We start from the raw sequence: 57,671 nt of genomic DNA, 5'->3' as shown, positions 1-57,671 counted from the left end.
TGGTAAAGTTATAGGTTTTCTAGAAGATATTCACGGCTGGAATCGCCTTGGTGGTAAAGCGGTGACAGTCAATAGCAAGTATATTTATATTGCTATGTCTCAAGGTGGGATGAATAATGGAAAAGAAGGTTATCCTCCAGAAGGTAAAACTTGGTACTGTGTGCGACGCTATAATTTAGCGGGAAAAACTGTACCTTTTTCTGGTGGTAATGGCTGGGATAAAAGTATGTTAATCACCAGTGATAAAAGTGAAGTCACTGGTTTAGCAATTATAGGTAATAAGCTATTTGTTAGTAATGCAAATGCCAACATTGTGGGTATTTATAATACTGAAACAATGCAGAAAACAGGCAGCTTTGCGGTTACGAATCCGGGAGGAATAGCTATTGATCCACAAGGAGATTTATGGATTATTCAAAATAAAAAAGAGAGCATCCCTGGTAAGGTTGTGCATTATTCCCAAACGGGTAAAAAATTGCCTGAACAAATTGTAGATGTTGTTGACCCCACAGCGATCGCACTGGACAAACAAAATAGGCTACTAGTCGCAGACAATGGCATCCGTCAACAGGTACTGATTTATACAATTAAAGGCAAACCTTCACAAGTAGGAACTTTCGGCAATAAAAATGGTATCTATGGCGGTGTCTCCGGTGAAGTGCAAAGCTTGAAACTGTATGGAATTACCGGAATTGGCACAGATAGCACAGGCAATATCTATATCAACAACAATGGGTTTAACAGATCAGGCACAGATTTAAGAAAATTTTCCGCCGCAGGAAAACAACAATGGCAATTACTAGGCTTAATCTTTGTCGATAATGCAGACACTGACCCCAAAAGCGATGGTATAAATGTATTCACCAAGCAGGAAGAATACTTACTGGATTACAGTAAACCAGCCGGTCAACAGTGGACTTATAAAGCCTACACAGTGAATCCTTTCAAATATCCTCAAGATCCTCGTTTACACACATCCCCAGATGGTACATTTGTCCGTCGTATTCAAGGAAAGCCTTTTTTATTCCTCACAGATATGTTTGGCAGCTTACTGCAAATTTATCGTTTCCAACCCGCTACAGACGGTAAAATTGCCATTCCTGCCGGGTTATTTGTAGGAACTAATGACCAAGGTAAATCTATCAACGGGAATTGGCCTCCCAATCAACCAGCCAACGGAGAATGGATTTGGCGAGATAGTAATGGCAACGGTGCATTTGATCAAAAAGAATACGACAGCAGCCAAGATTATCCCTACATAGGTGGTTGGTGGGTTGACAGCAAAGGAGATGTGTGGAAAACCTTGCGAACAGAAGATGGAATTCGCCATTATCCTTTACAGGGATTAGATAGCAAAGGCAACCCCATCTATACTTATAAATCAATGCAAAAAGAAAAGACTCCCAGCGTCTTTAAAGATTTGCGGCGAATTGAGTATTTTCCAGAAACAGATACTATGTATTTGTCAGGTTTCACCGTAGAACATCCAGCTTCTGGTGATGATACTGGAGTTGTCGGATCAGAAATTGCCCGCTTTGATAATTGGAATAAAGGAAATCGCACCCCCAAATGGCGAACAGTAGTTCCCTATGACTCAACTGGGAAGCGAGAAATTTCTACCGCAGCTATGAGTGTAGCTGGTGATTATGTATTTGCAGTGACAGTGAAAACCGCAGAGGTGTATGTCTATAAAGCTGCAACAGGAAAACTCCTACACAAATTCGGTCCCGGCCCTGAAGTCGGTGGAGAAAGTGGTTGGGTTGATATCCCCCACGGTATCCGAGCTTTTCGCCGATCTAATGGTGAATACTTAGTGTTTGTAGAAGAAAATATGAACGGAAAAGTGATTATCTATCGTTTTTAAACTTGAGTAAAAAATCTAAAAATTCACTCAAAAAATTGAATATTTTCAGAGTAAGGCGCATTGCTCATTAGTGTCAATTATTATCTCGTTCCTAGTCTCTGACTAGGAATGCTATCCCAGAGGCTCTGCCTCTACTTTTATTGATAGCAAGAACCTTCTAGAATTCATTTTCATACTCTGTGGAAATGAGAAATTCTATGTAAAATTGCACCAAATAAATTATTTAGAGACATTATATTAACTTTGATATAGCGCTTTTTTGTGAGATGCAATACAATCAAGGATGTAAAGCCACTTGCTATATTTAAGTAGAAAATAACTTTTGAGTGATTTTCGATTTTCCTTCATATTTATGGTGCAAATTTACAAAAACAATAAATCCTAGAGAGCATATTTAATTATGATAAATAATATATACTTATTGATTGCTGAATTTTTAAATAGTCTCAAGGGTTGAGCAAAATATTTGTTCTCAAATCAAGGGAAAACTTGATAACTTTAATTAGTATTTGATAAGTATTGATACACATTATAATAAATAAGCAAAAAAACATGGATAAAACTAGTCTAATTAAATTAGAAAAACTAATTCCCAATGATTTTCTCAATCAAATTCAATATATTCATTCCCATTTACTTACACAATGGATTTTGAATTGGGGAAGTCAGCCACTAAAATTTAGTCAAAAAACAGCAATGGTTTTTTCTCCCCATCAAGATGATGAAACCTTCGGTTGTGGGGGGATGATTGCAAGGAAAAGAGAACAAGAAATACCAGTAGTTGTTACCTTTTTGACAGATGGCAGAGGTTCTCATGGTTCAGATCCAGATATTCAAAATAAAATTATTCATATTCGCAAACAAGAATCCTTAAATGCATTAGATATTTTAGGAGTAAAGCCTTCAGAAATTCATTTTTTAGATAAGCTAGATGGAAGTTTACCAGATTTAACCCCAGAGGAAAGACAGCAGATAATTAACCAGATTTCTGAACTACTAAAACTTTATCAACCAGGAGAAGTTTATGTTCCTCATCGGAAAGATTGTCATAAAGATCATGAGGCTACATATTATTTAGTTCAGGAGGCAATTGCTCAAACAGGAATTATAGTAGAACTATTACAGTATCCTATTTGGGTATTTTGGAGAGCGCCGTTATTTATCCTTTTAAAGTTAAAGGATATTAGAGCAGCTTATCGGCTTTCAATTACCTCGGTGCAAGAAAAGAAAAAAAGAGCGATCGCAGCCTATCCTTCCCAAATACAAAATTTACCTCATGGTTTTATTCAGCGATTCTTACACTCAGAAGAAATTTTCTTTAAATCTGAATCTTAGTGAGAGTTAATTCAAGGTCAAATCTACCGTGTGAGGCATCATTATATTTACTAAAAATAATTAATGTGGAGAAGAATTCAATGAGAATACTACATATCACAAATCATGTACAAAGAATCGGTAACGGAATTGTCAATGTAGCAGTAGACTTAGCCTGTTTACAGGCAAAAAACGGACTTCATGTTGCTGTAGCATCATCAGGTGGAGAATACGAAGCATTATTAGCAAATCATGGTATTAACCACTTTAAGCTAGATCAATCGCGATCGCCACTCAACATGATCAAAGCTGCTTGGCGTTATCGAGAAATTATCAAAGAGTTTCAACCAGATATTGTTCATACTCACATGATGACAGGAGTTGTGCTGGCGGGAATTTTTAGAAATAGTGGTAACTATAGTTTAGTTTCTACCGTCCATAATGAATTTCAACGTAGTGCAGTTCTCATGGGATTAGCCGATAGAGTAATTGCAGTTAGTCATGCAGTAGCTGATTCCATGATTCGGCGTGGTATCCCAGCTAAAAAGTTATGCGTAGTTGCTAACGGCACTTTAGGTAGTCCTCGACATAGAAAAATTCAAGATTACCAACCCCTAACACTGCATCATCCAGCTATTACTACTGTAGCCGGAATGTATAACCGCAAAGGTATTGGTGAGTTAATTGAAGCATTTAGCCTCATTGCTCAAGATTTTCCCCAAGCCCATTTATATTTAGTAGGAGATGGGCCAGATCGTCCTATTTTTGAGAAAATTGTCAAAAGTAAAACATTTAGCGATAGAGGACTACACCGGCGCATTCATTTTGAAGGTTTTCAAGCAGAACCTCAACGCTATATGTTATCAACAGATATCTTTGTCCTCGCTTCACACTGTGAATCCTTTGGTTTGGTATTAACAGAAGCACGAGAGGCAGGTTGTGCAATTATTGCCAGTGATGTAGACGGTATTCCAGAAACTTTGGATCATCGACAAGCTGGTATTCTAGTTCCACCTCAAGATAGTCAAACTTTAGCCAATGCTTTAGGGCAATTACTCAGCGATTCCCAGCAGTTGCAAAAGTGGAAATTCCGCGCTAAACAAAACTTAGAAAGATTCAGCGCCGCACGGGTAAACCAAGAAACATTGAATGTATATAGTGAATTAATGAGGAAATATAATATTCCCAAAGCAATAGAAATAAGAGAATTAGTAGCAGGTAAAAAGGTATTTATATCAAGTTCAGATAATTACTAATTTACCTACCCTGAGAGAGTTTAGTTCTAAATTGTATTCATTTTTAGCACAGTGTGCCGTTAGGTATATGCTTATATATGAATCATATCCTTCTGACTGAGATACATAGCAATTCCTTTTTCATAATAAGCTGCTTCATTAATGAAAATGGGATAAACAGTAGACTCTCCCTCATAAAGAATATCTTTATCTTCAAAAGTTAGAAAAATTGGATCACCAGGATGCAAAGGTTGATAATCTCTAAATTGAAGTTGGGGGTGAATTATTGCTTGAATTTCGCCGTCTTCATTTCTAGGATAATCAACCATACCAATAGATTTGTAAAAAGTTAGTGTGTTATTGGTGAGGGTAATTTTACCTTGATTACATTCCTCAAAATAGTTTAAAACATGATAAATAAGCTGTTCTGTTTGTTGAAATAATTGAGCATCTAAAATACCTTGAGCTACAGCACCAACTTCTATTGCAAAACCTAATTTACTTAAAGAACGGAGAAACCCACTATTTTTAGGTTGTTGGTGAATATAGATTTTGACTAAAGGATTAATTGCACTTAGATTAGCTGCTAAATGAAGTAATATGGGATGCATATTACTTAAAATAATACATAATCCCATGTTGGCTGTAGTGGTGTGTAAATCAATAATTGCATCTACAAATTCTTGATTTTTTGGTTGCAGTATTTGCAGAATTTCTTTTGCTCTTAGTTCTTCATAATTAGATGCTATGGTGGCTGCTTGTAAATTATTTCCCGTGAAGCAACGATTTAAATCCGTATCTATATATCTTCTGCCGGCAGCAAGAGCTTTAGGATTGCCTAGTATTGCCAAAGTTTCAAAGCTTGTTTTGTTGATTAAGTTTGGATATTTTTGAAACTTTTTGACTAGATAAGCTCCTGTTAATTCATTACCGTGACTTCCTCCGACAATAGCTACCCGTTTAATTAGATTCATAATTACCCCATGTATCAAAAAGTTTACCGTCAAAGCAAAAATATCTATTATCCCTTTGAAAATACATAACAGTATAGGCTCTAAAAGAGCAGATGAATAAGGGTAATTATAGGAAAATTTGAAAAAATAAATTCTATTTTAAATAGGCACTTATGGCACAAATAGTATCATGCTATAAATACCTGTATTGCACACCATTAATAATAGCGATAATTGTAAGAATTCAGGAGTCAGGAGTTAGGAGTCAGGAGGAAGAAGAAGAAGGAGGAAGAAGGAGGAAGAATATTTTTCTCTTCTATTCTCTGCTATATCAAATATTCTGTATCCTGAATCCTTACAGATAATCGACAACTGACAATAAATGAACTACATCTTGATACCTTGATGTTGATAGAATTTATGTGCTGCCATAGCCATAGCCAAAAATCCCCACATAATCATGCCTGCTACACTCAACATTCCGCTATAAATAATTAATTGAGCGCAAGAACTGATACTAATAGCACTGGCAGCACTGACAAAACTATCAAAACGACCTTCAGTATATCTGCTCACACTGAACAGCATCAAGACTAACCCACCAATATAAGGGATAGCACCGAACCAACCTAAGGTGAAAAACATATCTAAAATGCCACTGTCAATGACGATTACTTCTATTTGTCCAGTTTTTTCATTGACTTTCCAGATATTGCCTAAACCATTACCAATAACATTAGAAAGGGCGAGACTGAGGTTTTTATCATAAGTGGCTGATCTATCTTTAAAGCTACCATCTTCTTGAATATTGGAAAAACTTTCAAATCGTGTAGCAACGACTTTAGAAATCGGCTCGATAGTCACCAATGGCACGACGCACATAGCCATAACTAAAATGATGGTAATTAAGCGCATTTGAATTCTGGTTTTGACAGAACCAAAAATCAGAATTATTCCTAATAACCAACCTCCCCAACTAGTACGAACTTGTGAAAGTAAAAATGATAAGTAACCAACTGCTGAGGCCGGAAAAATCAAAGGGCCTGAACTGGTAAATAATAATAATAGACCCGTTCCCATGACAGTACCAAATGGACCTGGTGAGTGTAGTGTACTCCATACACGCATTCCAAAAGGCACAGGATCTCCAGCACTGGTAAACATTTTCGATTCTATCAACCAGTATTTATCCCATTCAGGAGCAAGCACAAATTGATATACACCGTAAGCTCCTAAAATTAAAACACACCAAGTAAATACACGCTGAATGTGCTGGCGATAACTGGGATAATCTCGCCAATTTGTAAATAAGTGAAAAGCAAAGATAATGGGACTCAGCCAGTCTAAAAAGCCGCGTATGACTGGAAGTGGTTGATTGTAAATCATACCTATCAAAAAACCATAGAAGACCCCAGCAAACGCCAAAACAAAGGGCAAGCCTCCTTGACGAATGGCGCTAGGTAAGTGTTTAACAAAGGTTGCTATGGTTACAAATACCACTAAATAGGGTGCAATCAGCATTTGACGGGTGGGGTCCCAACCAATCCGATAGTCAACTAGACGAGTTAGCAAGGGTGTGAGAAACCAGATCCACCAGGTGAAGCCAATGTAGAGAATGGGATGACGCAGGTATAAGAATATGCCTACCCCTAAAGCGGTTGCGGGAAAAACTACGCGCAACAAACTAGCAGCACCACTAAAGTAGCAAGTTGCTGTGAGTAAGAGGAAGCCTAATATGACTACCCAACTTTGTGCTGCTCGATCTTGAGGTGAAAAATTGGTTTGTGAAAAACTATTAAAAAGTATTTGTTTGGAAATCACAATTGGTAATTGGTAAATTATCCGGGATTTTGAATTTTTAATTGATTTGTTTGCCATCCTTGCCAGCGTCCACGCAAAGATGCTTGCAATTTTTTATTCACAAGTCTGCCTTGACTGGGGAATAATCTCAGCCATTGGATGAAGCCTAAACTGTCTCTTGTTCCTACTAAGACTGCCCAGAATACAAAGATCATCCGCTGTAGAGGGGGTAGATGTTCTAATAAAACTAGGGTTTCGTTATGAACTAGGTTAATTAGGGCGATTTCATTAAAGTTTTCGCGCTGGTCTTCGTCAAAGCGTTGGGCTGGATAGTGGTCTACGGCAACGCTGGGATCATAAATCATTTTCCAACCTGCTCGTTGAAGAGTCAGGGTGAATGCCATTTCAAAGTTTACTTGTGCGCCTGTACCACGCATTCTTTCGTCAAATTGTAATTTCCCGATCGCTTGGGTGCGAAAACTCATGTTGACACCTTTGAGGATTTCCACTTTGCGGGGTTCTCCGATGCCGAGATGATGGTTGCCTATTACTCTTCCAAACCACTGTAAACGTCCTACGACTGAGCAGGAACCGGATTCTATTTGGTCGCCCCGGTAAATCCAATCACGGCCACCAACTCCACCTATGCAACTATCGGCGGCAAAGTGTGCGGTGATTTTTTCTAACCAATCGGGGTGAGGGGCAGCATCATCATCGGTGATGGAGACGATGTCACCTTTTACTGCTGCTAGTCCGGCGTTAAGGGCGGCTACTACTCCCGGTTGTGTGACTGTGACAATCTGTAATGGTAGATTTTGGGGGTGAAATTCGTTGAGGAATTGCCAAGTTGCGGTGTCTGTATCGCGGACTATAGCGATCGCTTGATCAACTGGTTTAGTTTGGGCTTGTAGTGCGGTAAGGCAGCGGGATAGGTCTTGCGGACGGCGATAGGTGGGGATGAGTACTGTGTTCCTCATTTTTAATTAGCTCTGCAAATATATCTAGATAGGTTTGTGCCATAGTTTTCCAACTATGTTGTTCAGCAACGGTGCGGGCTGCTTTACCCATTTGTTGGCGGATTGTGCGATCGCTATTTAATAACTTCAGCGCAGCCGCTAAAGCCTCAACATCGTCACAATCGGAGACAACTATTCCACAAGACGGCGTTACTAAGTCAGCAGCACCGGTGGTTTTCGCCGTAATCACTGGTAAACCGGAAGCCATCGCCTCAATGACTACTAATCCAAAAGGTTCATAACGGGATGGAAAAACGAAAAAATCTGATGCCCGCTGAAGAAGAGGCATATCATGGCGATAACCTAAAAAATGTACCCGTTCACTCAATTGCAATGCCGCAGCCATTTGTGGATAAGGGCTATCTTTGGTTTCACCCACAACCGCCAAATGTAAGTCAGGAACGTGAACTAAGGCATGAAGTACAGTATCCAAATTTTTGCGAGAAATGCGAATATCTCCGGCAAATAGCGCCAAGGTGACATTTTCTGGTAAACCCAATTCTTGGCGACAAGTCACACCAGGAGAAAATTCTTGTAAGTCAACTCCATTGACAATGACGCGAATCTTGCTACAGGGTACGCCGATATTAACTAATTCCTCCGCCACGTTTGCAGAGACAGCAACGACCACTTTAGCTTGACGAAAAGCCTGTTTTTCCCAATAGGCATTCATCGCCGTGTACAGCCATTGGTATAGCCCATAGGCATTTGGAGAGAATGGTTGGTGCGATCGCAGGTATTGCCACCATGAACTATGGACAAAATGCACAGCATTCACATCCGTAGCACCCATAGTAATCGCACCATTGACTTTAATTAAATCAATTTCCCCACGATTTTGACGCAACCAATCACCACTTTTTTTGGCAAATAAAAAATTGCGGATAAATTCAGTAGGATAACTTTTTACAGGAATCTCCACCCAATTAACCGCCCTATTTTCTTCTAACTCTGGGGCTATTTCACTAGACAATAATGTCAAATTATAACCACGACGAAGCGCTTCCATAGCAACTTCATAGTTTACTCTTCCCTGACCATCACCTTTTCTAATTTTGTGGGTAACAATACAAAGTCTCACTCACTACCTCTTGCACATTAATTGAATAATTAAGAAACACCCAATATCTTATTCGCTAATCTTGGTGGCACAAAACTGAGTATCAATGCTGTTAACGTTCGCAAATCAAATTTTTGTGCAATCAAAGTCTTCCAAAAATAAGCACGCGCTACTGTTGTTTGTTCATCACGTAGCAATCCAATACCTAAAGTTGTATTAGCTTCTAGCCATAGCTTTCTAAAATATGGATGAAATTTATCCAGTCTCCCATCTTCCATGAAAACTTTATAACAAAATATTTCACTTTTAGCTTTACGAATTTTTGCCTGCATATTCCGTCTACCACTCAGCATTGTATCAGTTTGCTCATGCTCACGATAATAGGTCAATTTTTCTGAACAATAATAAGCCGCATACCCTGATACACAACATAAATAAGTTAAATATAAATCCCACATACCGCCAACTTCCGCTGGAATCAGATTCCAATCAATCAAACCATTGCGAATCACACAAGCCGCCGCTGTCGGTATACTTTTATCAATTAAACCAATTTCAACAAAGTCTTCATAGATTCCTGAAGCTATCTGATCACGCTTGTAATAACGTGTATTTTCTTCAGTAATAACAGCATTGATTTTACTTTGAGTATCAATAATATACTGGTCACAAAAAGCAAGAACTAAATCAGAATTAGCTTCTAAAGGTGGTATAAGTTTAGCTAAAAAATCTTCATGCCAAATATCATCATCATGAAGACTAGCAACATATTTTCCTCGTGCCATACTAAAGGCATTCATCTGATTAGTTAACATTCCTAAATTTTCTTGATGCCGATAAAACTTGATGCGAGAATCAGCAAAAGATTCAACTAAAAATTGAGGATTTTCTGGACTACAATTATCAGACACAATGATTTCAATATTTTGATATGTCTGTGTCACTGCGCTAGAAATTGCTTGTTTTAAGTATCCCATTCTGTTATAAGTAGGGATAATCACGCTCACTAATGGCTCTGGCAATTTAAAATTAATAGACATCATTATTAGTCGTTACATTGTCAAATTTAGCTTCTATTCATCGCCTGATAAAAATTAATGTTTATAAATCCACAAATACGAAAAATACTTAAATTTCTATCAAAGTTTCTACCTCAACTTTCTTAGTTATTGGCTGTTGGTAAACCGTTTCTAAAAAGCGTAATGCAGTCGGGACTGGACTGTAATGCTGAAGCGCCCACGACCTTCCTTGTAGAGCAATTTTCTCCAAAATTTCTGGTTCATCGACTATTCTATCTATAGCTGCTTGTACATTATCTAAGTCTATGCCAATATAATGCTGCCAATTTACAGGCATGACAGGAAGGAAAATGCCATATTTTTCAAAATCCACATGAAAAGTCACACATCCTGCTGCTAATGACTCCCAAAATCGCCAACTATCCCACTGCACAATAGTGTTTGACTTTAATCTCAATTTAGTCATAAGACGCTGAATATTGCGATTAATTAAACCTCCTGAATTTTTAAGCCAAGCAGGAACAAAAAAACCACCAAAACAAGCACAAGCAGTTGAATTTTTCAAGCGATTATAGTAAGTTGGGTAGTGACGTTTACCAGTTTGTAGCCAGTGTAGATGATGATATGCTTCAGTTGAAAAATTAGCTTGATTATCAACACTATTATTGATTTGCCAAATATTGCTAATTTGCGGCATTAATAGATGAGAACTAATATTTCTAACTGGATGACCAGTTCGCCAATGTCGAAAATTGACGAGTATCTGTTTGTTTCTATCCTGAAAATTTGGTACTGCTGACAATTCTTGCAATATCCGTTGACTCAAACCAAACGACCAGGGATAAAAGTTATCCAAATAATTTAAATGTCGATTGTAATGAGTCTTAAAAATGAAATCAAATTGCCTATATTCAGGAAGTTTATTGTAATCTTTATCATTGTCATTACCATCCAAATAAACAGTCAAGTATTTACGGTTGGCATGAAATAAATTATCTGGTAGAGGATAATTATTATTAAACCAGTTATTACTAAATACTACAACAGAACAATCATCTGGCGTTATATCTGGATCATGGCGAAAGAGATATTCTTGTTTTTCAGGTAATTCTTGCCAGTAGTTGATATTTGAGAAAAAGGATATCCCTAATTCTCGAAAACCTTCCGCCAAACAAATAAATAAATGTTGGAACTGATCCCTGCCCTCATCTTCCTCTCTTGGTAAACAGAAAAAATATACTTTACCATTGAAGTTAGCCAATTGTTCATATCTCATATTTTTTTGCAATTTTATTATTCCAAATAAATAAGGTACCTATCTTTTTATTATGTCAATCTACAAACGAAGATTGACATAAAATTTCCCGCCATTAAATGTTGAATTATTATTTATCTCACTTCATTTTGAATCTGATAATATTGCCAAAACTTACCACGTTGTTGACATAACTCTTGATATGCTCCCTGTTCCACAATCTGTCCTTGTTCAATCACTACAACCTTATCCGCTTTAGCAATTGTGGAAAGACGATGAGCAATTACAATCACTGTCCGTCCCACGGTAAATTTTTCTAACAACTCCTGAATCACCTGCTCTGTGATTGAATCTAAAGCACTTGTTGGTTCATCTAAAATCAAAATTTCTGGATTTCTAACCAAAGCGCGTGCGATCGCAATTCGTTGTTGTTGTCCTCCAGATAATTGAATACCATCAGCACCGATAACTGTATCCAAACCTTGAGGCAATTTTTCGATAAATTCTAAAGCATTTGCTAGACGAGCCGCTTCTATAATTTCTGTCTCAGTTACTGCTAATGCACCATAGGCAATATTATTGCGGATGGAAGTATTGAAAATGAATGTTTTTTGACTAACTATAGCCATTTTGCGGCGCAGTGAGTCAATTTCAAATTCTCGTAAATTTATACCATCTATAAAAATTTTGCCTTCTATTGGGTCATAGAACCTGGCTAATAAATCAGCAAGTGTGCTTTTCCCACCACCAGATGCTCCCACCAATGCTATCATCTGACCTTTTTCAATAGTCAGCGTAATATCTTTGAGTACAAGTTTATTAGGTTCATAACCAAAATTCACAGCTATTATTTCTATAGCTCGCTGTAATTTTTTAAACTGGATATAACCATTTTGAAAGTAATTTTTATCCTCTGTTTTTAACAGATCCTTGATATTTTCTACTGCTCCGGCTTGGGTACTTAAAAAAGCTATTACTCCATTTAAATCCTGAGTCATAGGAACCAAGCGAAACAGCACAAAAAAGAATGTCAATAAAGAGGAAACCTCCATTAGTCCTGTGACTAGTGCTACTATAATCATCGAGATAAGAATCATAGTAGATAGACTCTCAGCCAGAGGTTTAACTATTAGAGAAATCCAATAAACTCTCTTCCAATTATTAACTATTTTTTTACTAGCTTGAAAATATCTTTGCCGCTCAAATTCTTGAGTAGAAAATGCATGAATTGTGCGGATACCTTCGATAAACTCTAGCGATCTAGAGGTAAAATTATCATTAGCTTTAGTAATTGCAAAGCTACGTTCTCGAATTTGTTTGTTTAGTGTTGATAGTCCTACTGCTAAAAGACTAAATAATAAAACAGAAACTATTGAGAGTTGCCATGAAAGCACAAATAAGGAAATAGAATAAACTACTAGTGTTAAACCTCTAGCAACTAGAAAAGCCATTCCTCCAAAAATTTGTCTAATTCTCTCCATTTCATTGGTGAGAGTATTAATCAATTCTCCAGAACTTTTTTTACCAAAATAACTGAGGCTTTGAGCAGCTAATTGTTCAAAAATTCGTTTACGGAGATTATCTACTAAATTTATTTCACTAAACTGGATGCAAATTTGTCCAAAATAGTTGAACGATGCACGCATACAGGTCGTGATAATAATTAAGGCCGATACGCGATATAATCGCTCGGTAGCTGAAGCATTAATTCCTAAAATGAAAATATCAAACCAGCCAATACCTGTTTTTACAGGTTCAGATCCGGGAGTAGTTAAACTTTGCAAAAATATCAATAAAAAGCCTAAACCAAACCCTTCAAAACTGGCTGCTAAAGCTGAAAAAACAATAGCTAAACTTGCTACAAGTCGAAAGTGTTTAAACTCTCTGAGGATTAAATGATAATTTTGCCAAAAATTTGTGGCTTGAAAGATTTTCAAAGTTGATGAAGAAATTTTAAGATTCATAAAAATTTTGAACATTACTTTTGAGAATTAAGCACATAAAGCTCAATGAAAAGATAATAATTAATATCCTTACATGGGAGAGCGACGGATAAAACGCCCTACAGCAGATCCAAAAAGAATTTCAAATTGTTGCCATAGTAATTTTGCTGTTGAATATAATTGAATAGGTGTTTGGCTATGTCGCCAATACAATTTATCAGTTATGGTTGGAGAGTTACCTTCTAAAGCACTAAAAATCAGTTTCTTACGCCAAGGTTTAACATTTGGTACGGTGGCATGAGACATGATAGTACCACCAGGAACAAAATCCATGCCATCAGGACCAACTGTACTCAAAGGATAACTAGTCAGCATTAATGCTAAATTTAAATAAGTCTGATCTCCATACAGATATGGATAAGTATGAAAAGTATGATCAGCATAAAGATCATCTAATTTGGCATATCCTGACATCTCACCTAATTCTTCTAATTTCTGCCAAAGTGTCAGTATAGATTTATGGTTTTTATGAATACCAATAAAGCCACTATTATAGTGATAATCTAACTCACGCTCACAAAATAAACCATTATCTTGAGCAAATTCTTTCCATCCTAAACGTCTGGGATGATTAGCAGGAACAAGATACCAAGAATCACCACAAATGGCAATTCCACGACTAACCCAATTTTCGTAAAAAGTCCAACTACATTTATTGACAATATCAGGATCAAAATAAAATAATGCATCAATATCTGGGCAAAAGTTTTCCCACAATTGAGACATAAAATCAGGTTTATAAAAACCTAGATGTTTTCTGGTTGTTAGTTTAACAAACCGAATCGCGCAATCTTCAGCTATAGAAAATTCTTGATAACCATTTCCTTCTTTTAGAAACTTAGCCCAAGGTGGTAAATTACCACGATAACCAGCCCAAAATATTCCTCGAAACCCGTGGTGATACAAGGAATTTACTAAAGCTCCTACACCATAATGATAGTCTTTTTCAAATACAGTACAAATTGCTGTGTGCATAATAGTATTGATTTTTAAAGTCACTACATAATTCTTGGGTTAAAATACTAAAACAGGAAATAATTATCAGTTATATCAAAACATCCTAGTATGCAATATATAATATTACTAGGATGTAGCCAGTTTAATTTATGACAACCTAGCTGGTTTCAATTTAGTCTCTACTTGCCACAATTTTATTAATCCTGGTAGTCTAGATAAATGTTGTTTTTGTCCTTCTAAACTTAGCTTAACTGCATCATCTAAAGACCAACAATGATACCCGAATAAACTCATTTCTCCCTTAATCACATTGAATAACATGGGTAAATTTTCCAGACTATATTTAGTCATCCATAATTCTAGTGGTATAAAATTTCGTTTTGTATTTGTGCAGAATTTTATGGTTTGAAAAAGTTTACCTCTTTCTCCAATATGCCACTCATAGGAGAATGGTAATTCTGAGAATTGAATTCCCATGAGGATAAATAATCCCAGCATTAGAGGACTAATTAATATCAGTAAAATTAATGCTAAAATCCAGTCAGTTAGTCGTTGTATAATTCTCAATATTTGGTTGTCTGATGTTGATAATTGATGCCCAGATGGTAGACGGAGGAATATTTGTTTCTGAGCTTTTTTACAAGCATCTGCCCAAAATCGTAGTGCATGATCACCTAGTGCTGGATCTATAGTTACCAATATCACTGGAGAATTTTTTAAACACTCTACCAATAATTCTTCGTTATCTAGTGCAGGTAAATATGGTTGTTGTAATTTTCCAGGAGATTTCACCAACAACTGACCCCTACGCCATTGAAGTGTGCAGTATTGGGAATGATAATTTTGTGTTGACTGGGCTATAGTGTAATTATCCTGTAAACTGGGAATGAGTGAAGTTGTCATATTTCTGTGAATTTATGCAGTAGAAAATTGCTGGCGTGATCAGAGAATTTTGGCAGTGTTTATAGGTGTTAAACTTAAGTAAAAGTTGCTGACAAAAAGCCTTTTAGACTTAAGTGCAATACCAATAGATAAGAGCTACAACGTAGATTTATCCGAAATATTTTTCTTGTGTCCTCCTAATCCTGAACTCTGTTTGACCGTGAAAATGAATCATTCTACTGGTCTTTACAGCAAATATTTGGTGTAATTCTGTAGGTATAAAGATGTACAGAAAGCAAAAATAAGAGTTAGGAAATTTGGTATTTTCTTGAGGGATGTGTAGAGATTAAATATCCCATCAAATTGTTGCTAAAAGCCATGTATTTTTGTCTATTTAATTTCTAGACATCTGTCACAAAACTTGTCTCATCTCACTTTTACAGCTTTTAGTTTTTAGTTTTGTCCTCAATTTCTAGAATATAAGAACCAACAGAAATAACTAATGATTTAACCAATTCTTTATTTACTCTTTAAATAAAACTGAAATTTTCGACAATAATGTTAAGCTATGATGAATTGATCTAGTTAAACATAAAAAAATTACAATTTTTTGTAGCTATTAACTAAATTTATTTTTTGTATGATTGGTAATCAATTAACGTTACATATTTTACTAAAATACAGCTTATCTTAGTGTAAGAATTCAGGAGTCGGGAGTCAGGAGTCGGGAGTCAGGAGTCAGGAGGAAGAAGAAGAAGAAGAAGAAGAAGAAGGAAGAAGGAAGAATATTTTTCTCTTCTGTTCCCTGCTATATCAAATATTCTGTATCCTGAATCCTTAGAGGATGTTTGAAAAGATTGATCTACAATATGCTGTAATTTTTTTCAAAATTATTCAATTCATAGATTGATTTATTGATTAAATTTATACCTACTAAAAAAGCAAACTACAGGAGTCAGTCATCTCAAATTAGTCTGACTTCTGACTCCTGAATGATATTTTGATAAACAGAATGATGCCGTGGAAATCATTTAGCTATTTTTCCACAATCTGTTGTAGCACTAATTGTTGTTGCTTGACATAGGGGACATAAGTGCTATCAGAGTTAGATACTCCATTAGCTACAATTCCAATCAGATTTAACTTGCTTAACATAGCCGTAGCTTGGGCTAAATTGTTGCGTGTTACCCTACCAATACTGGCTACCATAACCACACTACGACAAGATGATGCTGTGAGCATAGCATCCACTAAACCGAGAACTGATGAAGAGTCTATAAGTACCAAATCATAGTTTTCTTCAAATGTTTTCATCAACTGCATCATCCGTGGGGAACTTAAAAGATGAGCAGGATCTATAGGTATGGGGCCAGCAGTCAAGATGTCGATATAGGATGAACCTGAGTATTGAACTCCAATCTGTTGAGGAAGGTCAACATCACTAGCTAAGAGTGTTGAAAGCCCTTGTTCATTAGGAAGATTAAGCTGTTTATGTAGGCTTGGATCTCGTAAGTTGGCATCAATTAGTAGTACCTTTTTGTGTAACCGGGCTGCACTCATAGCTAGACCTAAAGCCAAAGCTGATTTACCCTCATCTGGTAATGCTGATGTTACCATCAATGATTTTAAATCAGACACACTATTGAGAAGTTCTATATTTTTATAAATCAGATCTAATGATTCCCAACGTGGTGGCGATTGCAATACTTGAATTGTCCAAGGTGCAAGAACTTCGGGTTTCCCAAATGGCAATTTGATGATTGATTCTTTGGGTTTAGCTGGTGGTAATTTGGGTGTTGTTCCTAATAATGGGATGGCAACTTGTTTCTCTAATTCAGCGGTAGTATGTACTGAATCATCGGATGCTTCTCGAATAAAGGCAGCAATGCCACCTAACATTAATCCAACGACGGCACCTAATAAGAGATTTTGTTTGAGGTCGGGGCCTAATTGTGTGCCTTCTTGGGGATCTTCGACCACTTCCCAATTAAATCCACCTTTAGACAGTTCCTGCCGCAATTGCTGTTCTGCCCGCAACAATTGTTCCATTCTTTCCCGGCTAAATTGTAATTGGGGAAGTATGCGGTTGTAATAGGCCAAGAGGGAGGGGAAGCGTTTTAGTTGCGATCGCAGTTCTTTCTCTTTTTCTGCTAAAGTTTGATCACGCGCACTGAGAGAAACTATATTAGTCTGGGTTTCTACCAACTCACTAGTGAGATTAATGTCAATTTCTCCTAGTTGTCCTTGTTCGAGCAAGGTTTCTCCAAAACCAAATGAACTCGTAGACCGTCCACCTAAAGTTCTACTAACTTCTTTTTGCAAGAGTTCTTTTTGACTTTGAAGTTGTTCATTTAGCTTCTGCACACCAGGAGTGTCATCAGTGAAGCGTAAGCGTTCTGTGGCTAAAGCTAATTCGGTTTTTTGGATTTCGTTGAGTAAGCCTTGATAGCGTGTGGACTGACTCAGACGTGAAGAAACTAAAGCATTTTGTGGAGAACGATTGAGTTGTACTTGTAAAGATTTTTGTTTAGCTAAAGCTTCTTCATATTGAGAACGGGTTGTTTGTCGTTCTCGCTGAATAGTGTTTAAAGTTTCTTCAATGGATTTAGCTTGTAATTCTGGATCAATTAAATTTTGATTTCTCCGAAATCGTTGGAGATTGCTTTCAGAAGCATTCACTTCATCACTAGCTTTTCTCAATTGATCTCTAATAACTTGCAGACCTTTTTGTAACCGAAAATCCTGTTGTTGTTTGTTATATTCTAAATAAACTTGCCGAATGGCAGTTAGGACTTTTTGTGTTTTCTCCGGATTGGTATCTGTATAGTCAACTTGAAAAATTTTAGTGGCGACATTATCTTCTTTAGTCCTAATTTGAGTTAAAACTAAGGATTTTTTAATCTCCTCTACAGTGATACTGGGATATTCAGCTTTAAGTTTATCAACTGCTTTTTGAATCAATCCAGAACTCTGCATCAGATTAAGCTGGGTTGCTGTATCGACAACAACGTTAGAGTCTGTAAACTGATTTTCTACAGTATCTCCTCCTTCTTTTTTACCTTGATAGTTAGGTTCTACTAACAATTGCATCGTACTTTTGAAGGTGGGATTTGTCTTTAAAGTAATAATGCCAGCCAGAGCCGTAGAACTTAAAAATGCTAATAAAAACCAAGGAAATCGTCGGAGAAATACGGCAAACATTTGTCCATAACTGGGTTCTGTATCTGCGACTGAAGTGATATGAGGATTAAGACTAGTTTGAACCACTTTTATTATTATCCTTGTTGTGCGAGATGCTATGTGTAGCTTGTTTCTTTTAAGAGAGACAGCTAACCAATTAAATAAATAAGCGATGCACACCAGAAGCTTGAACAATAATTTGCTCAATCTTACTAAAGAATGCCTGTTCTGAAAAATTATTTACAGCATGATTACGAATATTTTCGTAATTCCAAGATATTCCTCTAGCTTCTAGTAATGCAGCCTGTAGAGAATCAGGTGTTTGTCTATTAAAGAAAACCCCAGTTTTACCAGGTATCTGAGTATCTAATACCCCACCTGCTCCATAGGCTATGACTGGTGTTCCACTAGCATTTGCTTCTACTGGAACTAAACCATAGTCTTCTAAAGCAGCAACGATAATGGATTTGGCTTGAGAAAATAAGTCTTTACGTTTGCTATCACTAACGTGACCTAAAAATTCAACATTGCCTAATGCCTTGGATTTTAACCGTTCTAGTTCGGGTCCATCACCTGATATTAATAAATGCCACCCTAACCAGTTGAAAGCCTCGATTATTATATCAAGACGTTTATAACTTATCATCCGGGCAGATGCCAAGTAGTATTCTGCTTTTGTATCTGAAAAAACAAAGTTGCTGGTATCAATTGGATAGTTAATTACAAGTGCTTGTTTACCATAAATTTTTTGAATACGACGGGCGACAACGCTGGAATTGGCAATGTAGAGGTCTGGTTCTTGAGAATATTTCAGGTCTACATTTCTCATGAGTTGAAATATTTTTTCAATTAACGGAGCAAAAAAACGATAGTCTCCGTACTCTCGTAAATAAGTTTCTGTATCCCATAAAAAACGGGTAACATTATGACAAAAGCAAATGTGGCGTGCTTGCGATTTTTTTCTGACTGCTTTGGCAAAACTGGTGCTACTACTGATAATTAAATCGTAGTCTTGTAGATTCAAAGACCGAAATGCAGGAAAGTAAAGAGGAGCCATGAGGCGGAAATGCTTTGCTGCACCAGGAATCTTTTGCAAAAAAGTTGTTTTAACTATGCGCTCACTAAGATCAATAGTTTTTTGCGGATCGTATAACGATGTGAAAATGTCCGCTTCTGGGTAGCGTTTACAAAGCAATTCAAACACACGCTCTGCCCCACCGCGTTGGGTTAAATAATCATGGACGAGAGCAATTTTCATGGATGATGCCTTATATTGCAATGTTAATTAAATTCTGGGTTAACTAACGGTACTGATATGTTTATATCAGTCTGTCGTCTAGACTAAACCCATGTTGAGGAAGTTGTAGAAATTGTGTATTTTGGATAATGCCCTTGGTAAAATATAAAAAATCTGGAATACTTACTTATTTTTGATATTAAAGGTAGTTAAGTAAATCACTGATAAAATAAATTACTTAATATTGACAAAGAATAAGTAAATACTATAAAGTAAAATTTTGAGTCCCTATAAATAAGAATCAGGGTTTGAATAAGAATATCAGGATTTTTTTTTATTGGTCGTTCATTTTGAACCAAATTATATCTAGCTGAAGGGTGATATAGCAATTACTATTCAAGTGAGGTACAAGCTGTAATAATTAAACGCAGATGGACGCAGATAAACGCAGATGATTTTGTACTTCACTAGACTAGGAAACGCTATAACCACCCTCAAGCTATACTTCGCAAGGCCACAATTTGAGCTTTTGCTTAAAGGGGATATATGGATGTAAAAACGCAAGTTATGACCGTCTCAAGTATATCAATCAATTAAAAACTATTTTGCAAGCATCAAGGTTTTTGCAGGAGCAAAATAAGTTGTTTGTTCAGCACGTAGTTTGTCGCAAAGTCTACCTTCAGGTAATTCCACATCTTCATAAGTGAGGACTTGATCTTTGGGAAGATCACGCTTTAAGCGACATCCTTCGGCTATTCCCATTGGGAGTAAATTTTCTTTTTGGACAATTTCTGCGTTTTCACATTGTCCATAGGTCATGTAATAACCAATGCCATCAAGGGTTTCTCCGGCTTTGAGGTCAATTTTGGCAGTGGTGACAACTTCAACAACGGGGCCGGCTATGGGTGCAAGAACGGCATCATGGAAGAGGACTGCACGGGCTACGGAGAGGGGAACTTCAAAATGGCAGAGGTGATAGGGGGTGTAGAAGCTGTAGAGGGGGCCTTCACCAAGTTTATAGAGGTTGAGATAATGGCGTTGTTTGGGGTCGTCGTGGGTGGCAAAAACGAAGACTCCTGGGCCTGGTTTTGTGCCGACGACATAATCAACGATGCCACCTAATTCTTTAAGTTGGTCAACATCGTACATTTTGGTCATTTCATCGACGTGACCTGTGTAGTCGTATCCTAACATTCCGCGTTTTGCTACTTTCATGTTTGTAGCATTGGCAACGATCGCTTGTTCAAAAGAAATTTTTGTGCCATCTGCAAAGCTTGTCACCATTGCGGGATTTTGACCCCAGCGTTTAGCAAAGCCTGCTTGGGTGGTGGGGTTGCGGTAGGGGTCTTGTAGACCTTTGATGTTGCCGCATAATAGGGGGGTTAAACCGATGCTTTTAACGAAGCGGTAGAGGTTCATTTCTACCCCTGGTTGGTCGCCATCACAGGCACTGAGGATGACTCCAGCGCGGTCTGCATGGACTTTGAGGATGGGGCCAATTGTGCCGTCGAGTTCGGCGTTCATTAAGATGATATGCTTTTGATGAGCGATCGCACTCATGACTACATGAGCCGCAAACTCGATTGTGCCAGTAACTTCAATGATTGCATCTATACCTTCAGCTTCGCACAGCAACATGGCATCTTCAGTGACTGCATACTGCCCTTGTGCGATAGAGTCTTCTAAATCAGCTAAATTAGAAACAACCTTAACATCCTCAATTCCTGCTTCTAAATAAGCTCGTTTAGCTGTATCAATGTGGCGATTAAAGATAGCCACTAACTCCATTCCCGGCACAGAATTGATAATTTGATTAGCAATTCCACGACCCATAAAACCAGCACCAATCATCGCCACTTTAACTGGTTTACCCAAAGCAGCACGGGCTTCTAAAGCTTTATCTACAATAATCATCATTAAACTCCTATTAAAATAGATTCTAGTAAAGGCCAATTCCGATCTTTATCAGACATTTCCGTCACACTCAAAGGCCAAGAAATTTCTAAAAGTGGATCATCATAACGCAAACCACGTTCATATCCAGGAGTGTAAAATTCACCCACTTGATAGACAACTTCTGCATTATCAGTTAAAGCTTGATAGCCGTGAGCAAACATTTCTGGTACATATAAAGCACGACGATTTTCCGCAGTTAGTTCTACACCAATATGCGATAGATAAGTTGGCGATTCAGGACGCATATCAATAATTACGTCATAAATAGCCCCTTGAGTGCAGCGAATTAATTTAGTTTCTGCGGCTGGAAGAATTTGATAATGCATCCCTCTCAAGGTACCTTTTTGATGATTGAAAGACAAATTACATTGAGCAACTGTTGGCTTTAAACCATGTGCTGCAAATTCTTCAGCACAGAAAGTCCGAGCAAAAAAACCACGAGAATCTGATTTTTCTTCTAAGTCAATAATAAAAGCGCCAGAGAGATTAGTGGATGTAAAAATCATGGGGTACTATGATAACAATGTTGGTTACAAACAGCATTTATTGAAAGAGTTTCATTTGGAGTCATAAATCCTCATTGAAACTAATACATGATAGCAGAAATCAATTTCCGTAAGAATTCAGGAGTCAGGAAAAGGAGGTGGAGGAAGAAAGAAGAATATTTTTTTCTTCTGTTCCCTGCGATATCACATATCCTGAATCCTTACAAAAAATCAAAAACCATTGCTTCTATATAGCAGTATTAGCTATCTATAGAAATGAGAGATTCTAAATTTTTGGGAATGAGTAATGACTGTTTATTTAACTCCTCATCATATTCTTTAGACAAATTTGGTTTAGGAAAAGAATCATCCCAGAAATGATTACAAAGTTGTGGTTGTTTAGGAGGGTTAGCAGTGTAGGCAAAAAATAATGTTGACCGCTCTTGAGTACGAATAGTGCCATGATGTAAAAGTCTTCTTGTATCAACAATAATCACCGTACCTGCTGGACCAGGACAAGACTTCCAAGCTGATTTTGGGATAATTGGATTTAGTGTTTCATCGTTTATTCCTCCTGATGTATTAATCTTAGATTTAATTCGATAACAATTAGGATGATATGGAGAAGTATAAGATAAAGGTACATATTCAAATGGCCCATGTTTTTCTTCTACATCATTTAAATAAACGATGACTTTGATAACTCGACGATCTTCTATATCTCTATGCCATAGTAATGTGGCAAACTGCTTGTTATTGGCAAAATCTTTGCGTAAATGTACACCATGAAAGGCAACAGGAAGACCGATATAATTTTCGATGATGCTGAGTAATCTTGGTTCTATTCCCCAGGTAAAAAATTCTGGTAAATCTGTAACTGTGTAAATTTGAGGTGGATTTTGGTCTGAATAGTTGTAGTCATTCTTGACCATACCTGGTAATAGACTATAAGCAGAATTCAGCAGTTGTGAGGTAGAGGTTAATCCTAAATCTGTGAGATTTGTAATGCAAATACAATCACGTTTGAGCGAATCAAGAATTGGGCGATCGCATTCCGTTAATGCAGGTAAATTTTTACGATGCTTAACTAATGCCATTCTATAACCTAACTCATAACCTAATGCTGATGTTTTGGCTTTAATTTTGTTGAGCATGATATTAATCCTTGCTTCATTAATGATTTATTACTTGATAATTTACGAGGCATAAAAAAATGATCAATATTTCATTACTAATAGGTATAGATGAAAATTTATTTATACCTAATATCACTTATTTGTGAGTTTGCATCTTCTATTTTCTGAGAGATAATAGTGCTTTCTAAAACTGACACACTTACTAAACCAAAATAAGGAATTATGGTAGTAACTGCCATAATTGGCCATCTTTTCAAAGCACCGAATAAAACTCGCCAATTATTGTTATGAAAATGTTGAATAACTAATTTACTACAAAAATGTTTAGAATATCCTACCTTATTTAACTTGATATTAATTTCTGGCGAATACGTATATTGCATCTTCAGTAATAATTTAGGTTTTAGCATCCAATGACTAGCACCAAAAGCATTTTCTAAATAAGTATCCTTAGTTATTTGGACACTGCCATGAAAAGCACAATAACCAGTTAAATAGACCTGGTAATCTAAGTTTTTTAAACCATCAGACCATTTTTCTAGAGCGCTCTGAGCTAATTCTGTTCTGTATACTTGAGCAGACATTAGTTGTACTCCAGAGCGATTTTCTTGTATACAACGCTCAAATGCTGCTTTACCATTATGCTCAATTTTTTCATTATCAATTTTATAACAGCATTGATATAATAATTCCCCCGTTACTTCATGACGACAGGAAAAATTCAATATCAATAAAGTTAAATCTGGCTCTTGCTTCAAGGTATTGACGATATAAGATATCGTTTTATCAGCAATAACATCATCATCACTAATAGTCCAAATGTATTTGCTTGTTGCTGCTTGTATGCAATAAGCAATGTTTTTCATAACACCCAAGTTTTCCTGATTTTTATTGTTATGAAATACAGTATTTGGTAAAAATGACTGCCATTTCTTAATGATTTTTTGTGTATTATCTTCTGAACAGTTATCAGAAATAATAATTTCACATTCAGATTCAAAACCTTGGATAGACTTAGCTAACCACGCTAACTGTTTATCTAGTAATGCAGCACGATTATATGTAGGAATGGCAATAGTAAGTAATTTATTCACGGTATTTACAGGAAATCAGGTTAAATAAAGAAAGCACTAGATGATGATGATTACTAATAACCAAGCTTTAACTTTCACTAAAATTGCCTTAGCACCTATTTATTTGTTGGCTTAACTGTGGTCTAGTAAAGGTATCATCATTGTATTGACTGCAAAGTTCTGGTCGCTTCGGTGGGTTAGCTGTGTAAACAAAAAATAGTGCTGAACGCTCTTCTGTTCTCAAAGTACCATGATGTAAAACATTTCTCGGATCTACAAAAATCACAGTTCCAGCTTTTCCAGGGCAAGATTTCCAAGCTGACTTGGGTATGATTTCCATCAATTTTTTATCATCTATTCCTAAATAATTAGACCTCCAAAGCTTATAATCGACTCGATAATAATTTAATTTCTCTAAAAAACTGGCAGGTGTTGCTACATATTCAAAAGGCCCATGTTTTTCAGTTACATCATTTAAATAGATGATGACTTTAATCATGCGTCTATCTTCGGAATCTTTATGCCATAGCAGTGTTTGTAGTTGCTGCTCATTAGGGAAATCTTTACGTACATGGACACCATGAAAAGCTATAGATAGTCCTATATAATTTTCAATTATTTTTTGCAGTCGCGCTTCAATTCCCCAGCTAAAGAATTCTGATAAATCTGTAACCGTATAAATTTGTGGCAACTTATAACCTGCATGGATATCCCTTGGAGTTGCCATACTTGTTATATAATTCTTAGTAGAAGCTAACATTTGTGTTGTTGATGGTAATCCTAAATCTTCTAAAGAGGTGATATAAACACCTTGCCGTTTTAGCGTTTCGGCAATTAAGCGATCATGTCCTTGTAGTGCAGGTAACTTACTCTTATGCTGCCAAAGTTTAGTTCTGTAAACTAACTCATCTCCTAATGCAGAAATCTTGTTTTTAACACTATTAAACATAAAATAACCTCCTGCTGATTGAATAAATAGTTTAATGCATCTATTTCCAGCAAATTACTACTCATACTTTTTTGATTTGTTGAGTAGACATATCAAGCATTTCTACTGTTTTAAATTCCCTAATTGGTATGATCTCAAAGGCAGATAAACTAACTAAAGCTAAAAAAGGAATTACTGTTTTGATAGCAGGAAAAGGCCATCTTCTTAAAGCACCTAAAAAAACTTTTAAATTTACCTCCCGGAAATTCTGTAACATCATCTGACGGCAAAATTGAGAAGAATATCCAATTTCTTCAAATTTTAAAATCACTTCAGGGATGTGTTTATATTGCATTAATAGTGCAGACCTTGGCTCTTTTTGCCAATGACTCACACCAACAATACATTCTAGATAAATATCTTTAGTAACAATAACTTTGCCCTGAGTGGCACAATAACCAGCAAGATAAGCTAAAGATATCCAGTTATTAATTGCATCAGGCCACATTGTTAAGGCGCTTTTCACTAAGTCAGTCCGATATATTGTTGCAGTCAGAAAAATTACTGCACCAACACTTTTAGCATAACAATGTTCAAAGGTAGCTTTACCATCACCTTCACCATCTTCTCTTTCAATATCAAACCAGCGATTACCGACTATTGTCGGTGGGTGAATAGGTTCCCCAGTAATTTGATTCCTACCAGAGAAGTTCAGGAACAACAATGATAAATCTTCATTTTGATTAATTTTATTAATTACATAAGCAACTGCTTTTTCTTGAATTGGATCATCATCACCAATTGTCCAAACATATTTACTGGTAGCTGCATTTAGGCAGTAGAAAATATTTTTCATCACGCCTAAATTTTGAGAATTCCTATTTGCCTTAAAAGTGATATTGCTAAATATTTTTTGCCATTTCTTGATAATTGATGGCGTGTGATCAGTAGAACAATTATCAGAAACTAAAATTTCACATTCTGATTCAAATCCTTTGATAGCTTGGGACAACCAAGTTAGCTGTTTATCTAGTAATTCGGCTCGATTGTATGTAGGAATTGCAATTGTTAGTATTTTCTTCATGTTCAATCAGGATTATAATTTTATTAAATTGACTAGTAGATATAGATGTAACTATTAACCTTCTTCACTTAAAGACGTAATTAATTGTGGTTCAACATCATTATTTTTTCTGGAAACAAAGATAAGTCTATAAGCAGATTGGCAAATCAAAGCCAAGTAATAAACCATGACCCTCATTGCTAAGAAAGGCCATCTTCTAAAACCACCTAGAAAAATCCTCCAGTAATTTAACTTGACTAAGTTTCTTAAAATTTTTCTTTGACAAAATTTATAGGAATAACCTATAGTTAAAAGCTTTAAATAAACTTCAGGTATGTAGATATACTGCATCATTAATGCTAATCTTGGATCTTGATCTAAATGACTAGCGTGCATTGTGCATTCTAAATAATTATCTTTAGTCACTATGACACTTCCATGCAGCGCACAAAATCCTGTCCAATATGCTTGAGAGGCCAAGTTTTTAGCAGAAGTTGGCCAAGTTTTTAAAGCACGTTGTACTAGTTCTGTTTTATAAACTACTGCTGTCATGAAAAGCACACCACCAAAGCTTTCCTGTAAATAACGTTGAAATACATTTCTGCCATTAGTAACTGGCTCATTAGTATTACTTTTAAACCAATGTTCAACAATTATTTTATTTGTTCGTTTATCACGACCAGAACAATTTAAAAACATTAATGTTAAATTTGGATGCTGCTTGAGTGTAGTTACTAAATAAGCAACTGCTTTTTCTTGAATTGGATCATCATCACCAACTGTCCAAATATACTGACCACTAGCAGATTTTATACAAAAAGCAATATTAGGCATTAAACCTATATTTTCACGATTCCTATTATTGAGGAATACGGTATTATTAAGTTGAACTTGCCATTTGTTAATTATTTCCTGTGTATTATCTTCTGAACAGTTATCAGAAACAATAATTTCACATTCAGATTCAAAACCTTGGATAGATTTTGCTAACCATGCTAATTGTTTATCAAGTAATGCAGCACGATTATAGGTAGGAATAGCGATGGTAAGTAATTTGTTCATGGTGGTATATTCATCCTAAATTCCTAGTAGTCTGTCAAATATATTTTGACGGATAAAGAAGAAACGTATCCCTTCGAGACATTTCATGAACGCATAGCGTGCCGAAGGCATACCGCGAAGAAAGAAGGAAGATTTATTTACTCGTCAATTAGTCCTTGATAGACTATTAGTATGAGTAAAATTTTTGAAAAATGATTTTGAACTTGTAGATACTTCCGAATCAAATGGAATTGATTCGGAATTTTTAATTATCCTGCTGATTCGACAATACAAGAACTAATTTTTAGTCCAGAAAAAGTCTTGATCAATTTGTTGAGTACGAATCAGATACTCTAACTGCTTTAAGCGTGTAAATCCTCGGAACAAGAAAGTATCTTCAGTCATATCGATTTGATTGAATAAATCAAATAGTTGTTGAGCGCCGAGTTGGGCATTCCAATCACACTTAAATCCTGGTAAAATCGTATTGATTTTCTCAAAAGATACTCGATAGCTGCGGTTATCTGAACCGTTATTACCAAAAGATAATCTACAATCTGGGAAGGTATCAGCAATAATTTCTGCGATTTCTTTAACTCGATAATTATTAGCTGTATCTCCCACATTAAAGATTTGATTGTGGACAATATCTCTAGGTGCTTCTAAAGCACAAACAATAGCTTTACAAATATCCAATGCGTGGACTAATGGCCGCCAAGGTGTACCATCACTTGTCATTTTAATTTCTTTGGTAGTCCATGCTAATCCTGACAAATTGTTTAAAACAATATCAAATCGCATTCTTGGAGAAGCACCAAAAGCGGTAGCATTTCGCATGAAGGTAGGAGAAAAATCATCATCAGCTAATGGTTGGACATCTCTTTCTACTAATGTTTTACATTCTGCGTAAGCTGTTTGAGGATTAACAGGTGATTCTTCTGTGACATCATCTTCACTCGCAACGCCATAAACACTGCAAGAAGACATATAAACAAAACGACGCACACCCACTGCTTTTGCTAAGTTAGCCAGACGAACTGAACCTAAATGATTAATTTCATAGGTAATATTCGGTGATAATTGTCCTGTAGGATCGTTGGAAAGTTCCGCCATGTGAACTATTGCTTCCACACCTTCTAAATCTTCAGGAGTAATATTCCGAATATCTTTGTTGAGGGTTTTTGCTGTTACGTTAGTTCCGTTATATAGCCAACCAGCTTTATAAAAACCAGTATCTACACCAATAACTTCATGACCTCTAGCCATTAACAAAGAAGGTAGTAAGGAACCAAGATATCCTTCTGTACCTGTTACTAATATTTTCATTTTTGTCAAATCCTTGTGATTGATTAATTTAGTTGTAGTCAGTTGGGAGTGGTATTTATCTTGAAGATTTCTCTACTCCATTAAACTGTTACAACTAATTTTTGCAAGTATCCGTGTAATTCACAATTCAATAATTGGTAAATAGTCAACATTTTAAATGCTATAAATCCAATATTGAAATCTTAAAATTAATACAACACAGCACAAATATAGATATCATATAAAGTCAGCTATAGTGGTTCTCGGTTAAGTGAGATTGAGATACAAGAACCCCACCCCCAACCCCCTCCCCGCAAGCGAGGAGGGGACTATGATATAAGTAGGTAGGCATAAATAAACCGAACTATGTAACGAAAAGTAAAAACGCTGAAAACCTTGTGATTGCTTCACTCCACTTCGTTACGTTCGCAATGACATAGTTGTAAATTTTCTCAACCACCTACTTATCTCATTCAAGTGCATACCGCTATAATACCCAACTATATATACCTCATCCATCTTGAAAACTTGAGTTTTCGCCATAGAAAAAACTATAGGTTTCAATGTAGATGGGGTTTAGATATCTATTTTTGAGATTTCCACCTTTTAAATTAGGCTACTAAGCTTTGTAAATGTGATTGTTGGGGGATTTGGTTAACAATTGCTTTGCCAATTTCTAGAGAAGATGTTGCTGCGGGAGATGGTGCATTGCAAACATGAATTGAGTTGTTACCTTGAACGATTAAAAAGTCATCTACTAAGGAACCATTACGCATCAATGCTTGAGCGCGAACTCCTGCATGGGTGGGGACTAAATCTGCTGCTTGGACTTCAGGAATTAGTTTTTGCAAACTTCTGACAAAAGCTGCTTTACTAAAGGAACGAATGATTTCTTGAATACCTTCGTCAGCGTGTTTAGCTGCTAGTTTCCAGAAACCGGGATAGGTGATAACTTCTGCAAAATCTCTGAGGTCAAAGTCGGTTTTTTTGTAACCTTCACGTTTGAGACTGAGAACTGCATTTGGCCCTGCATGGACGCTATTATCTATCATCCGGGTAAAGTGGACACCCAGGAAGGGAAAATCTGGGTTAGGAACTGGGTAAATGAGTGTTTTGACCAGATAGCGTTTTTCAGGGGTTAGTTCGTAATATTCACCGCGAAAGGGGACTATTTTGGCTTGGGGGTTGGCTTTACCTAGTTTTGCCATGCGATCGCTATGCAACCCGGCACAATTGATGATAAAGCGGGTTTCAAAACTACCTTTATTGGTTTCGATGACTTGATTTTTAGCGCTTGGGGATATTTGCAAAACTTTAGTGTTGAGACGTAAATCTCCCCCTCGCTGTTGAATTAGTTCAGCGTATTTGAAACAAACTTGCTTGTAATTAACTATTCCTGTAGAAAATACCCTAATTCCACCAACACAACTAACATGAGGTTCAATTTCTTTAACTTCTTCAGCAGTGATTTTTTGAACTGCTATTCCGTTGTCTAAACCTCGTTTGTAGAGGGTTTCTAGCCGTGGTAATTCTTGTTCTTCTGTGGCAACAATCACTTTACCACAAATATCATGGTCAATGTCATATTTTTGGCAAAATTCTACCATAGAGCGACTACCATCACGGCAAAACTGAGCTTTAAAGCTACCTGGTTTGTAGTAAATTCCAGAATGGATTACTCCACTATTATTACCTGTTTGGTGAAATGCCCATTGACTTTCTTTTTCTAACACTAAAATTCGTGCATCAGGATAACGATTACCTAAAGCCATCGCTGTTGAAAGTCCAACTATTCCCCCACCAATAATCGCAAAATCATACATTAGCAATTTTTCCCCAATCTAAAATCTAAAATCCCACAATAGTAGGGAGTATTGAGTGCTGAGTGGTATTGATTTTCTATCTCCTGACTCCTGACTCCTGACTCCTGAATTCTCTACTGTATTACCATTTCTTCCAAGGAGCTTGACCGCTTTTCCATAGCTCCTCTAAGTAGTTTTTATCTCTTAAGGTATCCATTGGTTGCCAAAAACCATTATGTTTAAAAGCTGATAGCTGTGACATATCAGCTAACTTTTCTAATGGCTCTTTCTCCCAAACAGTGGAATCATCAGTAATCAAGTTGATCACTTCTGGTTCTAGAACAAAATAACCGCCATTAATCCAAGCTCCATCACCTTCAGGTTTTTCTCTAAAACTAGCAATTTTAGTTTGTTCTTGTCCTAAAGAAATTGCTCCAAATCTTCCTGCTGGTTGAACAGCGCTGAGTGTTGCTAAAGTTTTTTGTTCTTGATGAAATTGAATTAGTTCTGTGATATTTACATCACTTACACCATCACCATAGGTGAAGCAAAATGTATCATGACCAAGATGTTCTCTGACTTGCTTTAAGCGTCCACCTGTCATTGTGTTATCGCCTGTATTTACTAAGGTGATGCGCCAGGGTTCAGCATATCCAGAATGTACACTCATTTGGTTAAATCGCATATCAAAAGTTACATCTGACATATGTAAGAAGTAATTCGCAAAATACTCTTTAATGATGTAACCTTTATAACCACAACAAATAATGAAATCGTTGATTCCGTGGGATGAATAAATTTTCATTATATGCCAGAGAATTGGCTTACCACCAATTTCAACCATCGGCTTAGGTCTGATACTTGTTTCTTCACTGAGGCGCGTACCAAGTCCTCCCGCCAAAATCACTGCTTTCATACAATTATCTCAAATATCTGTTGGTAGGTTATTGTTTTATTTTTTGGAGATGAAGAGATGCACAATAATATGGAGAGAATATCAATTTTTTCAAGATTTTCTCTATCAAGGATCTAGAAATAATCTAACCATAAATTTATGGGAAATTATGAAGAAAAAGTAAATTTAAGATATTTTATATGTAAAAAAATGATGGGTATAATTAATTCAATGTCTGATTTATACAACAAAAAATAATATATTTAAAATAACTAGCACTAAATTTTACCTACTTCTAAAGGAATGATTTTTCCTGGAGAAAAGTAAAAAATGCTAGTTATCATATACAATGATAAAATAACTACTAGGCAGAGTTTTCAGCAGTCTATCGATCAAGTCTGTGACGTAGTAGAAAGACTTATTTTGTGTATTAGTAAGTGTTTAAAATCACTGCTTAAAACTTTTTAAATAACTTCTTACATGATTTTTAATTTGTCCTTAAAGGTACAGAACAAATTAATTAATATTTCAAGTAAAGAAGTCTGGTATGTTCAGGTGGCGACATACAGAATAATTTAGAAATCAGGAATAAAACTATGAGTGTGGTATAGCTTTGTGATAAAACTTTGTACTTCATGTACCTGTAATCTGATGGTAAGGATTCAGGATACAGAATATTTGATATGGCAGGGAACAGGTAACAGAAGAGAAAAATATTCTTCTTCCTCCTGACTCCTGCTGTAACTACAAATTACGTTCATATCCATACATAGTCTACTTACACCACATTCTGTATACTGCTTGATTAAAGTTTTACTGATGAATTTTTTCAAAAACAGTTGAACTTTGGAATAAAATATCACATTTTTTGGAGACAATAACACAAATATTGCTGATAGCTTGCTGATAGTTATCCATATCTTCTTGTTCGAGATAAATTTGAGCAGATTTTTCTAAATCGGCAACGGCTTTATCCTGGTTGTACTGACCTTTATTTTCTCCATATTGTGCTAATTCATAATGAACCATCCCTCGTTTGAGATAAACTTTAGCCATACGGGGATTGATATTTATTGCCTGGTTAAAATCTGCTATTGCCTGTTTGTATGTTTGAATATAACTACTGCTATATTGGGCAAATTGATAACGGGCAAGTCCACGCTGAAAGTAAGCTTCTGCTTTGGATGAATTGAGTTGAATGGCTTCAGTGAAATCCGCAATTGATTTTTTGTATTGCTGATAGTAGTTTTGGCTATATTTAGCAATTTGAGAATGAACAATACCGCGTCTGATATAAGCTTCAGAATCATTACCATTGATACTGAGGGCAGTATTAAAATTGTTAATGGCTTTTTTATATTCCTGGTCAGGATCGCTACTATATTCTGCCAGCATATAATAGGCATTGCCTCGATTTACCATGGCTTTGACTTCCTGTGGATTAATTTTTAGAGCCTGGGTATAGTCTGCTAATGCTCCTTCATAATCATTCATATTGTAACGAGCATTACCCCTATTCATATACAATTTGGAGAAACTCGGATTTTTTTTGATGCCTTGGGTAAAATTTTCAATTGCTTGTGCATAGTCTTGTTTTTGATAGGCGGCATTACCTCGCTCATAGTAATCTGTAAAATTCAGATTTTCTTCCTGAATAATTTTCTTTTCTTGCCGAGACATTAAGCTTTGTTGAGTGTAAGGATTTTGGGATACGAAGGGACGAGTAAATTTAATCATTACGTCCAAATATCCTAATAACCCAAAACCCAACAAAAAAAACATAATGGTATAAAACTTTGATTTGCTGGGATTATTTACAGGTTTATAAACAGGAAAATTTTGGGGAAATGCTGGCCGCCAGTGATGTAGTGGAGATGTTAACACTGCTGGCTTGCGGACACGAGGAGTTTGTATATTCCGCTTTCTCGATTTTCGGCGGGGTTTGAGATGTTCTTTAGAAGCGATCGCTTCCAATGATGGAAAAGGATCACGTCCACCTAATTGTGCGGTACGTTCACACCAAGGACATTGCTGGAGGTGATGATCATAAAGATGCTGGGGATTTACAGCACAAGTAACAAGATTTTCTTCAGCTGCGGCTATTGCTAATAACCAAGTTTGAGCGCTAGGACGCATTTGGGGGTTGCTATGACCATCCTCAAAACAACGCACAAATAAATCTCGTAAACCAGGATGGAGCATTTCCCAAGGAGGTGCTATGGGGGTAGGTAAATAGGGAACTTGTTGCTTTTGACTGTAAGTGAAATGACCGGCTACTATCCTGGATTCATAGGCAGGGGGATCAAATAGACCTTGAAAAATCCCAGAAAATGGGTGAGTGCCTTCCATTAATAATTGAAATATCAGCACTGCTAACCCAAATAAGTCATGGGAACTTTCACGATCATATTCAGCAAAAGTTTTATTTTGCAGTTCTGGCGGGGTATATTCTGGTTTACCGACTGAACAACGATAGACAATATTCTGCTGTGGATCACGCACTTGGAATGAGTCTGTATCTACTAATGTGACTAATGAGGTGTCACTAACAAGAATGTTTGACTCATTTACATCACCAATACAGTAGTGACTTGCGTGCAGAGCTGCAAAAGCTGCTGCCAAATTCCGAGCAGTACGCAGTAAATACTGATAATTAAATAATGGGCAGTTTTGACGACGGGTTCCAGGATTATAAAAATCCATGATTGGCCGCATTCCTCGAATGCGTGGCATTAAAAAGCCAATGATGTTGCCACTGCTATCTGCTGCTTGCAATAACTCCTGTGGCCAAGCTATGGAAATATGTCCTAAATTAGCTGTGGGGTTTTCTGGGGGGTTGGCAAGCATGGCCTGGAGTTTGTGGCCATATGTAACTATGGGCTTGTGATAAATTTTGGCCACTAAATTTTCATCTGATGGCACTGCATATACACAAGCTTCACCGCCACGACCTAAACTGACTGTGAGATTAAGGATTTCCTGTTGGGAAAGATAACGTACTACCTGCATGGTAAAATTACGGTTATGAGAGGTTATTTTAGAGAACTGAGGATTGAGTGCTGGGGAGTTAGCGCAGTCTTTCCCCGTAGAACTCAATGCATTGATTGTTCAAGACCCAATTTGCAGTAACTGACCTGTCTTTTCAAGAAGAATGCGAATGACATATCTCTTGTTCTCTATGTCCTTCAGAAACGATCTACGAATGAGATAGTTTAGCTAATGCGTAGCGTCTCGACAGGAATATGCTAAAGGCGGGACGGGGACTTGGGAAAAACCCTCACCCTGAACCTTGCAGTATGCACTTTAAACCTTACCCAATCGACCTTGCTCATCAGTTGCCTAATGCTGCTATAACTAGGGTCAAATCATCGTCTGTACGTTGGGTAATTCGATCAGAGCATAAGAATTTCACTAATTGCTCTTTAGCTACGATTTTATCGTCAGAATTGGCTACAAATTCAAATAAAGGAAAAAAGAAAGGTTTGTGCGGTTCACCCACAACCATATTCAAAGCCAGCATTTGTAGTCCATCGGTGAGAACACCAATATTAACTATGTTTTGACGCAATATTCTTATTTGTGCTGTCTCTAAAGCATCTGGTGAAGTTAAAAAGGTTGTTTCGTTGATGTATTCACCGTTGTTAGGGATGGTAAGTGCCAATAAGTTGCCTGTACTATCCTTGGCTACAGCTAAACCATCACCAATTTGGGCTACTGCGATAATTTCTGGTGTAGCGATCGCAATAATTAAGGTAGTTGCTAAATCATGGGGCAAATGCTCGCTCACATCCGCTTCTTCTTCTATCGCTTTTTTGCTGGCTAATATGGTATCTGTCAGCAAAGCACGCAAGAGGTTATCATCTGCAAGGGTGTTGGGCGTAATTTCTGGGCAGTTGGAAATATGTTCTATTGCCGTTTCTACCGCAATCATTGCTCCCACTTTTCCCATGCTGGCAGAACCTGCACCATCTGCGGCTGCGATCGCTAATACATTATTTGGCAATATCTGCCAATGATGAGCGTCTTGACACAGTTGTTTGTTTTTGATATGGCTAGTACCACATACGGACGCGGCTACTATTCGCCATTGAGAAATCTGTTTTGATCTGTTCATAAATTGGTTCTAACAGCTAAAATGAGGAGTTATCAGTCCCAAGGTGGATAATATGGAAACTGCTGTAAGCGGTAGCAAGGCGTTTAGCCCGTGCTGAGTATAAACCCATTTGCTTCAAGGCTTTAAGTAACTAGCGCTGTCCTAGCCTATCTGACTACAGCCATAACTGATAACTGACAACTAATAACTGTTAAACAGACCCCCAACCAATTGGCGGTAGTGCCACTTGTTCATCTACCTTAGAATGAGATACAGCTGACATACTCGCTGAAAGCCAAACAAACATTTCAATAAAGTTTAGTCCTTGCAATTTGAGAGGAGTACGCACAGCTATTTGATTTAAACGCGTCATATTAGCATTTTCTACTCCGACTGTAAAAAAGGCAACACGCTTATTGGCTTCATCTCCTTGTAGACGCTGCACTGCTTGCTCAATCACCTCATCTAGCTCACCTTGCGGTTCACCATCAGTAATCATAAATACCCAAGGACGATAGTAAGCAATACCATTAGCACGATACTGCGATTTGCGTTCTTGAATTATTTCTAATGATTTATGAATTCCCCCACCCATCGTCGTTAGTCCTTGGGCTGTTAAAATAGGCGGGTTGAATTGGTCTGCCGTTACAAAATCTTGTACTACATTGACATGACTATCAAAAGTAACAATTGCTACCTCTACCCGTCTCGCTGCCAAGGAATTTTTTACCAGTTCATCTTTAAAACTCAGTAAGCCTTGATTTAAGGCTTCAATTCGTTCTCCCTGCATTGAGCCAGATGTATCCAGCAATAGCACGCATGGACAACGTGGTTCCGGGTTTTCTGCAAACTCTACGACTTCATCTAGTTTTAGTGTATCCAGCATAACCTTTTGTGTTATGTTATAGTCCAAAGCTTTAATTTCCTTTTCTCAAAGTATATAATTTCCAATACTAGTACAACTACAAGTATGGTATTTATCGGTAGATAGCGTCAACTTCATTAACCAAATTATTCTTGTCAAATTCTCAATTTCAGGAAATTTGCATCATTATATAGTTTAGAAGCAGGTGGATTTATCAGGGGTAAACATTACTTTTTGTAGTGGAGCTACCATACATAAATTATCATGAAAAATTAAGAATACAATAATCAATATATACATTTATTCCCAAAAAAATTTAAAGATTTTATGTGGAAATTTGGCTAATTATAGGTTCCTAATCAATTCAGAAATTTGATAATTATTGCCACCATGTAAAAATGAAAACAGAAAATTTGGATCATTTTGAAAATACGATGATAATTTCCAGCCTAGTAGTATTATGTAAGCAAACGACCAAGGAGTAATTGATATAGCTGGTGATAGATACATAATATTTGCCAATAACATGATTAGTTTATAAAGAGATTGGCAAGGGAAGAAAATACCTGATCCCGAAATCTCTTCTTTCTCAATACTAAGTCAATTCTTCGGGAAAAAATGTAAAAATATGAATAATACTGGCACTTTTAGCAAACTATCTCCGGAACGTTTATTAAGACAATTAACTAATTCTTCTGATACTACTTGTTTACAAGTATTGAGCAATTCGGTGTCATGGTCAATATTCTTCGATCAAGGCAAAATCACCTATGCTACACATTCAGTAGAACCATTTGACAGGTTAGAGCGGCAAATGCGTCGCTTGAGTCAACAAATTCCTCTACTGACTAATGAAGTTCGTGTACAACTACGGATGAGTTTTGAACCTGACTGGCCAACTTTGTTAAGTGAATCTAATGATAAATTTATCAACCAACCACCAGAATATCAGGCTATTTACTGGCTTGTGGATCAAAAACATCTCCTTTCTACCCAAGCAGCATTACTGATTCAAGAGTTAGTTAAAGAGGTGATTGAATCATTTTTATTAATTCCAGAAGGAACGTATAAATTAACTGAACCAATTGATAGCATTCCCAAAATTTGTAAACTGGATGTAGAAAATATTATGGAACGCTGCCAAAAGCGGCTACAAAATTGGCAGTCTTTTATTCCCCAAATATCTTCTCCTTATCAGCGTCCATATCTGTTGATTAACAGTAAATTTTATGACAAACAACTACCAGAGTTACAGCAAAATCTAACTAATTGGATGAAGGGTTTTAGTCTGCGTCATTTGGCAGTCATTATGAATCAAGATGAAGTGGAACTGGCTCGAACTTTATATCCACATATCCTGCAAGGTTCGATTATCTTGCATGCACCAGATCCTCCATTTGATACGTTGCCTAAAACATTTGCCGATTTTTCATTATCTTCTCCATATGGAACAACAGAAACTTATCAGCAATTATCCAATACAGGATTATCACCAGATACGAGTACTACTATAGAACACTCTATACTTGAAATTTCTGATCTACCACAAGAAAATCTGCAACTGGTAACTATACCAAATAACATAGAACCTGATGAGCAAAACGTAAACGCTGCTACTATAACTGCTAAAAAAACCTACAAAATTATTTCTGTCGATGATAGTCCGACGATTCTCAAAGAAATAAGCCGTTGTTTAGAGGATGAGAATGTTGTTGTTGTAACTATTAATGATCCAGTCAAAGCAGTTATGTCTATTATTAGACATAAGCCTGATTTAATTTTGCTAGATCTAAATATGGCTGGTATTGATGGTTATGAGTTATGTCGAATCATCCGCAATAATTCATTTTTTAAAGAAATTCCCATCATTTTTGTTACAGGAAATAAAGGAATTGTCGATAAGGTAAAAGCCAGATTAGTCGGCGCATCTGGGTATTTAACTAAGCCTTTTACACGTGCTGAATTACTAAAAATGATTTTTATGCATTTAGCATGAAGGAGACTGGGGAGATGGGGAAGAATATTATCTTTTCTTGTCACCTGTTCCCTTCCACCTCCAATGACAACTGAAAACTAACTATTAAAGTAATTACTCGTGGCACAAGTTGTATTAGAAAATGTTTATAAAAGTTTTCTTCCTCGAAAGGGGGAAAATGTGACGACTCAGCAGCAGTCACCATCAGGAAGGGAAGGTGGGGATAGTATTAATGTCTTACGACGGATTAATTTGACCATTGCGGATGGTGAGTTTATGGTATTGGTGGGGCCTTCTGGTTGTGGTAAAAGCACTTTGTTGCGGTTAATCGCTGGCTTGGAGGTGATGACTGGTGGCAATATTTCGGTGGGCGATCGCTTGATTAATGATTTACCACCGAAAGAACGCGATATAGCAATGGTGTTTCAGAGTTACGCCCTCTATCCCCATATGACTGTTTATGACAATATCGCTTTTGGTTTACGTCGTCGATTTGGGGACGCAGGGGCAGATAAAATTACCAAATGGCGAGAAGATATTTTTGTGGGGATAACTAGGAAGCTACCCAAGGGACTCCGTTATGTTTCTGAAAAAGAACGGGCTGTAGATGAAAGAGTGCGGGGTGTTGCTCAGTTGTTACAAATTGAAACTTTGTTAAATCGTTTACCGAAACAACTTTCCGGGGGACAAAGGCAACGGGTAGCATTAGGAAGAGCGATCGCACGCAATCCTCAAGTATTTTTAATGGATGAACCATTATCTAACTTGGATGCTAAATTACGGGCAGAGACTCGCGCTCAAATTGTCAAATTACAGCGTCAGCTAGGAACGACAACGATTTACGTCACCCATGATCAAACTGAAGCGATGACAATGGGCGATCGCATCGCCATCATGTCAGAAGGTAAAATACAACAAGTTGCCGCACCATTAGAACTATATAATTATCCAGCTAACCGCTTTGTAGCTGAGTTCATCGGTTCACCACCAATGAATTTTATTCCGGTAGATTTTCACGCACCTTTATTAATTACCCACTCAAACTTTCGCTTTACCCTTCCAGATGTGTGGGGAAGTGCATTGCAAAAATACGATGGACAAACCTTAATTTTAGGAATTCGTCCAGAACATTTAAATTTAAGTGTACCTGCAACTAAAAATTTACCCGTCAAAGTAGAATTAGTAGAAAACCTAGGAAATGATACTTTTTTATCCGTAAGAATTGCTGATCCTGATTTAACAAATAAAAATGGTCAAGCCTTACAAACAAGAGTTCCACCGGATAGAATTATAAAGATCGGTGAGCAACTTTGGTTATCTTTAGTACCTGATAAACTACACTTTTTTGACCCAGAAACCGAATTAGCCATATTTCCAAAATAATCAATTCTACTTGAGAAGGTAATAACTTGCGTTTTTATATCCATAGGACTTACGCAAAAAACTCTCAAACTCTGAGTCCTCTGAGTCCTCTGAGTCCTCTGCGTCCTCTGCGGTTCGATATTCCGTGACTAGTGCGTAAGTCCTGATCCATATATTCTCTTTAAGCAAAAGCTCAAATAGTGGACTTGCGAAGTATATCACTGTTTGTTAAAACGGTGCATTTGCAGGATTTATGGAGTCTGATGCACCCTACAATAGATATTTAGTGGGAAGCATCCCCAATGTGAAAGTTTACTGTCATGCTGTAGCTTGCTTACCGCAGATATAAATATAAATGCAATTAAGCATCCCACAAGATTGGATCATCTTTTTTGTGGAGTTCTCTAAGCCTTCCATTAGGGATACAGAATGACAATTGGCGATATTTTTGTAAAATGGGGATGCTCTCAATTTAGGGTGACACTTACTTAAGCTCTAAAGGATTGGCGATGTAAGTAAATGTTGGTTCAGAATTCCAAGGGCCACGCTGCCCTGGCTCGGTTCCATCTGTTGATAAGTTGTAGTAGAGAGAGACAGTTTCATCTGGTTGAATATTACCAAAGAAAGGATCTGTTAACTTACCCAAAGAATCTAGCGCTTTCATAAACATTTGGGTATGAGAAATTTCTCTCGTTAACAAATGTACCAAAGTTTCTTTAGTGCCTTCGTCTGTTGCTAATTTAATTAACTGTTCGTAAGTTTGACGTGCGCCAGCTTCTGCGGCAATATTAGCACGTAAATCACGGACTACATCTCCACCCTCATTCAAATAATTTGCAGTCCAAGCATTTCCTTGACTATCGAGAAAATGAGGTCCAACTCCTCGGATAGCAAAAAGAGTACTTTTGTAAGCTTCTGTTTGATCCGTATTTTTGGTATGCGCTTCGATGAGTTTACCAACCATCTCCAAATGACCAAATTCTTCAATGGCTATGTCTTGAAGCATATCCCGAATACCAGCATTTTCTACATGGAAAGATTGTACCCAATATTGCAAAGCTGCTGATAGTTCTCCAGTTGCACCACCAAATTGCTCTAGAAGTAATTGAGCAAAACGAGGGTTTGATTCATTAACTGTGACTGCATGAATCGGATCTTTTTTGTGAAAAAACATATCCTTTGTTCTCCTATTAAGTTCAGCCTAATTATCTTAATTAGGCTCTACTGCGTTTTTGGAAAAATTCCCATAAAAAAATAGCAATCATTGAGCCAATAATTGCCACTAAAAAACCGGGAAGACTAAATGTAGCCGATGTCAGTTGTAGCGTTCCTGTGCGTAGAAGTGTAAATACAGTACCGCCAATAAATGCACCAACAATACCTAAAATCATTGTTGAGAGAATCCCCCCGCCTTGATAACCAGGATAAATAGCTTTAGCAAGCGCACCAGCCAATATTCCCAAAATGATCCAAGCAATAATATTCATAATTATTTCCTCAAAGCTCACATATTCACATCTAACCTATAATCGAATTTATCAGTGATTAATCATGATTATTTCTACCAGATGAGATAAATGTTGAAATCAAAAGGTGTAGATTTTTAAAGTCGATAGCGAATGTAGTTTACTCAATTGAAAACTAAACATAGGAGTAAAAAAAATGTAGAGATGTTACATGGAACGTCTCTACAAAGTTTTCACTCGGATGTCTATTACCAAATCTTCAAATGGCACGAGAGAATTTTGTGGCTCTAGTTTTTGTATGTGTATCAAAAACGACAGCAATATTTCTCACTAGTAATCTACCACTATCTGTAATTTGAATTTCATCAGCTAACAAATTTACTAATTCATCAGCTGCGAGGGGTTTTAATTCTTCTAGTTCTTGGGAGAAATATCCATCAAAATTGATGTGATATTTTTGTTCAATGTCTGACTTATGTAGCTGGAAGTGAGACATAATTGACATAATTACATCACGTCTAATGATATCATCCTGAGTGAGTTTGATACCTTTACTGGTGGGAATAACACCTGCTATGACGGACTGATAATAATCTTTTAATCCCTTGTGGTTCTGAGCATAAGCATCTTCTAGCATACTAATAGATGTAGAACCGAAGCCAAATAGCTCTGTTTCCGCGTGGGTGGTGTAGCCTTGGAAGTTACGTTTTAGAGTACCATTGTGTTGAGCGATCGCTAATTCATTGTTAGTTTTAGCAAAATGATCCATACCAATAAACAAATACTCGTTATTTGTTAACTCCTCGATGGTCATTTTGAGAATATCTAGCTTTTCCTGTGCTGTGGGTAGGGATTCTTCAGGTATCCTTTTTTGCACAGTCTTGATCCAAGGTACATAGGCGAAATTAAAGACGACAATTCTGTCAGGATCGAGAGCGATTGTTTTTTGTACAGTTTCCCGGAAAGTATGCAGAGTTTGGTAGGGTAAACCATAAATTAAGTCTACATTGACACTAGCAAAATTTGCCTCTTTAATCCAATCCATCACATTATATAACAATGCTTCTGGCTGGACTCTGTTGACTGCTGCTTGCACTTTAGGGTTAAAGTCTTGGATACCAAAACTAATCCGATTAAATCCAATATCTCTGAGAAACTTGATATAGTCTCTATTGACATAGCGGGGGTTAATTTCAATTGAAACTTCTGCTTGAGCATCAATATTGAAATAACGGTTAATCTTATTCCACAAAAATTCTACTTGATGCAGTTCCAAATAATTAGGTGTACCACCACCCCAGTGAATCTGAAGCACCTTTCTGCTGGTGTCAATTAATTCTGTTGTATTCTTGATTTCTTGTGCTAAATGCTGTAGATAGGGTTTAGCAATATTCTTGTTATTAGAAATTACCGTATTACAGCCACAAAAATAACAAGCACTCTGACAAAAGGGAATATGGAAATACAAAGATAGGGGGGTTTTTCTTTGATTAGAAGCGGTTATTGCCGTTTGAAAATCTTTGGCAGTAAATGTTTCACTTAATTCTGTCGCAGGCGGGTAGCTGGTATATCTGGGAGCGCGAGTATCATACTTCTTAATCAGATCCAGATCAAATTTGACACCAGGTAATAGAAAAACCATCAAAACCTCCGAGTATCTGTGAGTTTAGTGCCTAGTGGTCATAGCAGTTTTGTGGAAATACTTATGGTTAGTTTTTCCAATTTATGTTGTTAAATTGACAATTATTTGATTAGTAATTGCCAATATATTTGTATGCTTCAGCTTGAAAGACTGAAACGAACTAGCTAGGACTTACGTCAAGAAACCCGGTTTTGATCAAAAATACTATAAACCAGTTGTAGTAAATAGAATTCACGACTACACAAACTAGTTTAGTTGTAAATTCTACTATTTTTAATAAACCGTAAAAAACGCAAAATAACAATAGTTTAGGCAATATTTTGCGTAATTTATCAATTTATTCACAGAATTACCTCATTAAACCAAATCGTTGTATGTAGCGCGACCAAGAGCTAATATTAAAATATTTTCTAATTCCTTAATTATTTCCATATTCAAATAAAAAGCATGGTTAGCTTCTGCTACAATTTGATCAGCAGTTGTATCATTAATTGGTACGGTATCTAATGCTTGACGATACTTGTTTTTGAATGCTTGTTTATCTGGAATTTGCTCAAAGTTATAAAAAGAAGTTCCTGCATATCCAGAAAGTTTTAAAGTTGATTGAGCAATTTTTTGTAGCATTTGTCCTCCAGAAAGATCACCCAAATAACGAGTATAGGAATGACCTAACAATAATGCAGGTTCATGAGCAGATATTTCTTGGATGCGAGCAATATAATTTTGAGCGGCAGTTGTAGGTGCAATCCGCTTATACCATTGACTTCCATAATAAAATTCCATGTCTTTTTCTAGGGAAGCTTGACGATTTAGCTCAGGAAAATAAACGACACTAATCACAGGATGTTGTTTATTTTTCTCAATTGCTGCTTCTAGTTCACTGTAAACAAAATAAAAATTCCTCAACAATTGAATAAAGCAGTCTCTATCTATAACACCTTGGACAAAACATTTCATGAAGCCAACATTTTCTGCGTCTGTATGAGCTTGTTGAGTACCAGAACGCAGTTTGATGGCTAAATTATTACTCATGGTTGCTTCCTTCATGTTCAAGTGCCAAATTTCCAGAATGTCATCGACTTGTTTATCAGTTCACCGTCGATGTCAACGTTAAAAAATCGCTTTTGTAGAGATATGTGGTTTCTGCACTAATCTATCCAGCAGATACCGCTTCTGATGTAGATCCTGGATATTTTTGATATCTTACAAAATATTTAACTATTAATCTTCTAAAAAATGTAAATATAGTCCTATTTCTTTAGACTTTAACTAAGTAAAATTGCTCTATAAGTTGTTTTTATAGAAAAAAATACTTGAGTTTAGAACAATCACTGAGTTTATGTATATACTCGTAAATAAAAGTTAATTAGACCTCATTTACCGGACTATTAACAATACCTGATCCATTTTCTGTAGGTTGGGTTAAGCGACAGCGCAACCCAACGCATTTGTTGGGTATGGCTTACGCCACGCTCCGCGTTCACGCAGTGTCCCGCAGGGATACGTTCACGTTCCACAAATCAAGCAGCAATTCCAATTTGGACAAGATATTGTATTAACAACAATGACTGATTTTGGCAATTTTGTGATAATTTAGAAAAACAGCTACGCTCAAATGTAATTAAAACTGTAGAATTACGGATAAAGCTATGGCAATCTCCCATTACTCAATTATGATTCTGGAGAGTGCGCCAGAAGATCGGTTACTATACTGCCGTTATTTAAATCAGGATAGAACTGCCACTTATGATGTACTTGAAGCTGAATCTGGATTAGAAGCATTAACCCAATTGGCTGAAAGTCAGCCAGACTTAATACTGCTAAACTATCAACTACCAGATGTGGATGGGCTAGAATTTTTGAGCCAGTTGCGATCGCAATTTGGTATGCAAATTCCAGTGATCATGTTAGCAAACCAAGGGGATGAAGCGATCGCAGTTGCAGCCATGAAAAATGGTGTCCTCGACTACATAGTCAAAAGCAAACTCACCTCTGATGGATTCCTCAGGGGTATTCATACTGCCCTAGAAAAAATCCGCCTCATCAAACAGATTCAGATGCAGGAGCAGCAAAAACAGTTGTTTGCTGGGATCTCATTCCGCATTCGTCAGTTTTTGCATTTAGAAGAAATTCTGAAAACAGCCGTTCAAGCAATTCGGGAACTTCTCAAAACAGATCGGGTAATAGTGTACCAGTTTGATCAGCGAATGAATGGTAAAATCGTTGCTGAATCCGTACTATCTCCGTGGAAAGCTGTCCTCAATCTTCAAATCCAGGACAGTTTATTAGAAAACAATGGCAGAAGCTATCGTGATTACAAAATCCGGGCAATTTCTGATATTTATGATGCTGGACTAACATCTGCTTATCTCAACCTGCTGGAGCAATTTCAAGTCAAGGCTCATCTGGTTGTACCCATTTTTCTGAACACAGAAGCCATGAGACAGGGAGCAGAAGACAAGAAGCAGACAGGAAACTTGACATTATTGCCTGTTTCTCAATCTTCTGCTCATGTACTTTGGGGGTTACTGATTGCTCATCAGTGCAGCGCGACTCGTGAGTGGCAAACAAATGAACTGGATCTACTCCAGCAACTTTCTGTACAGCTATCTGTGGCCATTCAACAAGCAGAACTCTATGAAAATCTCCAAAATCTCAATACCTCTCTAGAGCAGAAGGTAAAAGAACGGACGCAGCAACTGCAAGCTAGTGAGCGCAGATTTCGGGCTATTTTCAATAACTCTTTTCAGTTTACAGAACTACTAACAACCGAAGGCATCTTACTCGAAGCCAACCAGACAGCTTTAAACTTTGGCGGTATAAAACTAGAAGATGTCATCAATCGACCTTTTTGGGAAGCCTCTTGGTGGCAAATTTCTCAGGTAACGCAGGACAACTTAAAGAAAAATATCGCTCGTGCAGCCCAAGGCGAATTTATCCGCTATGAAGTAGATGTTTTGGGTGCTGGAGGTCAGGTAGCTACCATAGATTTTTCTCTCCGTCCCCTCAAGAATGAATCAGAACAGATACTAATGCTGATTGCAGAGGGGCGAGATATTACTGAGAAAAAGCGTGTTGAAAGTAAATGTCAAAACGCTCTACAAGCTCTAAAAACCTCGGAAATTGAACTGCGAGGACTTTTCAACGCCATGGTTGATGTGATTGTGGTGCTAGATAGACAGGGACATTATCTCAAAATTGCTCCTACCAATACAGATAAGCTTTACCGACCTACTCAAGAAGTACTTGGTAAAACTGTCCATGAAGTTTTACCTGGTCATGTAGCAGACCTGTTTGTGAGCATGATCGAGCAAACTCTAGCTAGACAAGAATCCGTAGAATGCGAATACAGCTTACAAATTGCCAATCAACACGTTTGGTTTAGTGCCAAAGTTTCACCAATTTCATCAGAAGCAGTAATTTGGGTGGCACGAGACATCAGCACAGCCAAACGCAGCGAGATTATTCGCCAACAGGCAGAACAGGCATTTCAGGAAAGCCAAATTTTGTTGCAACTGGTCATGGATAGCCTACCTATGGCCATCTTTTGGAAAGATAGAAACTGCCGTTACTTGGGCTGCAATCGGCAACTAGTTTTAGATGCGGGAATATCATCTCCAGGAGACATCATTGGCAAAACTGACTTTGATATGCCCTGGAAAGATCAAGCACCACTTTACCAGACAGGCGATCGCTTAGTCATGGAGTCTGGTGTACCTCAATTCAATCTTGAAGAACCATTTACAAACGGTGAAAACCTTGCTAAATGGTTACGCACTAATAAAATCCCCCTGCTCTCCCCTACTGGTGAAATAATTGGCGTTCTCGTCAGCTATGAAGATATTACAGAACGCAAAGAGATGGAGAAGGCATTACAGAAAAGTGAACGCCGCTATGCAACTCTAGCCGCATCAGCTCCCGTTGGTATTTACCGCACCGATACAGCGGGAAATTGTTTGTATGTCAACGACCGCTGGTGTCAAATTGCTGGATTAACTCCTGAAGAAGCCGCAGGTTTCGGCTGGACTAGAGGGTTACACCCGGAAGATCGAGAAATGATTGCAGCGGAATGGAATCAATATATCCAAACAGGCAAAACTTTTAATTTGGAATATCGGTTTCAGCAACCTGATGGGGTGGAAATCTGGGTATTTGGGCAAGCAGTTCCCGAACTAGACCAAGAAGGAACGGTAAGAGGATACATCGGGACGATTACAGACATCAATCGTCGCAAACAAGCAGAAAAAGACTTACGTCGCAGTGAGCAGCTTTATCGTTCATTAGTAGATAACTTTCCCAATGGCATGGTTGCGCTGTTTGACCATAACCTGCGATACCTACTGGTGGGAGGCTTAGGACTAGCTAGTGCTGGTTTGAGCAAAGCAGAAATGGAAGGCAAAACGATTTGGGAAATTTTTACACCAGAGGTAACAGAAATGATTGCACCTCTGTTACAGCAAGCTCTAGCTGGAGAATCTGTGATTGCAGAAGTTCCTTACCGCGATCGCTTTTACATTACCCATAATATCCCTGTGCGCGATGATCAGGGCAGTGTCATTGCAGGCATCCTCATGAGCCAAGATATCACTGAGCGCAGACAGTCTGAGGATGCACTGAAAGCTAGTGAAGAGAAATTTCGGCAGTTTGCAGAAAACAGTCGAGAAGTAATTTTACTGCGTCAGATTGATTCAGGAAAGTTACTTTATGTCAGCCCAGCCTATGAGAAAATTTGGAAACAACCCAGCGAAAGCTTGTATGAAAATCCTGATTCCTGGATGAATTTTTTGCACCCTAGCGATCGTCAGCGCATTCATAGCGCCTATCAAAATGCTGGTGGGCAGATATTCTTAAACGAAGAATACCGGATTATTCGACCTGATGGATCGATGCGGTGGATTAGGGGAAGATGTTTCCCCATTAGGAATGCATCTGGAGAAATTTACCGCATTGGTGCGATGGCAGAGGATATTACAGATCGCAAGTATACAGAAGAAGAACGCGATCGCCTGTTGCAAATTCTAGAAGAACAAAATCAGACTTTAGAAACCCAAGTTACCCAACGCACAGCAGAACTACAACAAAGTGAAAAACGCTTCCGTAATCTTGTCGAAACATCAAGTGATTGGGTGTGGGAAATTAATGAATGTGGGATTTATACATACGCCAGTCCGCAAATTTTTGACGTTTTGGGATATTCTCCAGAAGAAGTTTTAGGCAAAACTCCCTTTCATTTAATGCCGCCAGAAGAAGCACTAAGGGTATTAACACAGTTTATGAAATTCATCTTAGTTCAAGCTCCCTTTCAATGCTTAGAAAATATTCACCTACATAAAGACGGCAGACTGATTACTTTAGAGACAAGCGCAGTTCCTATTTTTGATGAAAATGAAGACTTTCGAGGCTATCGCGGCATGGATAGGGATATCACCATCCGCAAACTTTCAGAAGCAGCTTTACACCAAAATGAAGTCCGATTCCAGCGGATTGCAGCCAATGTCCCTGGGGTAATGTATCAATATCTGCTCCATCCTGATGGCTCCCATAAATTTGTATATATTAGCGATCGCTGTCGAGAACTGTATGAACTGCCATCAGTTACCATCCTCAAAGATCGCAATGTTTTATTTAACATGACCCATCCAGATGATTTACCCACATTGCAAGAGTCTATGATCCGTTCAGCCTCTTCTTTACAGCAATGGTCATGGGAAGGCAGAATCATTACCCCATCCGGTCATATCAAATGGATACAGGGCGTTGCTCAACCTCAAAAACAAGCCAACGGTGATATTTTATGGGATGGATTAATTCTCGATATTAGCGAAAGAGCGCGAATGGAAGCCGAACGCAAAAAAATTGAAATCGCACTCCGCAACTTATCAGACAGATTGGATCTAGCCATCAAATCTGCTCAAATTGGCATCTGGGACTGGGATATGGTTAACGATTGCCTCCTCTGGGATGACCAAATGTACGAACTCTATGGCGTACAAGCTTCAGACTTTACAGGTGCTTACCAAGCATGGGAAGCAAGCTTGCATCCCGACGATATTTTATTTTGCCGTGTCGCTATCCAGCAAGCTATTACCGGCGAAAGCGACTTCGAGTCTGAATTTAGGGTGATCTGGCCTGATGGCACAATCAAATTTATTAAAGCCCATGCCCTCATCCAGTGGGACTCCCAGGGCAAAGCCCAACGGATGATCGGTATTAACTTCGACATCAGTGAACGCAAACAATCAGAAGCCCAGTTGCAAGCAGCAGAAGTACAACTCCGCAGTTTATCAGATCGCCTGAGTTTGGCAGTCAAATCCGCAAAAATTGGCATTTGGGATTTGGATTTGATCAACGATTCCCTGGTTTGGGATGAACAGATGTATGAAATCTTCGGTGTTACACCTCTGAATTTTGACCCCAGTCAGGGAGCTTGGGCAAAATTTGAGCAATTTGTTCATCCTGATGATAGAGTCACTATCCGCGAGACTGTCCAACAAGTTATTGCCGAAGATCGAGAACTAGATATCGAATTTAGAATTATCTTGTCCAATGGCACAATTCGCATCCTCAAAGGCTATGCAATTGTTCAGCACAATTCTCAAGGGCAAGCCCAACGGATGATCGGTGTTAACTACGACATCACCAATCGCAAACTAGCAGAAGCTGAGATTATCCGCAGTCGGGATTTACGAGAGGCAATTTTTAATGAATCAGCTGATGCCCTATTCCTAGTCGATACAGAAACCTTCAAAACTATAGACTGTAACAACCGGGCAGTGGAAATGTTTGCAGCTACCAATAAAATTGATCTGATTAATATTGACGGACATGAGTTACAAAAGCTGCAATTCACCTCCGAAGAGATGCAAGTAATTGTAGAGGATATGAATAAACAAGGCTTTTGGAGTCAGGAAATTGAATACAAGACCTTCAAAGATGATTTCTTTTGGGGCAGTCTGGCCGCCAAGCAAATTACTGTAGCCGACCAGAAAATGAACCTTGTCCGGGTGACAGATATTAGTCAACGCAAACTAGCTGAAGAACAACTGCATCAGACAAATAAACAACTCGCTGCCTTCAATCACGAACTAGCCCGCGCTACCCGTCTTAAAGATGAGTTCCTTGCTAATATGAGCCATGAACTACGCACCCCCCTGAATGCTATTCTCGGCATATCGGAAGCATTGCAAGATGAAGTAATGGGAATGATCAACGAGAGACAAAGACGGGGTTTGCAAACCATCGAGCGTAGTGGCAACCACCTGTTGGAATTAATTAACGACATCCTGGATTTATCAAAAATTGAAGCCGGGCAACTGGAATTACACTATAGTCAAGTAGCTATCAGTCCCCTTTGCCAATCCAGTTTGTCCTTTATCAAACAACAAGCCTTTCAAAAACACATTCATCTGGAAGTGAAGATTCAACCCAATCTGCCAGAATTGTTGCTAGATGAAAGACGTATCCGCCAAGTTTTAATTAACTTACTCAATAATGCTGTGAAATTCACTCCAGAAGGAGGGCATATCACCTTAGAAGTTACCCACCAACAACTTGCCCCTGAAGCAGATATGACATCTCTGCGAAACTCGATTCAGATTGCAGTCATTGATACAGGCATTGGTATCGCCCCAGAAAATATCAATAAACTATTTCAACCTTTCATGCAAATTGATAGTTCCTTAAACCGCCAATATGCTGGAACTGGTTTAGGACTTGCTCTCGTTAGGCGGATTGTGGAAATACATGGTGGACAGGTGGGAGTAAGCAGTGAAATCGGTGTGGGAAGCCGCTTTTCTTTTGATTTACCCTGCGGTCAAGTTTCTGAGTCTTCCCAGGAGTCATTCCAGCAGATATCATCGGATGTAAACTCTATTGCCAACAACACACCACAAGAATCTCCTCTCATCTTGTTGGCAGAAGACAATGAAGCTAATATTTTTACCCTCTCTAATTATTTAGAGGCCAAGGGATACCGTATTATTTTGGCAAAAAACGGTCAGCAAGCGATCGCACTGACCAAAGAACAAAATCCCAATCTGATTTTAATGGATATTCAAATGCCGGGAATAGATGGTATGGAAGCAATCAAGTTAATTCGAGTAGAACCAAAATTGGCAAACATTCCCATCATTGCCTTAACAGCTTTAGCTATGCCCGGTGATCAGGAAAAATGTTTAGCAGCCGGCGCAGACTACTATCTAACAAAGCCTGTAATACTCAAGCAACTTGTAACTATAATGCAACAACTTTTATCAGCAAAAAATGAGTAGGGCTGGGATTCAGGAGTCAGGAGTCAGGAGGAAGAATTAGAAGGAGGGAAGAATAGTCTTCAACCTCATATATAATTGGTATGAGCCAATTTACTGGGGAAAAAGAATCCTCACAATAGTTTGTTTGCCAGGTATGCTCTCAATTGAAAACTCTCCTCCGTGGAGTTCTACCAACCTCTTAGCAATTAATAATCCTAAACCAGAACCTTGTTGTTCATACATTTTTCTTTCAAATTGGACATAAGCTCTAATTCCGGAAATCTGCTCCTTAGTCATACCGCGTCCGTGGTCAATTATATACAAATGATAGGCGTGATTACTACTATATCCTATTATTTTTACTAGTGTATTTGGCTGAGAAAATTTAAAAGCATTATCAATTATCTCCTCAATAATTTTACCAACTTTCACCGAAGAAACATTGATCATTGCATCTGCTATTTCCATCTTTAAATCTGCCAACCTATTAGCATTGTTAGCAGACTTTGTAGCTACATTTTCAATAGCTGATTTTACAAAATTTTTGACTTCATGATTGCGGAAATTCGCAATTTTTTCGGGATTAGATGCTAATAACTCTAAGTCTGCATACACCATAAAATTAAGGGTCAATCTATATAGCCTTAGAGCAGATCGATGAATTGATTCTAGCATTTCTAAATTCTCTTCATCAGAAAGTATGTCTTGCTCTTCAATCAATAACTTTGATAATCCTATAATATGATTAAGAGGGGTATTAATTTCATGGGGTAATGAGTGGGTTATACAACTGCTTAAATCATTTAATTTTTGCTGAGTTTGTTGATCAATTAAAGATTGTTTATCTAGTCTAGTCGCAATAGCTTGGAGTAATTCATCCGGCTGAAAAGGCTTAATTAGGTAATCATCAGCACCAAGTTCCATACCTCGACGTACATCAGATCGATCCGACTTAGCAGTTAAGAAAATTAAAGGAATTGTAGCAGTAGCAATATTCTGACGAAGTTGAGTTAATACACCATAACCATCTAACTCAGGCATCATCAAATCACAAAGGATCAAATCAGGATGTTTTTCTTGAGCTAACTCCAAACCTTGTAACCCATTCTCTGCAACTAGTGTCTCAAAATCTGATAATTCCAATATTTCTTGGATATTGTTTCTGATTTGAGGCTCATCTTCAATGATTAGAATTTTTCTCATCTTTTTTTTGGATTTATCTGAGTTAATGAATAAATATTTTATTTGAAAATTATTTAGTTATTGGCTTGCAAAAATATTTTCAAGTCTTCTATTGCTAGAGGAGGACTGAAAAAATATCCTTGGATCACAAAACAATTATTTTCCTGGAGCCAATTTAGCTCTTCTTTAGTTTCTACACCTTCTGCAATGATATTGACATTCAACATATTTGCTAACTGAATTATACTTTTAACAATTGATTGCTTGTTGCCAATTTTATCAATATTACTGATAAAATACCGCTCTATTTTCAAGTGACTAAAAGAAAATTCCTGAAGATACTTAAATGATGAGTATCCTGTGCCAAAATCATCAATTGAGAATTGAATTCCATCTTCCATTAATTTATTGATTTTGCTTTTTACTAGTTCAATATCTTGAATAAGTATAGTTTCAGTCAATTCCAACTCTAATAATTTTGGATTAAAATTGATGCTGGTAATCATATCATTAATACGTTCAATGAAATTGTCTTGGCTAAATTGACGAGCCGATATATTTACAGCTATTTTAAAATCACCAAATCCTGCTGTTTGTAAATCTTTTAATTGTAAACAAGCTGTTTTTAAAATCCATTCTCCCAATGGAATAATAAAGCCCGAATTTTCAGCAATAGGAATAAATTCTGCTGGAGAAATCATTCCATATTCTGGATGTTTCCAACGAATTAATGCTTCTAACCCAACAATTTGTTTTCCATTTTTAACATTTATTTGAGGTTGATAGTAAAGCTGAAATTCATTATTTTCTAGTGCTTGAACAAAGTCGGATTCTAAAAGAATTTTTCTGAAAACAATGTTGAGAATTTCCTGATTATAAAAATAATAAGCAGACGTATTATCTAACTTGTAATGCTCTAGGGTAACTTCTGCATGAGTTAATAATTCACTAATTTGTAAACCATCATCTGGATAACAAGTAATACTAATTTTAGTTTGCACATAAATTTCCTGATTATTGAAAATAATGGGTAGCGATAAACTATCTAAAATATGTTGTGCAATACCCGCAGTAACTGTACTATCAAGAACTGGCTTTAACAACAACGCTAGGTGGTCTGTTTTTAAGTAAGCTATCAAGTCAATAATTTGATTGTTAGGGTCTATTTGATTTAATCTTTCTGCTATATTCTTTAATAAGAAGGGTCTTAAATTGGGTTCAAATAATAATTTAGTGTGGTAGAGGATATTTATATCAATCAGCAATAAGGGCAAAAATTGACCCTGATTGTAAGCTTGAAAACGAGTTCTATTGAAATATTCTTCCAAAGAGAATTGATTCGGTAAACGAGTTAAGCTATCATGACGAGCCAGATAATGGATTTGAGCTTCCATCTGCTCAATCTGCTCTCTGTAACGTTGGACAACAATTTTGCGTTTTTCTAGTCGAGTCGAAATTACTTGGAGAAGTTCAGAAACTTCAAACGGCTTAGTTAAATAATCGTCTGCACCTAGCATCATTCCCTGACGGAAATCACGATGTTCTGCTTTAGCAGTGAGAAAAATGAACGGAATCTCCGCAGTAGCTGGCTTTTGACGCAGTTCTTTAATCAGTCCATATCCATCTAATCTAGGCATCATCAGATCACAAATAATAATATCTGGCTGATGTTCTACAGCCATCTCCAACCCTTGTAATCCGTCTTCTGCGGTGATTGTAGCAAATCCCTCCATATCCAGAATTTCCTGAATGTTGTTTCGTATTTGAGGCTCATCTTCAATGATCAGAATCATATCCATATAGATTGGGTCAAACTAAAAGTAACAATTCAGACTGCGGCATTTGTCAATCTTAATACTTTATTATGACTAATTACTAGTTCTTTGCGCTTCGTGATAAATGATGAATGTTTAATTAATATTAAGACTTGCCTAAGTATTGCTTCGTAAGTAATATTTACGAAATGTAAGTATGATTAATTATATCTTTTAAAGATTTACGTAAGCGTGACGCTCAACGTCTCTGGTAGGGTGTGTCAAATGTCGAAAATCATTTGCTACTAACCAATTCAGAGTTTGCTGATAGCATGGCATAAGCCACATAAACCTCAACCTGTTAACACTAAAAGAATACAGCTATTTCTATTTTTTTAGAAAACGTATAGCGATCCTAAATAAGATGTGAACACCCCCCTTTTTTTGTCTGTCTCTGCGGTATGCCTAACGCCTCCCATCAAGGATATGTTAAACAAATACCGTTCACAACTCAATACCTTGTCCAAATTGCAAAAAGCTCTTATGAGGTACATCTTAGCCCCCTCATCGCTTGCGGTGAAACAGCGCTGTAGGCGGGTTTCCCACCGTAGGCGACTGGTAAACCCGAAGGGGGAGGGGGTTGGGGGTGCAATACTGCTCGGTTAAGAATTTTTGTAGGTTGGGTTGAACGATAGTGAAACCCAACAAATGCCTGTAAATGTTGGGTTTCGTTCCTCAACCCAACCTACCTAATTTCATTTTTTGAGCTTAACCGACAAGTATTGGTTGGGGGTGGGGTTCTTGTACTTCATAACACCGGGAAGTGCTGTAAATATTTTTGTATCAATATCTGAATCAATATTTTAAAGGCTATTCAATAACTATGGGTTTCAAAGTAGACGCAGTTTAGATGGGTTTTAACTGCATCCTTATAAAAAAATGGTATTGAATTTAAAAATATTAGGAATTACGCAAGAGTAGCAATTAATAATTATAAAAACTGCCAAAGATCACCAGAAAATTAACACACCGTTTCACGAATTGCTTCCACATTGATTGGTTTGATGAGGTAAAGCCGCAACATATACCAAACGATATTCTTCAGCAATGGAATTTTTTTGAAGAACTTCTTGATAATTCCCCAATCTTTGCTGTTATTGAGTTCAATTAATTTCTGGTTATTGATTGCACATTGTTCTAAAAACCAGAAAAAGTAGGGGTGATTTGTGTTTAAGATAATTGGAAATGCCCTAGCAGCAGTTTTGTTGGTTTCTTCAATCACCTGATTATTGTATTTACGGGGATGAATACCTAATATTTCATAGAAACTCGCCCGTTCAAATACTGTCATTGTGTGAGTAGCAAATACAGTTAATAAAAAGAACCGCACCCATAATCGTGCTTTCCAATTATTCCATAACTGGGGTTGAGAACGTAATAAAGCCTTGAAAAAATCCCCGTGTCTATTTTCGTCCTGACACCAGCTTTCAAATTTGCGAAATAGGGGATAAAACTGGAATTCTGGATTTTTTGCCATGTGGCGATAGACTAAAATATAACGCCAGTAACCAATTTTCTCCGATAGGTAAACAGTATAAATCACCCATTCTGGAGGAAAAAATGTATAGGTGCGATTTTTAGTTAAATAACTTAAATCAAGGGAAAGATTAAAATCTGCCATTGATTTATTTAGAAAACCCGCATGGCGTGCTTCGTCTCGTGCTAAATAACCAAATGCTTCTGATAGTAGAGGGTTACTGTCTTTGATACGGCGAGATAATTCTTTAAACAGTAAAAACCCAGAAAACTCTGAAGTGCAAGAACGTTCTAAAAAGTCAAGAAAAGCCAGCCTTTTCTCCCCTTCAATGTGATCCCAAGACTGTTTAAATTCATCATCACGAACGAAGTGATGACGGTTATAATCTGCCTTCAGTTCGTCTACCACTGCCCTTAATTCGTTTTCATAGGCAGAAATATCCATTTTAGCCACAGCATCGAAGTCTGTGGTATAAAAACGGGGTGTTAATAATGTTTCTTGAACAGGTGCTTTGACACCTGGTTTCAATAACTCAACTGGGGGAGTTTCTAAAGACTTAACCATGATACTCCTTTGACTATTTTATGCTTTTATAATTATCTAAGCATAAATAGTTATTAGTAGTCATCAGTTAAATTATTGAAAATAAATTGTACGAAAATACCTGATCAGCTTGAGCAATTGCCTGAAATTTCAGCGGCTTCTGGATACAGGATTTTCAACAATGCCACCATTATCAATTGCATTATAAGTATCATTATTTGCTAAACCCAACCAAGGATCAGAACTAGGTGTTAAAAACAGTTCAGCATAAACTTTTTCATTGAGTTTATTTACATCAGATGTTTCATTTTCTTCTAAAAACCATTGGTGAATTTGCCTATGTAGGATATATTCATTTCTGACGGTATCTAAAGCCATAACTGTTTCAAAATTACGAATTACTTTAGATAAATTTTTTCTGTCTGTTGTATTTGGTAATTTCTTAGCTTGAATTAAAGCTATGCTATTGGTATCTAGTCTAGCATCGTTTTGATATAATTGAGCTAATTTATTCCAAGTCGCTTGGTCAATAATTTTCAATGAATTAGATGATACATCTAATGTTTCTGGTTGAATTGAATTAATAATTGGTCTTTCTACTACTGATTTAGAAACTGCTAGAGAACCTGCTAATCTTGCACTAGGAGGTGAAGTTAAATTAATTGGATTTTCTACTAATTGGGGTGGAGATTGAATACCCAATTGGGATAAATCTGCTCTCCATTGATTTTGAATTCCATCAAGCTGACGAAGATGATATTGCTGTAATAAACTTTTATATTTTGTGCCGCTACTTTTACTTAACTCTGTTGCTATTGCTTCTGTTTGTTTGAGTTGTTTAAGAAAAGCTTTTGGTCCATACAGTCCGGGAATGGCATCAATGGGACGACCAGCATTATCTAAAATGTAATGAATACTATTACCTGTGATTGTTCTTTCTAACTTGCGTCCATCTCCAAAATCAATTGTTACTTTGGGAACGGGTCGTACTGTTTGCCAATGTAAAATAAAGTTTTCTCTCAAGAATTGAGAAATTTCTGAATTGGGATATAAGGCAACTCTGAAAAATCGACTATTGGCACAACTGAGGTCTGTATCTAATCTACCTAATAATCGCAATGAAAGAATGGGTTTGCCACTAGTTTTGGCAGCAGCTTTTGCTTTTTCTAAATCAGTGTACCAATACAATTTGGAAGCATAACAATCTCGTTGTTGACATAATTGTTCTAAAGCTGTTTTTACTTCTGGTGAGGGTGGGGATGTTAAATCGCTAAGATGAGATTTGAGAAAAGTTTCTAATCCTATTGCACCCTGTTGACGTAATTTTATGGCTTCTTGAGTTAGTTTAAATGTTGTTGCAGTATCTTGGGTATAAGCAGCTTGAGAAAAGAAGCAACTGGCTAAAATGAACCCAAAGGTAAGTTTTAAATTTGTGAGTTTCATATTTTTAAAGTGATTTAGTTGTTTTAATTATGCCACTGAATTTTTGATACAGCACTTCCCGCTGTTATGAGGTACAGTAACAGCAATTAGTAAACCAGTTT

At 37.2% G+C, this 57,671-nt stretch carries 38 protein-coding genes (1 of these 38 running past the window's edge); 6 read left to right on the top strand and 32 right to left on the bottom strand.

Going from position 1 to position 57,671, the window contains the following annotated elements:
* The 3 genes from VB713_RS08025 to VB713_RS08015 all read left to right on the top strand — a co-directional run.
* Window positions 1-1,864, top strand: partial view of a hypothetical protein gene (locus tag VB713_RS08025; protein ID WP_323311036.1) — the 3' portion only. Its footprint begins 443 nt before the window's first position; only the last 1,864 of its 2,307 coding nucleotides appear in the window; the start codon falls outside the window, past its left edge; the stop codon is at window positions 1,862-1,864.
* 552 nt (window positions 1,865-2,416) lie between these two features.
* Window positions 2,417-3,199, top strand: a complete 783-nt coding sequence (locus VB713_RS08020; protein ID WP_323311035.1) for a PIG-L deacetylase family protein — start codon at window positions 2,417-2,419, stop codon at window positions 3,197-3,199.
* An 80-nt stretch (window positions 3,200-3,279) separates the two neighbouring features.
* Complete coding sequence (locus VB713_RS08015) at window positions 3,280-4,434, top strand: glycosyltransferase family 4 protein (RefSeq protein ID WP_323311034.1); 1,155 nt, start codon at window positions 3,280-3,282, stop codon at window positions 4,432-4,434.
* Window positions 4,435-4,505: 71 nt separating this feature from the next.
* Here the strand turns inward: VB713_RS08015 and VB713_RS08010 are convergent, their stop codons facing one another.
* The 24 genes from VB713_RS08010 to VB713_RS07895 form a co-directional block, all read right to left on the bottom strand.
* A complete protein-coding gene (locus tag VB713_RS08010) occupies window positions 4,506-5,387 on the bottom strand; it encodes an aspartoacylase (protein ID WP_323311033.1) in 882 nt (293 codons plus the stop codon).
* Between the two features lie 366 nt (window positions 5,388-5,753).
* The gene (locus VB713_RS08005) at window positions 5,754-7,187 is read right to left on the bottom strand and encodes an O-antigen ligase family protein (protein WP_323311041.1); all 1,434 of its coding nucleotides are present in this window, start codon (window positions 7,185-7,187) and stop codon (window positions 5,754-5,756) included.
* 17 nt (window positions 7,188-7,204) lie between these two features.
* The gene (locus VB713_RS08000) at window positions 7,205-8,143 is read right to left on the bottom strand and encodes a glycosyltransferase family 2 protein (RefSeq protein ID WP_323311032.1); all 939 of its coding nucleotides are present in this window, start codon (window positions 8,141-8,143) and stop codon (window positions 7,205-7,207) included.
* Complete coding sequence (locus VB713_RS07995; RefSeq protein WP_323311031.1) at window positions 8,061-9,263, bottom strand: glycosyltransferase family 4 protein; 1,203 nt, start codon at window positions 9,261-9,263, stop codon at window positions 8,061-8,063. Before VB713_RS07995 ends, VB713_RS08000 begins: the two co-directional genes overlap by 83 nt.
* Window positions 9,264-9,292: 29 nt before the next feature.
* Window positions 9,293-10,282, bottom strand: coding sequence for a glycosyltransferase family 2 protein (locus tag VB713_RS07990; RefSeq protein ID WP_323311040.1), 990 nt, complete (start codon window positions 10,280-10,282; stop codon window positions 9,293-9,295).
* Between the two features lie 88 nt (window positions 10,283-10,370).
* Window positions 10,371-11,537: a glycosyltransferase gene (locus VB713_RS07985; protein WP_323311030.1), complete on the bottom strand. Its 1,167-nt coding sequence runs from the start codon at window positions 11,535-11,537 to the stop codon at window positions 10,371-10,373.
* Between the two features lie 113 nt (window positions 11,538-11,650).
* A complete protein-coding gene (gene hepA / locus VB713_RS07980; RefSeq protein WP_323311029.1) occupies window positions 11,651-13,480 on the bottom strand; it encodes a heterocyst formation ABC transporter subunit HepA in 1,830 nt (609 codons plus the stop codon).
* Between the two features lie 69 nt (window positions 13,481-13,549).
* Window positions 13,550-14,494, bottom strand: coding sequence for a hypothetical protein (locus VB713_RS07975; protein ID WP_323311028.1), 945 nt, complete (start codon window positions 14,492-14,494; stop codon window positions 13,550-13,552).
* A 129-nt stretch (window positions 14,495-14,623) separates the two neighbouring features.
* The gene (hepC, locus tag VB713_RS07970) at window positions 14,624-15,379 is read right to left on the bottom strand and encodes a heterocyst development glycosyltransferase HepC (RefSeq protein WP_323311027.1); all 756 of its coding nucleotides are present in this window, start codon (window positions 15,377-15,379) and stop codon (window positions 14,624-14,626) included.
* A gap of 1,014 nt (window positions 15,380-16,393) precedes the next feature.
* Window positions 16,394-18,625 (bottom strand): polysaccharide biosynthesis tyrosine autokinase, encoded by a 2,232-nt coding sequence (locus tag VB713_RS07965; protein WP_323311026.1) that lies wholly within the window; start codon window positions 18,623-18,625, stop codon window positions 16,394-16,396.
* A gap of 70 nt (window positions 18,626-18,695) precedes the next feature.
* Window positions 18,696-19,796: a glycosyltransferase gene (locus tag VB713_RS07960; protein ID WP_323311025.1), complete on the bottom strand. Its 1,101-nt coding sequence runs from the start codon at window positions 19,794-19,796 to the stop codon at window positions 18,696-18,698.
* A gap of 579 nt (window positions 19,797-20,375) precedes the next feature.
* Complete coding sequence (locus tag VB713_RS07955; RefSeq protein WP_323311039.1) at window positions 20,376-21,689, bottom strand: NAD(P)H-dependent oxidoreductase; 1,314 nt, start codon at window positions 21,687-21,689, stop codon at window positions 20,376-20,378.
* A 2-nt stretch (window positions 21,690-21,691) separates the two neighbouring features.
* Window positions 21,692-22,237: a dTDP-4-dehydrorhamnose 3,5-epimerase gene (gene rfbC / locus VB713_RS07950; RefSeq protein ID WP_323311024.1), complete on the bottom strand. Its 546-nt coding sequence runs from the start codon at window positions 22,235-22,237 to the stop codon at window positions 21,692-21,694.
* 239 nt (window positions 22,238-22,476) lie between these two features.
* Complete coding sequence (locus tag VB713_RS07945) at window positions 22,477-23,370, bottom strand: phytanoyl-CoA dioxygenase family protein (RefSeq protein WP_323311023.1); 894 nt, start codon at window positions 23,368-23,370, stop codon at window positions 22,477-22,479.
* Window positions 23,371-23,468: 98 nt separating this feature from the next.
* Entirely contained in the window at window positions 23,469-24,446 is a 978-nt protein-coding gene (locus VB713_RS07940) for a glycosyltransferase family 2 protein (RefSeq protein ID WP_323311022.1), read from the bottom strand.
* A gap of 88 nt (window positions 24,447-24,534) precedes the next feature.
* Window positions 24,535-25,374 carry a phytanoyl-CoA dioxygenase gene (locus VB713_RS07935; protein ID WP_323311021.1) on the bottom strand — a complete coding sequence of 280 codons (840 nt, stop codon included), beginning with the start codon at window positions 25,372-25,374 and terminating at the stop codon, window positions 24,535-24,537.
* 61 nt (window positions 25,375-25,435) lie between these two features.
* Window positions 25,436-26,437, bottom strand: coding sequence for a glycosyltransferase family 2 protein (locus tag VB713_RS07930; RefSeq protein ID WP_323311020.1), 1,002 nt, complete (start codon window positions 26,435-26,437; stop codon window positions 25,436-25,438).
* Window positions 26,438-26,491: 54 nt separating this feature from the next.
* Entirely contained in the window at window positions 26,492-27,478 is a 987-nt protein-coding gene (locus VB713_RS07925) for a glycosyltransferase family A protein (RefSeq protein WP_323311019.1), read from the bottom strand.
* A 276-nt stretch (window positions 27,479-27,754) separates the two neighbouring features.
* The gene (locus VB713_RS07920) at window positions 27,755-28,783 is read right to left on the bottom strand and encodes an SDR family oxidoreductase (protein WP_323311018.1); all 1,029 of its coding nucleotides are present in this window, start codon (window positions 28,781-28,783) and stop codon (window positions 27,755-27,757) included.
* A 590-nt stretch (window positions 28,784-29,373) separates the two neighbouring features.
* Window positions 29,374-30,585 carry an L-2-hydroxyglutarate oxidase gene (gene lhgO, locus VB713_RS07915; protein ID WP_323311017.1) on the bottom strand — a complete coding sequence of 404 codons (1,212 nt, stop codon included), beginning with the start codon at window positions 30,583-30,585 and terminating at the stop codon, window positions 29,374-29,376.
* A gap of 121 nt (window positions 30,586-30,706) precedes the next feature.
* Window positions 30,707-31,480, bottom strand: coding sequence for a glucose-1-phosphate cytidylyltransferase (gene rfbF / locus VB713_RS07910; protein WP_323311016.1), 774 nt, complete (start codon window positions 31,478-31,480; stop codon window positions 30,707-30,709).
* Window positions 31,481-32,272: 792 nt separating this feature from the next.
* Window positions 32,273-34,468, bottom strand: a complete 2,196-nt coding sequence (locus VB713_RS07905; RefSeq protein ID WP_323311015.1) for a tetratricopeptide repeat protein — start codon at window positions 34,466-34,468, stop codon at window positions 32,273-32,275.
* A gap of 322 nt (window positions 34,469-34,790) precedes the next feature.
* Window positions 34,791-35,573: a PP2C family serine/threonine-protein phosphatase gene (locus tag VB713_RS07900; protein WP_323311014.1), complete on the bottom strand. Its 783-nt coding sequence runs from the start codon at window positions 35,571-35,573 to the stop codon at window positions 34,791-34,793.
* A 190-nt stretch (window positions 35,574-35,763) separates the two neighbouring features.
* Complete coding sequence (locus VB713_RS07895; protein ID WP_042464439.1) at window positions 35,764-36,438, bottom strand: vWA domain-containing protein; 675 nt, start codon at window positions 36,436-36,438, stop codon at window positions 35,764-35,766.
* A 607-nt stretch (window positions 36,439-37,045) separates the two neighbouring features.
* Here VB713_RS07895 and VB713_RS07890 point away from each other — a divergent pair.
* Window positions 37,046-38,413, top strand: a complete 1,368-nt coding sequence (locus tag VB713_RS07890; RefSeq protein ID WP_323311013.1) for a response regulator — start codon at window positions 37,046-37,048, stop codon at window positions 38,411-38,413.
* A 99-nt stretch (window positions 38,414-38,512) separates the two neighbouring features.
* Complete coding sequence (locus tag VB713_RS07885; RefSeq protein ID WP_323311012.1) at window positions 38,513-39,775, top strand: ABC transporter ATP-binding protein; 1,263 nt, start codon at window positions 38,513-38,515, stop codon at window positions 39,773-39,775.
* A 463-nt stretch (window positions 39,776-40,238) separates the two neighbouring features.
* On the opposite strand, the gene VB713_RS07880 is transcribed toward VB713_RS07885, so the two are convergent.
* From VB713_RS07880 to VB713_RS07865, 4 genes are all read right to left on the bottom strand, one after another.
* Window positions 40,239-40,928 carry a manganese catalase family protein gene (locus VB713_RS07880; protein ID WP_323311011.1) on the bottom strand — a complete coding sequence of 230 codons (690 nt, stop codon included), beginning with the start codon at window positions 40,926-40,928 and terminating at the stop codon, window positions 40,239-40,241.
* A gap of 40 nt (window positions 40,929-40,968) precedes the next feature.
* Window positions 40,969-41,241, bottom strand: coding sequence for a GlsB/YeaQ/YmgE family stress response membrane protein (locus VB713_RS07875; RefSeq protein WP_323311010.1), 273 nt, complete (start codon window positions 41,239-41,241; stop codon window positions 40,969-40,971).
* 238 nt (window positions 41,242-41,479) lie between these two features.
* Entirely contained in the window at window positions 41,480-42,862 is a 1,383-nt protein-coding gene (gene hemN, locus VB713_RS07870; RefSeq protein ID WP_323311009.1) for an oxygen-independent coproporphyrinogen III oxidase, read from the bottom strand.
* A gap of 357 nt (window positions 42,863-43,219) precedes the next feature.
* On the bottom strand, window positions 43,220-43,894 hold the full coding sequence (locus VB713_RS07865) for a heme oxygenase (biliverdin-producing) (RefSeq protein ID WP_323311008.1): 675 nt from the start codon (window positions 43,892-43,894) through the stop codon (window positions 43,220-43,222).
* Window positions 43,895-44,511: 617 nt separating this feature from the next.
* Here VB713_RS07865 and VB713_RS07860 point away from each other — a divergent pair.
* Window positions 44,512-51,132 carry a PAS domain S-box protein gene (locus VB713_RS07860; protein ID WP_323311007.1) on the top strand — a complete coding sequence of 2,207 codons (6,621 nt, stop codon included), beginning with the start codon at window positions 44,512-44,514 and terminating at the stop codon, window positions 51,130-51,132.
* Between the two features lie 90 nt (window positions 51,133-51,222).
* Here the strand turns inward: VB713_RS07860 and VB713_RS07855 are convergent, their stop codons facing one another.
* From VB713_RS07855 to VB713_RS07840, 4 genes are all read right to left on the bottom strand, one after another.
* Window positions 51,223-52,314: a response regulator gene (locus VB713_RS07855; protein WP_323311006.1), complete on the bottom strand. Its 1,092-nt coding sequence runs from the start codon at window positions 52,312-52,314 to the stop codon at window positions 51,223-51,225.
* 53 nt (window positions 52,315-52,367) lie between these two features.
* Window positions 52,368-54,086 (bottom strand): putative bifunctional diguanylate cyclase/phosphodiesterase, encoded by a 1,719-nt coding sequence (locus VB713_RS07850; RefSeq protein WP_323311005.1) that lies wholly within the window; start codon window positions 54,084-54,086, stop codon window positions 52,368-52,370.
* A gap of 982 nt (window positions 54,087-55,068) precedes the next feature.
* The gene (gene acsF, locus VB713_RS07845; protein ID WP_323311004.1) at window positions 55,069-56,148 is read right to left on the bottom strand and encodes a magnesium-protoporphyrin IX monomethyl ester (oxidative) cyclase; all 1,080 of its coding nucleotides are present in this window, start codon (window positions 56,146-56,148) and stop codon (window positions 55,069-55,071) included.
* Window positions 56,149-56,277: 129 nt separating this feature from the next.
* A complete protein-coding gene (locus VB713_RS07840; protein ID WP_323311003.1) occupies window positions 56,278-57,570 on the bottom strand; it encodes a hypothetical protein in 1,293 nt (430 codons plus the stop codon).
* Window positions 57,571-57,671 lie beyond the last annotated feature (101 nt).

Origin of the sequence: Anabaena cylindrica UHCC 0172 (assembly GCF_034931625.1) — a bacterium.
Classification (GTDB): Bacteria; Cyanobacteriota; Cyanobacteriia; order Cyanobacteriales; family Nostocaceae; genus Anabaena; species Anabaena cylindrica_A.
The sequence above is the reverse complement of the archived record's forward strand: the minus strand, read 5'-3'. Positions and strand labels throughout refer to the sequence as shown.

Excerpts from the sequence above, each read along its gene's own strand:
- VB713_RS08020 (WP_323311035.1), top strand. The coding sequence starts at position 2,417 with ATGGATAAAACTAGTCTAATTAAATTAGAAAAACTAATTCCCAATGAT.
- VB713_RS08015 (WP_323311034.1), top strand. The coding sequence starts at position 3,280 with ATGAGAATACTACATATCACAAATCATGTACAAAGAATCGGTAACGGA.
- VB713_RS08010 (WP_323311033.1), bottom strand. The coding sequence starts at position 5,387 with ATGAATCTAATTAAACGGGTAGCTATTGTCGGAGGAAGTCACGGTAAT.
- VB713_RS08000 (WP_323311032.1), bottom strand. The coding sequence starts at position 8,143 with ATGAGGAACACAGTACTCATCCCCACCTATCGCCGTCCGCAAGACCTA.
- VB713_RS07990 (WP_323311040.1), bottom strand. The coding sequence starts at position 10,282 with ATGTCTATTAATTTTAAATTGCCAGAGCCATTAGTGAGCGTGATTATC.
- VB713_RS07985 (WP_323311030.1), bottom strand. The coding sequence starts at position 11,537 with ATGAGATATGAACAATTGGCTAACTTCAATGGTAAAGTATATTTTTTC.
- hepA (WP_323311029.1), bottom strand. The coding sequence starts at position 13,480 with ATGAATCTTAAAATTTCTTCATCAACTTTGAAAATCTTTCAAGCCACA.
- VB713_RS07975 (WP_323311028.1), bottom strand. The coding sequence starts at position 14,494 with ATGCACACAGCAATTTGTACTGTATTTGAAAAAGACTATCATTATGGT.
- hepC (WP_323311027.1), bottom strand. The coding sequence starts at position 15,379 with ATGACAACTTCACTCATTCCCAGTTTACAGGATAATTACACTATAGCC.
- VB713_RS07960 (WP_323311025.1), bottom strand. The coding sequence starts at position 19,796 with ATGAAAATTGCTCTCGTCCATGATTATTTAACCCAACGCGGTGGGGCA.
- VB713_RS07955 (WP_323311039.1), bottom strand. The coding sequence starts at position 21,689 with ATGATTATTGTAGATAAAGCTTTAGAAGCCCGTGCTGCTTTGGGTAAA.
- rfbC (WP_323311024.1), bottom strand. The coding sequence starts at position 22,237 with ATGATTTTTACATCCACTAATCTCTCTGGCGCTTTTATTATTGACTTA.
- VB713_RS07945 (WP_323311023.1), bottom strand. The coding sequence starts at position 23,370 with ATGCTCAACAAAATTAAAGCCAAAACATCAGCATTAGGTTATGAGTTA.
- VB713_RS07935 (WP_323311021.1), bottom strand. The coding sequence starts at position 25,374 with ATGTTTAATAGTGTTAAAAACAAGATTTCTGCATTAGGAGATGAGTTA.
- VB713_RS07930 (WP_323311020.1), bottom strand. The coding sequence starts at position 26,437 with ATGAAGAAAATACTAACAATTGCAATTCCTACATACAATCGAGCCGAA.
- VB713_RS07925 (WP_323311019.1), bottom strand. The coding sequence starts at position 27,478 with ATGAACAAATTACTTACCATCGCTATTCCTACCTATAATCGTGCTGCA.
- VB713_RS07920 (WP_323311018.1), bottom strand. The coding sequence starts at position 28,783 with ATGAAAATATTAGTAACAGGTACAGAAGGATATCTTGGTTCCTTACTA.
- lhgO (WP_323311017.1), bottom strand. The coding sequence starts at position 30,585 with ATGTATGATTTTGCGATTATTGGTGGGGGAATAGTTGGACTTTCAACA.
- rfbF (WP_323311016.1), bottom strand. The coding sequence starts at position 31,480 with ATGAAAGCAGTGATTTTGGCGGGAGGACTTGGTACGCGCCTCAGTGAA.
- VB713_RS07905 (WP_323311015.1), bottom strand. The coding sequence starts at position 34,468 with ATGCAGGTAGTACGTTATCTTTCCCAACAGGAAATCCTTAATCTCACA.
- VB713_RS07900 (WP_323311014.1), bottom strand. The coding sequence starts at position 35,573 with ATGAACAGATCAAAACAGATTTCTCAATGGCGAATAGTAGCCGCGTCC.
- VB713_RS07895 (WP_042464439.1), bottom strand. The coding sequence starts at position 36,438 with ATGCTGGATACACTAAAACTAGATGAAGTCGTAGAGTTTGCAGAAAAC.
- VB713_RS07890 (WP_323311013.1), top strand. The coding sequence starts at position 37,046 with ATGAATAATACTGGCACTTTTAGCAAACTATCTCCGGAACGTTTATTA.
- VB713_RS07880 (WP_323311011.1), bottom strand. The coding sequence starts at position 40,928 with ATGTTTTTTCACAAAAAAGATCCGATTCATGCAGTCACAGTTAATGAA.
- VB713_RS07875 (WP_323311010.1), bottom strand. The coding sequence starts at position 41,241 with ATGAATATTATTGCTTGGATCATTTTGGGAATATTGGCTGGTGCGCTT.
- hemN (WP_323311009.1), bottom strand. The coding sequence starts at position 42,862 with ATGGTTTTTCTATTACCTGGTGTCAAATTTGATCTGGATCTGATTAAG.
- VB713_RS07865 (WP_323311008.1), bottom strand. The coding sequence starts at position 43,894 with ATGAGTAATAATTTAGCCATCAAACTGCGTTCTGGTACTCAACAAGCT.
- VB713_RS07860 (WP_323311007.1), top strand. The coding sequence starts at position 44,512 with ATGGCAATCTCCCATTACTCAATTATGATTCTGGAGAGTGCGCCAGAA.
- VB713_RS07855 (WP_323311006.1), bottom strand. The coding sequence starts at position 52,314 with ATGAGAAAAATTCTAATCATTGAAGATGAGCCTCAAATCAGAAACAAT.
- VB713_RS07850 (WP_323311005.1), bottom strand. The coding sequence starts at position 54,086 with ATGATTCTGATCATTGAAGATGAGCCTCAAATACGAAACAACATTCAG.
- acsF (WP_323311004.1), bottom strand. The coding sequence starts at position 56,148 with ATGGTTAAGTCTTTAGAAACTCCCCCAGTTGAGTTATTGAAACCAGGT.
- VB713_RS07840 (WP_323311003.1), bottom strand. The coding sequence starts at position 57,570 with ATGAAACTCACAAATTTAAAACTTACCTTTGGGTTCATTTTAGCCAGT.